50 protein-coding genes (2 of these 50 cut by a window edge) are annotated in these 57,671 nt (G+C 46.4%); 34 read left to right on the forward strand and 16 right to left on the reverse strand.

Annotation, left to right across the window (positions count from 1 at the left end; translation table 11 throughout):
* The 9 genes from KGMB01110_RS09120 to KGMB01110_RS09160 form a co-directional block, all read right to left on the reverse strand.
* A protein-coding gene (locus tag KGMB01110_RS09120) for a hypothetical protein (RefSeq protein WP_119298084.1) crosses the window boundary here: on the reverse strand, positions 1–418 show its 5' portion. It extends 167 nt beyond the left edge of the window; 418 of the gene's 585 nt are visible here — the first part of the coding sequence; the start codon lies at positions 416–418; its stop codon lies off the left edge, out of view.
* A 2-nt stretch (positions 419–420) separates the two neighbouring features.
* Positions 421–954 (reverse strand): hypothetical protein, encoded by a 534-nt coding sequence (locus KGMB01110_RS09125; RefSeq protein ID WP_119298085.1) that lies wholly within the window; start codon positions 952–954, stop codon positions 421–423.
* A complete protein-coding gene (locus tag KGMB01110_RS09130; protein WP_117604030.1) occupies positions 951–1,436 on the reverse strand; it encodes a DUF4860 domain-containing protein in 486 nt (161 codons plus the stop codon). The genes KGMB01110_RS09125 and KGMB01110_RS09130 overlap by 4 nt, the downstream gene beginning before the upstream one ends.
* A gap of 2 nt (positions 1,437–1,438) precedes the next feature.
* A complete protein-coding gene (locus KGMB01110_RS09135; protein WP_119298086.1) occupies positions 1,439–1,783 on the reverse strand; it encodes a hypothetical protein in 345 nt (114 codons plus the stop codon).
* 81 nt (positions 1,784–1,864) lie between these two features.
* Entirely contained in the window at positions 1,865–2,917 is a 1,053-nt protein-coding gene (locus tag KGMB01110_RS09140; RefSeq protein ID WP_119298087.1) for a type II secretion system F family protein, read from the reverse strand.
* 48 nt (positions 2,918–2,965) lie between these two features.
* On the reverse strand, positions 2,966–3,892 hold the full coding sequence (locus KGMB01110_RS09145; RefSeq protein WP_117888668.1) for a transglutaminase-like domain-containing protein: 927 nt from the start codon (positions 3,890–3,892) through the stop codon (positions 2,966–2,968).
* 91 nt (positions 3,893–3,983) lie between these two features.
* On the reverse strand, positions 3,984–4,733 hold the full coding sequence (locus KGMB01110_RS09150; protein WP_119298088.1) for a hypothetical protein: 750 nt from the start codon (positions 4,731–4,733) through the stop codon (positions 3,984–3,986).
* Positions 4,726–5,319, reverse strand: a complete 594-nt coding sequence (locus KGMB01110_RS09155; protein ID WP_119298089.1) for an RNA polymerase sigma factor — start codon at positions 5,317–5,319, stop codon at positions 4,726–4,728. Before KGMB01110_RS09155 ends, KGMB01110_RS09150 begins: the two co-directional genes overlap by 8 nt.
* A 4-nt stretch (positions 5,320–5,323) precedes the next feature.
* Positions 5,324–6,049, reverse strand: coding sequence for a GGDEF domain-containing protein (locus tag KGMB01110_RS09160; RefSeq protein WP_117604024.1), 726 nt, complete (start codon positions 6,047–6,049; stop codon positions 5,324–5,326).
* A 216-nt stretch (positions 6,050–6,265) separates the two neighbouring features.
* Here KGMB01110_RS09160 and KGMB01110_RS09165 point away from each other — a divergent pair, with 216 nt between their 5' ends.
* From KGMB01110_RS09165 to KGMB01110_RS09195, 7 genes are all read left to right on the forward strand, one after another.
* Positions 6,266–14,911, forward strand: a complete 8,646-nt coding sequence (locus KGMB01110_RS09165; RefSeq protein ID WP_119298090.1) for an MBG domain-containing protein — start codon at positions 6,266–6,268, stop codon at positions 14,909–14,911.
* A gap of 38 nt (positions 14,912–14,949) precedes the next feature.
* Positions 14,950–15,147 carry a hypothetical protein gene (locus KGMB01110_RS09170; protein ID WP_119298091.1) on the forward strand — a complete coding sequence of 66 codons (198 nt, stop codon included), beginning with the start codon at positions 14,950–14,952 and terminating at the stop codon, positions 15,145–15,147.
* Between the two features lie 22 nt (positions 15,148–15,169).
* Positions 15,170–15,370 (forward strand): hypothetical protein, encoded by a 201-nt coding sequence (locus KGMB01110_RS09175; protein WP_117888663.1) that lies wholly within the window; start codon positions 15,170–15,172, stop codon positions 15,368–15,370.
* Positions 15,371–15,582: 212 nt separating this feature from the next.
* On the forward strand, positions 15,583–16,140 hold the full coding sequence (gene lepB, locus KGMB01110_RS09180; RefSeq protein ID WP_117888662.1) for a signal peptidase I: 558 nt from the start codon (positions 15,583–15,585) through the stop codon (positions 16,138–16,140).
* A gap of 27 nt (positions 16,141–16,167) precedes the next feature.
* Positions 16,168–17,955 (forward strand): sensor histidine kinase, encoded by a 1,788-nt coding sequence (locus KGMB01110_RS09185; protein WP_119298092.1) that lies wholly within the window; start codon positions 16,168–16,170, stop codon positions 17,953–17,955.
* A gap of 316 nt (positions 17,956–18,271) precedes the next feature.
* Positions 18,272–18,619 carry an Hpt domain-containing protein gene (locus KGMB01110_RS09190; protein WP_119298093.1) on the forward strand — a complete coding sequence of 116 codons (348 nt, stop codon included), beginning with the start codon at positions 18,272–18,274 and terminating at the stop codon, positions 18,617–18,619.
* Between the two features lie 28 nt (positions 18,620–18,647).
* Positions 18,648–20,576: a diguanylate cyclase gene (locus KGMB01110_RS09195; protein WP_119298094.1), complete on the forward strand. Its 1,929-nt coding sequence runs from the start codon at positions 18,648–18,650 to the stop codon at positions 20,574–20,576.
* A gap of 64 nt (positions 20,577–20,640) precedes the next feature.
* Here KGMB01110_RS09195 and KGMB01110_RS09200 read toward each other — a convergent pair whose 3' ends face one another.
* A complete protein-coding gene (locus KGMB01110_RS09200) occupies positions 20,641–21,549 on the reverse strand; it encodes a LysR family transcriptional regulator (protein ID WP_119298095.1) in 909 nt (302 codons plus the stop codon).
* 202 nt (positions 21,550–21,751) lie between these two features.
* Between KGMB01110_RS09200 and KGMB01110_RS09205 the strand changes: the two genes are divergently transcribed.
* Both KGMB01110_RS09205 and KGMB01110_RS09210 read left to right on the forward strand, forming a co-directional pair.
* Positions 21,752–22,888: a YkvI family membrane protein gene (locus KGMB01110_RS09205; RefSeq protein ID WP_119298096.1), complete on the forward strand. Its 1,137-nt coding sequence runs from the start codon at positions 21,752–21,754 to the stop codon at positions 22,886–22,888.
* A 47-nt stretch (positions 22,889–22,935) separates the two neighbouring features.
* A complete protein-coding gene (locus KGMB01110_RS09210) occupies positions 22,936–23,775 on the forward strand; it encodes an aminotransferase class IV (protein WP_119298097.1) in 840 nt (279 codons plus the stop codon).
* 105 nt (positions 23,776–23,880) lie between these two features.
* Here KGMB01110_RS09210 and KGMB01110_RS09215 read toward each other — a convergent pair whose 3' ends face one another.
* The 3 genes from KGMB01110_RS09215 to KGMB01110_RS09225 all read right to left on the reverse strand — a co-directional run bounded on the left by KGMB01110_RS09215 (position 23,881) and on the right by KGMB01110_RS09225 (position 27,665).
* Complete coding sequence (locus KGMB01110_RS09215; RefSeq protein WP_117604012.1) at positions 23,881–24,180, reverse strand: nucleotidyltransferase family protein; 300 nt, start codon at positions 24,178–24,180, stop codon at positions 23,881–23,883.
* Between the two features lie 233 nt (positions 24,181–24,413).
* On the reverse strand, positions 24,414–26,393 hold the full coding sequence (locus KGMB01110_RS09220) for an oxidoreductase (protein ID WP_119298098.1): 1,980 nt from the start codon (positions 26,391–26,393) through the stop codon (positions 24,414–24,416).
* An 81-nt stretch (positions 26,394–26,474) separates the two neighbouring features.
* Positions 26,475–27,665 carry a MalY/PatB family protein gene (locus KGMB01110_RS09225; protein WP_119298099.1) on the reverse strand — a complete coding sequence of 397 codons (1,191 nt, stop codon included), beginning with the start codon at positions 27,663–27,665 and terminating at the stop codon, positions 26,475–26,477.
* Positions 27,666–27,961: 296 nt separating this feature from the next.
* Here KGMB01110_RS09225 and KGMB01110_RS09230 point away from each other — a divergent pair, with 296 nt between their 5' ends.
* The 11 genes from KGMB01110_RS09230 to KGMB01110_RS09280 all read left to right on the forward strand — a co-directional run bounded on the left by KGMB01110_RS09230 (position 27,962) and on the right by KGMB01110_RS09280 (position 38,467).
* Positions 27,962–29,071: a YkvI family membrane protein gene (locus tag KGMB01110_RS09230; protein ID WP_119298100.1), complete on the forward strand. Its 1,110-nt coding sequence runs from the start codon at positions 27,962–27,964 to the stop codon at positions 29,069–29,071.
* A gap of 53 nt (positions 29,072–29,124) precedes the next feature.
* A complete protein-coding gene (locus KGMB01110_RS09235) occupies positions 29,125–29,634 on the forward strand; it encodes a MarR family winged helix-turn-helix transcriptional regulator (protein ID WP_119298101.1) in 510 nt (169 codons plus the stop codon).
* Positions 29,635–29,833: 199 nt separating this feature from the next.
* Positions 29,834–32,320 carry an excinuclease ABC subunit UvrA gene (locus KGMB01110_RS09240; RefSeq protein ID WP_119298102.1) on the forward strand — a complete coding sequence of 829 codons (2,487 nt, stop codon included), beginning with the start codon at positions 29,834–29,836 and terminating at the stop codon, positions 32,318–32,320.
* Between the two features lie 109 nt (positions 32,321–32,429).
* Complete coding sequence (locus KGMB01110_RS09245) at positions 32,430–32,939, forward strand: hypothetical protein (RefSeq protein ID WP_119298103.1); 510 nt, start codon at positions 32,430–32,432, stop codon at positions 32,937–32,939.
* 127 nt (positions 32,940–33,066) lie between these two features.
* On the forward strand, positions 33,067–33,333 hold the full coding sequence (locus KGMB01110_RS09250; RefSeq protein WP_243112753.1) for a YbaK/EbsC family protein: 267 nt from the start codon (positions 33,067–33,069) through the stop codon (positions 33,331–33,333).
* A gap of 173 nt (positions 33,334–33,506) precedes the next feature.
* The gene (locus tag KGMB01110_RS09255) at positions 33,507–34,217 is read left to right on the forward strand and encodes a LytR/AlgR family response regulator transcription factor (protein ID WP_170141708.1); all 711 of its coding nucleotides are present in this window, start codon (positions 33,507–33,509) and stop codon (positions 34,215–34,217) included.
* Between the two features lies 1 nt (position 34,218).
* Positions 34,219–35,661, forward strand: coding sequence for a sensor histidine kinase (locus KGMB01110_RS09260; RefSeq protein WP_117604003.1), 1,443 nt, complete (start codon positions 34,219–34,221; stop codon positions 35,659–35,661).
* Between the two features lie 101 nt (positions 35,662–35,762).
* Complete coding sequence (locus tag KGMB01110_RS09265) at positions 35,763–36,437, forward strand: YoaK family protein (RefSeq protein WP_243112755.1); 675 nt, start codon at positions 35,763–35,765, stop codon at positions 36,435–36,437.
* A 128-nt stretch (positions 36,438–36,565) separates the two neighbouring features.
* Positions 36,566–37,231 (forward strand): GDSL-type esterase/lipase family protein, encoded by a 666-nt coding sequence (locus KGMB01110_RS09270; RefSeq protein WP_119298105.1) that lies wholly within the window; start codon positions 36,566–36,568, stop codon positions 37,229–37,231.
* Between the two features lie 61 nt (positions 37,232–37,292).
* Positions 37,293–38,144 carry an AzlC family ABC transporter permease gene (locus KGMB01110_RS09275; RefSeq protein WP_243112756.1) on the forward strand — a complete coding sequence of 284 codons (852 nt, stop codon included), beginning with the start codon at positions 37,293–37,295 and terminating at the stop codon, positions 38,142–38,144.
* On the forward strand, positions 38,141–38,467 hold the full coding sequence (locus KGMB01110_RS09280) for a branched-chain amino acid transporter permease (protein ID WP_117888648.1): 327 nt from the start codon (positions 38,141–38,143) through the stop codon (positions 38,465–38,467). Before KGMB01110_RS09275 ends, KGMB01110_RS09280 begins: the two co-directional genes overlap by 4 nt.
* 10 nt (positions 38,468–38,477) lie before the next feature.
* Here KGMB01110_RS09280 and KGMB01110_RS09285 read toward each other — a convergent pair whose 3' ends face one another.
* The 3 genes from KGMB01110_RS09285 to KGMB01110_RS09295 form a co-directional block, all read right to left on the reverse strand.
* Positions 38,478–39,857 (reverse strand): aldehyde dehydrogenase, encoded by a 1,380-nt coding sequence (locus KGMB01110_RS09285; RefSeq protein ID WP_119298106.1) that lies wholly within the window; start codon positions 39,855–39,857, stop codon positions 38,478–38,480.
* Between the two features lie 61 nt (positions 39,858–39,918).
* The gene (locus tag KGMB01110_RS09290; RefSeq protein WP_119298107.1) at positions 39,919–41,127 is read right to left on the reverse strand and encodes an iron-containing alcohol dehydrogenase; all 1,209 of its coding nucleotides are present in this window, start codon (positions 41,125–41,127) and stop codon (positions 39,919–39,921) included.
* A 313-nt stretch (positions 41,128–41,440) separates the two neighbouring features.
* Positions 41,441–41,887: a MarR family winged helix-turn-helix transcriptional regulator gene (locus KGMB01110_RS09295; RefSeq protein ID WP_117888645.1), complete on the reverse strand. Its 447-nt coding sequence runs from the start codon at positions 41,885–41,887 to the stop codon at positions 41,441–41,443.
* Positions 41,888–42,180: 293 nt separating this feature from the next.
* On the opposite strand from KGMB01110_RS09295, the gene cobK reads away from it, so the two are divergent.
* The 14 genes from cobK to KGMB01110_RS09365 all read left to right on the forward strand — a co-directional run.
* Positions 42,181–43,998 (forward strand): precorrin-6A reductase, encoded by a 1,818-nt coding sequence (gene cobK, locus KGMB01110_RS15615; RefSeq protein ID WP_119298108.1) that lies wholly within the window; start codon positions 42,181–42,183, stop codon positions 43,996–43,998.
* A 107-nt stretch (positions 43,999–44,105) separates the two neighbouring features.
* On the forward strand, positions 44,106–44,930 hold the full coding sequence (locus KGMB01110_RS09305; protein WP_243112757.1) for a sirohydrochlorin cobaltochelatase: 825 nt from the start codon (positions 44,106–44,108) through the stop codon (positions 44,928–44,930).
* Between the two features lie 108 nt (positions 44,931–45,038).
* Positions 45,039–46,229, forward strand: a complete 1,191-nt coding sequence (cbiD, locus tag KGMB01110_RS09310) for a cobalt-precorrin-5B (C(1))-methyltransferase CbiD (protein ID WP_119298109.1) — start codon at positions 45,039–45,041, stop codon at positions 46,227–46,229.
* Positions 46,226–46,978, forward strand: coding sequence for a precorrin-2 C(20)-methyltransferase (gene cobI, locus KGMB01110_RS09315; protein ID WP_119298110.1), 753 nt, complete (start codon positions 46,226–46,228; stop codon positions 46,976–46,978). The genes cbiD and cobI overlap by 4 nt, the downstream gene beginning before the upstream one ends.
* Complete coding sequence (cobM, locus tag KGMB01110_RS09320) at positions 46,972–47,733, forward strand: precorrin-4 C(11)-methyltransferase (RefSeq protein WP_117888641.1); 762 nt, start codon at positions 46,972–46,974, stop codon at positions 47,731–47,733. The genes cobI and cobM overlap by 7 nt, the downstream gene beginning before the upstream one ends.
* A gap of 50 nt (positions 47,734–47,783) precedes the next feature.
* Complete coding sequence (cobJ, locus tag KGMB01110_RS09325) at positions 47,784–48,524, forward strand: precorrin-3B C(17)-methyltransferase (RefSeq protein WP_243112758.1); 741 nt, start codon at positions 47,784–47,786, stop codon at positions 48,522–48,524.
* Positions 48,517–49,818 (forward strand): precorrin-6y C5,15-methyltransferase (decarboxylating) subunit CbiE, encoded by a 1,302-nt coding sequence (cbiE, locus tag KGMB01110_RS09330; RefSeq protein ID WP_243112759.1) that lies wholly within the window; start codon positions 48,517–48,519, stop codon positions 49,816–49,818. Before cobJ ends, cbiE begins: the two co-directional genes overlap by 8 nt.
* 26 nt (positions 49,819–49,844) lie before the next feature.
* A complete protein-coding gene (locus KGMB01110_RS15380; protein ID WP_119299151.1) occupies positions 49,845–51,257 on the forward strand; it encodes a cobyrinate a,c-diamide synthase in 1,413 nt (470 codons plus the stop codon).
* A 1-nt stretch (position 51,258) separates the two neighbouring features.
* Positions 51,259–52,374 carry a nicotinate-nucleotide--dimethylbenzimidazole phosphoribosyltransferase gene (gene cobT / locus KGMB01110_RS15385; protein ID WP_243112760.1) on the forward strand — a complete coding sequence of 372 codons (1,116 nt, stop codon included), beginning with the start codon at positions 51,259–51,261 and terminating at the stop codon, positions 52,372–52,374.
* Positions 52,371–53,138, forward strand: coding sequence for an adenosylcobinamide-GDP ribazoletransferase (locus KGMB01110_RS09345; protein ID WP_119298111.1), 768 nt, complete (start codon positions 52,371–52,373; stop codon positions 53,136–53,138). The genes cobT and KGMB01110_RS09345 overlap by 4 nt, the downstream gene beginning before the upstream one ends.
* A 129-nt stretch (positions 53,139–53,267) precedes the next feature.
* Positions 53,268–53,855 carry a histidine phosphatase family protein gene (locus KGMB01110_RS09350; protein ID WP_119298112.1) on the forward strand — a complete coding sequence of 196 codons (588 nt, stop codon included), beginning with the start codon at positions 53,268–53,270 and terminating at the stop codon, positions 53,853–53,855.
* Positions 53,852–55,627 (forward strand): adenosylcobinamide-phosphate synthase CbiB, encoded by a 1,776-nt coding sequence (gene cbiB / locus KGMB01110_RS15975; protein ID WP_170141709.1) that lies wholly within the window; start codon positions 53,852–53,854, stop codon positions 55,625–55,627. Before KGMB01110_RS09350 ends, cbiB begins: the two co-directional genes overlap by 4 nt.
* A gap of 95 nt (positions 55,628–55,722) precedes the next feature.
* Positions 55,723–56,784, forward strand: coding sequence for a pyridoxal phosphate-dependent aminotransferase (locus tag KGMB01110_RS09360; protein ID WP_119298113.1), 1,062 nt, complete (start codon positions 55,723–55,725; stop codon positions 56,782–56,784).
* On the forward strand, positions 56,781–57,671 hold the 5' portion of the coding sequence (locus KGMB01110_RS09365) for a cobyric acid synthase (RefSeq protein ID WP_119298114.1). Its footprint extends 744 nt past the window's final position; the window shows 891 of its 1,635 coding nt (coding positions 1–891); its start codon is at positions 56,781–56,783; the stop codon falls past the right edge of the window. Before KGMB01110_RS09360 ends, KGMB01110_RS09365 begins: the two co-directional genes overlap by 4 nt.

Below are 57,671 nucleotides of genomic sequence, written 5' to 3' on the forward strand. Positions count from 1 at the left end.
TGATGGAAACCTGATAGGAAATGGTCGGAAGTGAGGAAACGGAAGGATCGGCTACATTGGCATCATCATGGAAGGAGAGAACCGGTTCTTTCCATTTTTCACAGGAAATTTTTACCTGTTGATAATAGTAGGAAGGATCAGAAGAACGGAGCGCGTTGCCGTTGGAGGCAGATCGACAGTCTGTCAACATCTGATCAATGTCCGAAAGAATGGTTTCTGCCTGATTGGATGCCTGATAATAAGCTGTGGTATGGCCTGCTGATTTCTTTGCAGAGCGCCAGTCATAGGACGCAGAAGACAGAGAAAGTGCAGCAAAAGTAATCATGCACAACACAATAAAAATCATCATTAATGTGACAGAACCGATGTTTGTGACGGAAAATTTTTGTTGCTGATAAGAGGAATGATTTGTATTCATATCTAAAAATCCTTTGCGGAAAGCTTTAAGTCAAGCTGGTAAATGCTGTCGGATGAATCCAGGGAACTGGAAACGGATTCTGCGTTTAAGTGAAAAAGAATTACGGAATCTTCGCAGAAAGTCTGAATTTGAATCTGGTAAACAGCCTGTGCCTGCTGGCAGCTGTTCCAGTCTGAGTCAAAATAGAGGCTCCAGGATCCCCAACTTTTTTGCGCTGAATCGATCTCTGTATCTATATCGGTATCCATATCAGTAGCTGTATCAGTAGCCGAAAAATTCACAGCTGGATATTCCAATTGTAACACGTTTGAAATCTTTTGAGCATCTTTTCGATCATTTTCCGGAAGAGAACGTAAAAGTTCGGCAATATTTTCAGACTGGGAGACGGCCTGATTGAGCTCAGCTGCCTGCGTGCTTAAAATATGAGATTTGGCAAAGCAGCGAAGGCAGACCGCGCTGGCCAGCGAGAAAAACAGAATCGCCAGAGTGATCTCCAGTAAAAATAAACGGGATTGCTGTTGGCTGTGACGCGTCATGAGCGGCTCCTTTCTGACAAAATCCGGGTGTGAATCTCTCCGGATGTATCGGTAATCGTCAGACGATAAAGCTCGTTTGAAAGTTCTTCGATGGAAAAATCACTGGCTTCAATGATCTTTTTTCCGGTTTCCGGTGAGACTTTCGTGCCATCCCGGACCAAAAGCTCTCTCAGCCAGCCATCGTACGTATACAGGTATGTGGTGTAGGAAATATCGTCGGACGATCCTCTAAGCGCCAGACAGGAAATCCCGGAAAGTTCTTCGATGGAAATACTGTCGGCAACATCATTTTGCCGGACCTTTTCGGTCAGGTAGGCAAGTGGTGTGGAAGTCTGATAGTTCTCGGTTGCACGTACCGTTTGGGTGGAATATACATGAGCAGATAAGATCAGAACCATCAGGGCAGAAGCTGCGAATACAAAAAGGACAGCCACTGGAAATGCCAGATGAATGGCATGATCTTTGGAAGAATGAAAACGCAAGATCAATGGCCCCCTTTCTGCTGTTTCTGAATGATGGTGATATCCGGCATAATATTGGATCCGAGCGGTTGATAATCGACATAATATCTGGATTCATCGTAAGTCAGGCCATAATGTTCTTTCAGATAATCCAGTGTTTCCGGATAGGAACCTTCCTCTGCATAACAACGGGTGATACTCCGGGTTACTGCATCCTGCAGAGTGGAAATTCCTTCCTTATCTACTCTTTTCTGAAGAGAAGAAGTCCCCAGGAAAAAGACAGAGAGGATCAGGAAAAAGAAAAGACAGGAAAGAACAAAGTTTCTTCTATATGAAGTTCTTTTATTGGAAATAAATCGCTGAGACATATATCCAATCCTTTCGTTTTTTGTGAAATATGTTTTTAAAGAAATTTTTTCGTTTCTGACACACAAAGTGGTTTCTGGATTTTACAGCCCGGCCATAATGCTGATCAGAGGAAGCATAACCGATAACAGGATGATTCCCACGATCACGGACAGGATGATCACCAACGTCGGTTCAATGGCTCCAAGAAACTGAGAAAGCCGGGTATCGATGTCTTCTTCATACTGGACCGCAATCTTTTCCATGACTTCATCCAGGACTCCGGTGCGGGAGGCTATGGAAGCCATTTTTGCGTAAAGACCGGAGAAAATGTGGTGGTTCAGCAGAGTGTCACAGAGGTTTTCTCCTTCATCAACTGCGCTTTCACATTGCTGTAACTGTGCACTGAAATCCGGGTCTTCGATCAGTCCCTGGCTTAACCGGAGACATTCCAGTGGAGTCAGTCCGCTGCTTAAAGTCAGTGCCATACCACTGGCAAAACGTCTGGCAGCCATGCACTGATAAAGTGTGCGCATTCCCGGAAAAGAACGGGAAATGCTGCGTAAAATGTTGTGACCTCCTTTGGTTTTAAATAATGCCAGGAAACCGAAAGCAAGAAGCAGAAGAACTGCAATGCAGACGGCAGTGTGACGGTTCAGGAACATGCCCAGATTCAGGACAGCCAGAGAAAGACCGGACATTTCCGTTCCCAGTTGCCGGAAGACCTGTTGAAAGACCGGCATGACCTTGGTTAAGAGAACCAGAATCACCAGAATCATCATAAGGATCATGAGAAACGGATAAGTCACTGCGTTTTTGATTGCCTGATTTAATGAGGCTTCTTTTTCGTAGTATAGAGCAAGAGAATTCATGACATTGTCCAATTGCCCCGATTCTTCACCGAGACGGGTCATCTGTACCATGTAGGACGGAAAAGCGCCGGTGGCATCCAAAGCCTGATCCAGTCGTCCGGTTTCTAAAAGGGTCTGGTTGATCTGCTGTAATAATTCTGTTTCCCCGGAATCGGTGGAATCTTCCAGAAGAATTGAAATTCCTTCGATGGAAGAAATCCCCGAACGAAGAATCATCGCCATCTGTGAACAGAAGGCAGAAGTCTCCGCATTGGAAAGAGGGGGAAGATGTTTCTCTGACGTCATGAATGTGTCTCCTTTCAAAACATATATAACCCGGATAAGCCCAGATAGTTAATAGGTATATTTTACAATATAGTTGCTTCCGTCGCCTACATACTCTTTGACGGTTTCTTTGTCGTTGCTGGCAGCCAGCGTCGGATCTAAGAGTTGCCAGGAGTTTCCGTCAAATTCAATGATATTATCAATCCAGCCTTTATCATCTACATAAGTGCTGATCCAGGCGTGGTAGGCTTCCCCGGAATAGCCGACTTCCAGTTTGGTCGGGATATTCTGGGAGCGAAGCATGGCAGTCATAAGTGCGGCATAGTCAAAGCAGATGCCGGTACCGCTTTCCAGAGTTTCATCTACATTTGGCAAATATCCATAGGAAACATTGGATGCTTTATCTGTATCATAAGAAATGTTTTTGATTACATAGTCGTAAATATTTTGCACCACTTCCAGATCGGTCCAGGTGTCTTCTGCCAGTTTGGAACCCTTGGCCACAGCTTTGGAATCCGCGGTAAAGCTGACATACTGATTCGGGTACAGGAAGGGGAGAAATTCATTTTCCAGAGAGACGTCAATGGCCTGCTCCAGAGAAATGACGTAAGAGTCTCCGCCTACATTTTCCAGGACCTGAACAGAATAGCTGCCGTTTCCGGCGGTCAGAGGAAAGGCAACATAAGAAGCCCGGTCCGTGATCAGATAAGTATAACAATTCTGATCGGGACCGGTGATCTGCAATTTTACTTTTTCACAGGAACCACTGTAACTGACCATCACATATCCCTGATCGGTATGGGAGGCGTCGATGGATGCGGTATCGTTTTGATAGATGACACTTCCATCGGCTGATGGAGTCAGAACTTTCGGGGAAGAATCCCGGGGAGGCCCTGAGTGATCTGCCTGACTTTTCTTGTCTCCGCAACCGACAAACAGTCCGAAGCAGAGGACGAGAAGTCCGACAATCATAGCCGTTCTAGCCATATGTTTCATGTAATAATCTCCTTTTATGCCCGGGATATTTCCAGGCAAAACTTTAGCCCCCTTCGCATAGTTGGATTGCAGACGAAAGATCAATCTTGCGTTAATTTGTTACCGGGGAAAGGAGCAATAACAGTTCGTTGCCTGCCCGGTCAGGAATGGTAATCTGGGTAGGCGCCTCCGGAATGGTAAATGCGATCAGTCCCTTTTCTTCGTCGTAAGAAACCGGTGTGAGTCCGGAAATGTTGTCATAGTCGATGCCGGAATAGGTATCCCGTACTTCCAGATAGACGATTCCGTTTTCGGAATAGGAGCGGATAAATTCCGGTTTTTCTGTATCCAGGTGAGAAACCTTGTAGGTCTTGGAAGCAGTCTGTCCGTTGAAGGAGTGTACCGTAATGGTCATAGTACCGTTGTCGGTAATCTCGGCGGAATATTGCTTCGGTCCGGATTTGGTGATCAGAACCGGATGTCCATCCAACTCTGCGCTGACGCTTTCGATCGGGAGTAAAGTCTGTACCCTGATCTTATAGATCGCGTTGGCAGCGGACTTTACATTGGTTCGCTCGGCAATGACCGTCGGATGAAGGAACATCAACGGAAGAAGAACCAGAAGAACTACGCCAATATAAGCGATAAATCGTCCGAAATTGAAAACCGGTTTTTTATAATTTCCCCAGGATTCCAGTACCTCGACAGGAATGACGCTGGGCTTCATATCACAGGAAGTAAAAACGTTATTCAAAAGTTGGTTGGCCGTCTGCGCATCCAAAGGAGGAATCTCTTTGGGGGCGGTCTCAGCAGAGCCAAAGCCAAGCGGAGTTCTGTTTTCCATACTCATTTCTTTACTCAAAGTGAATCCCTCCTTTCTCTGAGCTAAGTGATGATTCCAGCATCTTACGTGCCTGTTGGATTCGACGTTTGATGGTGCTGCGGCTCAGATCCATGGCATCGGAGATATCATCGATGGACATGTTGTTGTAATACCGCATGATGAGTGGCTGTGCCAGATGTGGCGGCAGAGTCTGGATCGCATTCATGATCTGGATCTGGGTATCCTGTTTCAGGACATGCTTTTCCGGATCGTTGGCACCGTTGTCAGATGTGGATTCCATCGGAGAAAGGTTACTGCCGTTGTCCTGGGACAGCTCTGCTTCCTGAATCTGCTTGCGTTTAAATGTGTCGAAACAGATTCGGAAAGTGATCTGGTGAAGCCAGGAGACGAACAGTCTGGGATTTTTCAAAGTTCGGATATTTTTCAGTACCAGAATATACACATCCTGCAAAATATCCTGCGCAAGATATGGATCTTTTACATACTGGTATGCAAAGCGATATTGCTTCTGATAAGTGGCAGTATACAGCTCGGCAAATGCGTCGCTGTCACCTTTTTGCGTTTTGCGTACAAGTTGAGCCAGGTATTCGTAATCGAGTTCCATGGACTTAACCCCTTTCTACGGAAGTATCAGCAGAATTGGCAGGAACGGACGAGTCGGAAATGCGGGCATTGGCAGTCGAAATCAGTTTGGTGATATATTCCAGATGCTCCTCAGCGTTGCGCGCGATACCGGTTCGGTATTCGATCGCAATCGCACCGGGTGCCTGGTTGTACTGAGTGACACGATCCTGAATCCGGTCCAAGAAGATCTGGAGCTTGTCCGGGCTGCAGTCTTCGAAGATTGCCAGAAATTTATTTCCTCCGTTACGTCCCACAAAACAGACAGAAACCGCAGCGATTGACAGGATCTCTGAAAAATCTTTCAGAACCTGATTGCCTGTGGCGTGATCATAAAGCTGATTGATCTTCGGAAGATTGGAAAAATCAATCATAACACAGCCGACATTTTCGGGAAGCGGCTGTCCGTGATACTTTTCGATGATGGTATCACAACTGAAACGGTTCGGGATTCCGGATAAAGGATCCGAATAAGCCACACCGTAAAGATTGTGATAGTTTAACTTGATAGATGCAATCAATGAAAAATCTATCAAAAGAAATATAAAACTTGCTAATAATATAATCCAGACTACAAAGAAAAGAATTGTGGCTGGAGTAGAAGCAAAGACAAACTGCTTGACAGCGGGTTGCATCAGAAGTGCTACACTGAACACTGTCATCAAAATCAATAAAGCCAACTGAATGACTTTAAATACATTAAACTTTTTCATAACCTGTCACTCCTTGTAAAATACGCAATTGAAGGTGCTTTTTGCCCTATATTTATTACCAGTATAACACAAAATTACAAAAAGCCAAAAAATATTAAAAAAATGGTCCAAAAGTGAGCCGTTTTGTCAAAAACTCCCGTCTTTATTTATATAGACTAATCAAAATGTTTTCGAAAATGTCGATAGAACATGATTTAAGAAAGGGAGGAAAGGCGCATGAAGAAGGCGAAACGATGGCTGGCGTTGATTCTGGCAGTAGCATTGCTGGGCTCTAACGGAATCTACCAGTTAAGCACCCAATTAAGCGCAGGCGAAACAGAATCTCAGAATACATCCGGAGAAGATGTTTCTGCACAAAATGAGGAGGAAAGTCAGTCAGTTGCTGATGTGCCGGCTCAGGATGAGTCGGGGGCAGAGGTGACCGTACAGGAGGTCCCGGATACCCAGGATCAGACCGCGACGGTTGAGACCCCTGCGGAAACACAGAATCAGACCGCAACGGTTGAGACCCCTGCGGAAACACAGCAGGAAACAGTGGCTGCACAGACGGTGGACGTAAAGCTCCAGAAACCTGCCATAGATGGTGGAGAGATCCAAATCTGGGGAGATGACGGAAATAAATCCGATGTAGTATTTGGAGCAGATAATCTGTACACCAGAACGATCAACGAAGGAGAGAATCTTCACTTCCAGATCACTGCAAAAGATGGTTACACCGTAGAGAAGGTGACAGACCAGAACGGAACACAGATTCAGCCAGAAAGCGTATCCGGTTCTGTGTATACATATTCCGTAAATGGTATCACATCCGAACGGGTTCTTTCTATATTATATAAGGAAGCAACTCCGGACGCAGCGCCAACAGAAAATACAGAAGATGTCGCAAAGGATGATGCAGCAAAAGATCAGGCACAGGAAGATGTCGCTCAGGCAGATGATCAGAAAGAAGCTTCTGAAGAGACAACGGATACCGAAGCAAAAGCAGAGGACAAGACATCCGAGGAAGCAAACGCTTCTGAGAAACCGGCAACAGACAATCCGCTTCTTCAGTTTGCAAATCAGTCCATGAGTCCGATTACTCTTTTCGCGATGGATGGAAGAGCAGCAACGAATAATTCATACGAAGTGAATGTAGGCGAAAGTATTACACTGAGTTCGAATCAGAATAATGTATCACATGGAGATTGGACAATTGGTGATTCGAGTGTAGCAAGTCTGACCACTTATGCATATGATAACTCGAAGGTTTTAGTGAATGGCTTGAAAGTAGGAAGTACTACTGTAAGACATACATATTGGAAATATTCCTATTACGGATGGTGGGAGGATACGGAGACTTTCAATATAACCGTAACCAATCCTAACGCAGCTACAACTGGAAAGACCAGAGTTTATGTCTACGTAAAGATGGAAGCAGGATTTGATACCAGCTCCTGGGAACAGAATAAGGATGGCTGGTACACGATCGGATATGTTGATATCGACAGCAGTGTGCTTCCGCTGGCATCCGAGAAATCCCAGAATACATATTACAATCAGTACAAAGCTGCAGTTGTAGGTGCATTGGGATCCATCGTATATTATGGACCGAACAAGACACTGGCACAGGGACTGAATCTTGGAAGTCTTGATTACAGTGCTTCCGGATACGGTCTGAAGGTTGCGGATGGTGCATCTGATTACTCCGGTGAAGCACCAAGCGGAACAAACCAGTGGCACTTGGATGGATACATCAGTGTTCCGGAAATTGAAAAGCACAATGTGACGATTCATTATCAATATGAAAACGGAACAAAGGCTGCCGATGATTATGTAAGAACAGACGTGCCGACTGGAGAAGTTGTTAGTGTAACTTCACCGACGATCGAAGATTACACACCGGATCAGGCTGTAGTCAATGTACGAGTTGTCAATTCTGATGTGACGGTAACTGTTACATATAGAAGAAACTATCCATCGGAACAAATCGTTATAACTGCGGATAGTGACAGTAGGTCTTACAATGGCAAGGAATTGACAAAAAACAGTTATACTTACACGCAGGGAATTCTGTTAGATGGGGATGTACTGACAGCAACAGTCTCCGGTAGTCAGACAAATGTGGGAAGCAGCGACAATGTAATCACAAGTTACAAGATCATGCGTGGTACAACCGATGTAACCAACAAATATAACATCAGTACCGCTCCGGGAACTCTGGAAGTAACCCCGGCAAAGGTTACCGTCACAGCGAAGAACTATACCAAGAAGTATGGACAGGCCTGTCCGGACTCCTTCGAGGCAACCGTTGACGGTTTGGTCAATGCAACAGATTCGATTCAATACACGGTATCTTGTACAGACCATTCCGAAGATGTGGGAACTTACAAAGGTGTCATTGTTCCAACAGGAGCATCGATTCAGGGCAATTATGAAGTAACCTACGTACCGGCAGATCTGAAAATCACGAAAGCAGATCGTCCGGATGATATGGACTTCAATGTGACAGGATATGAGAATGTCTATGACGGGCAGGGACATACCGTAACCGTAACAGGACTTGCTGTTGACGATACGGTAAAATACAGTACAGACGGTGAGAATTGGACAGAGGATATCAATGATGTTACCTTTACAAACGTATCAGAGAATACGGTTTATGTAAAAGTATCCAATCCGAATTACAAGAGTGTTCAGAAAGATGCAGTGGTAAAGATCACTCCATTTGAGATTACTGTAACTGCAAAGAATGCATCCAAGAATTACGGGGAAAAGGATCCGACACCGGAAGCAATTGTCGGACCGGAAAACAAACCGGATGACGGTTATGAGATCAAGTATGATGTAACTTATAAAGATCATTCTGAAAAAGCCGGAACTTATGAAGGCGTGGTTGTTCCGTCTGGTGATAAGACGCAGAATAAGGGAAACTATACTGTAACTTATGTACCGGGAACTTTGGTGATCAACAAGAGCGACCGCCCGGCAACAAGAGACTTTAATGTGAAAGATTACAATGGAACTTATGATGCGAACAAGCACACAGTTTCTGTTACAGATCTCCAGGAGGATGATACTGTCGAGTACAGTACAGATGGCAAGACCTGGACAAAAGATGCACCGAAGTATAAAGATGTAAAAGAGACTCCGGCGCAGGTTTGGGTCAAAGTAAGCAATCCGAATTATAAGGATGTTGTGAAGACCGGAACGGTAACCATCACACCGGCACCGGTTGTAGTCAAAGCAGACAATGTATCGAAAGTATACGGAGAGTCTTGCGGAGATCTTAACTTGACTGCAACCGTAACGGGTACATTTGACGGAGATCAGATCGACTATACGGTAAGTTGTGACAATACACACTCTGAAAATGTTGGAGACTATCCGGGTGTAATTAAAGCTACAGGAAATGCAGATCAGGGCAACTACAGTGTGACTTACGAACCAGGGGATCTGAAGATCACCAAAGCAGTCCGTGATGAGAAGGATATTACCGTAGGGAACTACAACGATGTTTACGATGCAGCAGATCATACCATCACAGTCAGTGGAACTGTAGAGGGGGATAAAGTCGAATACAGTACAGATGGAAAGAATTGGAGTACAGAAAAACCGGTAAGAAGAAATGTATCCAATACGACCGTACAGGTTCGTGTGACCAATCCGAACTATGAAAATGCGATCAACAAGACTGGTGTGATTGAGATTACTCCATTTGAAGTAACCATCACGGCAGACAATATGTTCAAGAACTATGGAGAAGAGGATCCGATCTTTAAAGCAACCGAAACTGTAACAAAGGAAGGAACGGTCAGACCGGATGATCAGAAGATCGATTATGCGATCGTCAGAAATCCGAAGCATGAAGATGCCGGAACTTATGAAAAGACTCTGATCCCGAGTGGAGAGGAACTTCAGGGCAACTACAAAGTGACGTATAAGAACGGTGACTTTGAGATCAGAAGAACGGTTCGCCCGGACGACAAGGCAATTTCCGCAGTGGATTACTCCGGTGTATATGACAATGAGAAACATACCATTACCGTCAATGGACTGGCAGCAGGCGATCAGGTGGAGTACAGCTATGATGGCGGTAAGACCTGGACAACCGAACTGAAGAAATATAAGCATGTGACTGATGGTACAAAGACCATTGATGTTCGTGTGACGAACCCAAATTATCTGGGAGAGGCGACTGCATCTGCAACGGTTGAGATTACCCCGTTTGAGATGGTGGTAACAGCAAATCCGGCATCCAAGGATTTCGGAGCAGACGATCCGGAATGGACTGCAACCGTAGCACCGAAAAATGCAGGTGCTGTAAAACCAAATGACGGAGTTGACATTGCATATGATATCAACTGTGAACACAAAGAAGCAGCCGGAACTTATGAAAATGCAATCATCCCGACCGGTGATAAGGAACAGGGCGAGCATAAGGATTATGAAGTGACGTATGTACCGGCAACCTTCGTAATCAACCAGATTAAACATCCGGGAGAAATCACAGTCACCAGTTATGATGAAATCTATGATGCACAGAAACATGGCATCACAGTCAATGGAACCGTAGAAGGTGATAAGGTCGAATACAAGGTAGCAGGTTCAAACGAGTGGACCACTACCCCACCGAAAGAAAAAGATGTGATCGACGGAAAAGCCGTGGAAGTTCGTGTGACCAACCCGAACTACAGCGATACACTGACCGGATCAGGAACCATTACGATCCGTCCGTTCGAAATTACCATTACAGCGGACGACAAGTCCAAGACATTTGGCGAAAAAGATCCGAAACTGACGGCAACCGAGAGCATCACAAATGCAGGAACCACAAGACCGGATGATCAGGAGATCACCTATAAGGTAAGCCGTGGCAATCAGGAAGCAGCCGGAACTTATCCAGACAGCATCCTTGTAAAGGGTGATGAGATTCAGGGCAACTACAAAGTGACTTACGTACCTGGAACTTTCACGATTGATCAGGCAGTACGTGACGAGAAAGACATCACAGTGAAGAACTATAAAGGGGTCTATGATGCAGCATCACACAGCATCAAAGTCAATGGAACCGTACCGGAAGATAAGGTGGAATACAGCTATGACGGTGGAAAAACCTGGAGCGAAACACTGAATCCGTACACCGATGTGATGGCAAAGACGACCATCAAAGTCAGAGTTACCAACCCGAATTACAGCAATGTAATCGAGAAGGAAGGAACCGTAGAGATTACACCGTTTGAAATGACGGTAACAGCAAATCCGGCTTCCAAGAACTTTGGGGAGAATGATCCGACATGGACCGCAAGCGTAGAACCAACGAATGCAGGAACCGTGAAACCGAATGACGGAGTTGAGATTGTATATGGTTTCAACTGTGAACATGAGGAAGCAGCCGGAACGTACGAAAATGTAATCATTCCAACAGGTGAAGAAACACAGGGCAACTACAAAGTGACCTATGTACCCGCAACCTTTGTGATCAACCAGAGTGATCGTCCGGCAGAACTGAGCATTACCGTAGATCCGTATGAGAATGATTACGACGCAAAGGCACATACCATTACCGTCAATGGAAAGACCGATGGAGATACGGTTGAGTACAGTTATGATGGCGGAGCAACCTGGGAGAGCAAGCTAGAGAAATATACGGATGTCACAGAAGCACCGGTTCCGATTCTTGTCAAAGTCACCAACCCGAATTACACCGGAGCGGTAGTAGAACCTGGATACGTTATGATCCACCCGTTTGAGATTACGCTGACAGCAGATGACAAGTCCAAGAACTTTGGAGAGAAAGATCCGAACCTGACAGCGACAGAGACGGTGACAAAAGCAGGAACCACAAGACCGGATGATCAGAACATTGATTATAGGGTAAGCCGTGGCAACCAGGAGGCAGCCGGAACTTATCCGGATAGCATTCTTGTAAAGGGTGATGAGATCCAGGGCAACTACAAAGTGACTTACGTACCTGGAACCTTCACGATCAATCAGGCAACCCGTGACGAGAAAGATATTACCGTTAAGAACTACAAAGGTGTTTATGATGCAGCATCACATAGCATCGAAGTCAACGGAACAGCAGATGGAGACAAAGTCGAATACAGCTATGATGGCGGAACAACCTGGAGCGAAACACTGAATCAGTACACCAACGTTATGGCAGAGACGACCATCAAGGTTCGTGTGACCAACTCGAATTACAGCAATGTGATCGAGAAGGAAGGAACGGTAGAAATTACACCGTTCGAGATGACGGTAATCGCAAATGCAGCATCCAAGAACTTTGGAGAGACAGATCCGGTATGGACGGCAAGCGTGGCACCGACAAAAGACGGTACTACAAAGCCAAACGATGGATTTGACCTTACTTATAGTGTAAGTTGCAGCCATGAAGAAGCAGCCGGAACTTATGAAAATGCAATTGTTCCGACAGGGGCAGAAACACAGGGCAACTACAAAGTGACCTATGTACCGGCAGATTTTGTGATCAATCCGATTGAGCGTCCGGCAGATTTGAATGTGACAGTCGGAAGCTACAATGAAGTTTATGATGCACAGGCACATACCATTACCGTTTCCGGAACCACAACTGGAGACAAGGTGGAGTACAGTTATGATGGCGGAGCAACCTGGAGCGATACGCTGAAGCAGTATACCAACGTGGCAGAGACTCCGGCTCAGATTGTTGTAAGAGTTACCAATCCGAATTATGTAGGAGAGGCAACTGCAACAGGATCTGTAATCATTCGTCCGTTTGAACTGACGATGAAGGCAAATGACGCTTCCAAGATTTACGGATTCCTGGATCCGGAACTGACGGCAACAGAAGTACTGCCGGAAGGAACGGTAAGACCGGATGATCAAAAGATTACTTGTACAGTCAGCCGTGGAGACCAGGAAGATGCCGGAACTTATACTGACAGCATCCTTGTAAGCGGTGAGGAGATTCAGGGTAATTACAGAGTATCTTATGTACCTGGAACTTTCACCATCACAACCGCATCGCGTGATGTAAATTCCATCAGTGTTGCAGATTACAGAGGCGTTTATGATGCAAATGCACACAGTATCAGCGTAGCAGGAATCCTGGACAATGATACCGTACAGTACAGAATTGACGGTGGCGAATGGGTAGATGAACTTCCGACTCGTACGAATGTGACCGAACCGGTTACGGTTGAGGTCAAAGTTACCAACCCGAACTATACAGGAGAACTGCTTCAATCAGCAACGATTGAGATTCTTCCATTCCAGATGACCGTAACCGCACAGAACAGTGGTAAGGTATTTGGAGAAAAAGATCCGAAGCTGACTGCGGTTGAACGTGCAACCGTACCTGGTACTACAAAACCGGATGATGGATATGATCTGGTATACAAGGTAAGTCGTACCAAAGGAGAAAATGCCGGCTCCTATCCAATAAAGGCAAAAGGAGCTGTAGCACAAGGGAACTATTCTGTCACTTATGAACCGGCAACCTTTACGATCACACCGGCAGACAGACCGGAAGAGTTGGCTGTCAGTGCAACACCGTACAAGGGTGTTTATGATGCAACAGCCCATACCATTCAGGTCAATGGCCTGACGGATGGAGATAAGGCAGAATATAGCTACGACGGAGGAAAAACCTGGACAGAGACCCTGAACCAGTACACCAACGTTATGGCAGAGACAACCATTAAGGTTCGTGTGACCAATCCGAATTACAAGGGTGAAGCACTGACACAGGCAACCGTAGAGATTACTCCGTTTGAACTGGTAGTCAGCGCACTGCCGAAGTCCAAGAACTTCGGAGAAGCAGATCCGGCACTGGAGGCTGAGATCAGAGAAGCAGTAGAAGGAACAACCAAACCGGATGCTCAGGAGATCGCATACGGCATGAGCCGCGAGGCGGGAGAGGATGCAGGAACCTATCCGATCCATGTAACCGGAGAGGAGACACAGGGCAATTATCATATTTCCTATCAGGATTCCATCCTGACCATTAACCAGAGTGATCGCCCGGCAGAGCTGGCAGTAACCATGGATTCTTACAGAGGAACCTATGATGCACAGTCTCACAGCCTGACAGTCTCAGGACTGACCGATGGAGATCAGGTAGAGTATAGTTACGACAACGGTGCAAGCTGGGAGAGTGAACTGAAGTCCTATAAGAACGTGACAGACGGAGTCATTACGATTCTGGCAAGAGTTACAAATGCAAATTATACAGGCAAAGTGATCGCAACCGGAACAGTGGAGATTCTTCCATTTGAACTGGTAGTGACCGCTGAGGATAAGACCAAGGTAGCCGGAACAGAAGATCCGGAACTGACCGCAGTAGAAACCGTGGCAGTAGATGGAACAACAAGACCGGATGACCAGGAAATCACTTATACCTTAAGTCGTACAGCAGGTGAAGCGGTTGGCGGATATGCAATTACGCCGGCAGGAGATGCACTTCAGGGCAATTACTCCATCACCTATGTACCAGGAACCTTAACGATTACAGCCGCTCCGGTAACACCGGGAACGACTCCGAATACACCGGCACCACAGAATAATGGAACGGACGGTACACCTGGAGTTATCCAGAATGTAGTCAATACCATTCAGCAGGTACCACAGACCATTGCGAACGGAGCCAGAAATATTGCGGCAAGCGTACAGGAAGTACTGAATCCGGATGAGGGAGATGTGCCGTTGGCAAATCAGAACTTGGAGAACCACAAGTGCTGTATCCTTCATTTCCTGATCATGTTGATTACTACCATCCTTTATGGATACTTTACACACAACATGAAGAAACGGCAGAAGAAACTTTTTGAAGTAAGAGAAGAACTGGATACCGAACTGGCAAAGAGAGGTTTACCGACTTCTAAGGAACAGAAAGAAAGTTAAGACACCGTAACAGGAAAAGAAAAAAGGAGGGAAAGCATATGGCATATTTCGAATTTGTGCATAATCTGGGAATTCATTCCTGGGATATACCGGCATTGATCGCACTGATCGCGATGGTCGTAATGATCTTGGTTCACCGCAGCAATCAGAAAAACCGGGAAGAAGAATTTGAGAAGGACCTGGATAAAAAAATCCAGGAAATTCGAGAGGAAACAGGAACAGAACAGGATGCGTAAGATTTAAAAAGGAGGAAAGGTTATGTCATATTTACTTGAACATACAAAATTCGGCTTTTGCTGGTTAGACCTTCTTGCATTGATTGTTCTGATCGTAGTGGTTGTGTTCTTTGTGAAGAAGAATACGAAGCTGAAAGATGAACAAAAAGATCTGGAAGATCAGTTGTCTGAGCTTTATGCGCAGGATTCCATAGACGAATCCAAGAAGCAGACAGAGGCTTAAAGGGCGCTGGCTGATAAGAAAGTCAAAGAGTTGCACAGTGTGCAACGTGGTACAGAAATACCGACATACAAAGAATGCGGACGGGGGAACCCGCTCCGCATTCTTTTTTTTGCTCTAAAATGTCGAATAAAATCCGCAGATTTATTTGAGATAAGTCGAAAAAAGCGATATAATATAAAGAACACACATGAAACAGGAAGAAGGGTGTTTTTGTGGAAATAGAAAGTATTAAGAAGAAAGTTCTGGAAGACGTAGATCCGGAACTGAAACGAAAAAAAGCCAGAGAAATGCGGAAACAGCGAATCATCGTCAGTATCCAGTTTCTGGGACTGATTGCCGTGATTATTTTACTGTTTTACATGTTTATGGGGATTTCGACGGTGGATGGAGATTCCATGTATCCTACACTTCGCGATAAAAATGTGGTAGTTTACAAACGAATGAACAGTGAATTTCGTCAGGGTGACATCGTGGCACTGAAGCAGCCGGATGGAACGGAATATGTGAAACGTGTGATCGCAGTTGCCGGTGATACGGTCAATATCCAGGGCGGGGAGGTCTATGTAAACGGAGAAAAAGTAGAGATCAAAGATGCGATTGGGGCTACGGAACGAAAGGATGGAGAGGTCACCTATCCGCTGACGGTGGGAGATAAGGAAGTTTTTGTGCTGGGTGACAACAGGGAGGTGTCCAAAGATTCCAGAGAATTCGGACTTTTAAAGACCGATGATATCAAGGGGAAGATTATCTGGTTCTTGGGACGCCCGTAAAAAAGGCGCACAGAGGAGGAATGGAACATGAAAAAGATTTATTTCCTATTCTTTTTATCTCTGTGCATCTTTTTTGCACATTTTGAGCTGGAAAAGCCGGAGGAAACGGATCAGATCAATCAGGTCAGACACCTTCATTTTGCTGGAGAGTATCAGGTGGCAGATTCGGAAGAATGGATGGAATACCGGGATGGGAAAACGCAGATTCCGGCGACAAAAAGTTTGCTGCTAAAAGGGTACATCAGGGAAAAAGTTCCGCGGGAAAAAGAGATCATGATGCAGCTTTACCGGTTGAATTTGGATCTTTATGTCAACGGCACACTGGTCTACCATAGTTCCGGACAGAAATATGTGGACTGGAAACGGATCGAGGGTGTGAAGATTACACCGGACGATGAAGTGATGATCCGGCTGGAACAGGATCCGGATAATGCTTATGCAGGAGCGTATGACAATTTCTTTTCCAAATGGTGCTATGGAACCAGTTTTGGTCTGTTGAAACAACAGCTTCGTGAAAACATCGGACGGATCCTGATGTGCGGCTTCTTTCTGATTATGGGTGTGGCACTGGTGTTTGTGGTGTTGGGCCTTTATTATTTTCGGGCAGTGGAGATGAGAGGGTATCTGGCGTGTGGATTTTTATTAATATCCGGTGGGGCCTTTGCGTTTATTGATTATGATTACATTACCTTGCTTTTTGACAATGCATGGGCGGTCAATACCGTAGATTTTGCGTTGCAGATCCTGGTCTGTACTTTTCTTTTGATGTATCTGAAAAGCTATTTCCGCACAGAAAAATATGTCCGGGTTGCCAACAGGCTTTTTGGAGGCTGGGTGATTCTTGCAAGCCTGTATTTTGTGCTGAGAGCTATGCATGTGATTTCTTTTAATGATGTGCCGGGACATATGGTAGCGATTCTGGTAGCATTGATTGCAGTGGGAAGTTATCATCTGGTTCGGGAGTATTATACTTACAGGGAAAAACGGATGGAATATGTGCTGATTTCCGGTTTGATCTTGTCGGTGTTTACTACAGTGGAATTGTTGAATTACCATATGACCAATGCGTTTTGGATCACCAGCTTTCAGACGGGACTGTTTTGTTTTGCATTGGTACAGTTCTGGGTGTTGTTAAAATATCTGTCGGACCGGATTGTGAAATCAGAACAGGTGCGCTGGCTGCAACAGGAAAATATGAAAAAGGATGCAGAGAATGCACGACTGGAGCTTGCAGTGATGCAAAATCAGGTTTCCGTAATGCTGAGCCAGATTCAGCCGCATTTCCTGTACAATTCGTTGAGTACAATCCAGATTCTTTGTCAGATGGACCCAGCCCTGGCGCAGGAAGCGATGGGACATTTTATCCAGTATCTGCGGGCAAATTTGGATTCTCTGAACCAGAAAGACAGTATTCCTTTCGAGCAGGAACTGAATCATGTGAAAAATTATCTCTATATCGAAAAGCTTCGATTTGGCAGAAAACTGGAAGTTGTCTATGAACTGGAAAGGAAAGCGTTTACATGTCCGTCACTTTGTTTGCAGACTATGGTAGAAAATGCGGTGAAGCATGGTGTGTGCAACAAAAAAGGAGGAGGAACCATATGGATCCGAAGTTATGAAACGTCACAGGGAATCTGCGTGGAAGTGGAAGATAATGGCGTGGGTTTTGATCCCGGTCAGGTGCCACAGGATGGTCAGTCTCATATCGGGATCATAAATACCAGGCGGAGAGTAGAGGACGCGGGAGGAAGCCTTGAAATTCAAAGTAAGATCGGAGAAGGAACGAAAGTGCGGATTTTGTTGCCAGCAAAATAAATGAAACAGGAAAATAGATAGAAAAGCCATAAAATCACCTTGGTAGAGGGGATTTTTGTCTTGCGGCGGTTCTGTAAATCTTCTATAATAATAGATGAAAGAAATGGAATTTGGCCGTAAAAATACAAAGAAATCTGAACGGAAAAAGAGCCATGCCTAGTGCATGGCTTTCTTCGCATTTTCGAGGGATACGACAAATGGTTCCGCTAACTTTTTCGGTTGATTTACGCAAAGCATGTTTCTCATAGTTTCAAGGCGAATTAAGTAGAGTAAGTCAGGTACATTTCCGGAAGCGTCAGAAAGGATGGTAAATATTATGAATATACAGGAATGTTATCAGGAGATGGGTGGAAATTATCAGGATGTGATCGGACGTCTGGGAAGTGAAGCGTTTGTAGAAAAATTTGCCCGTCGGTTTCTGGATGATAAAAGTTTTCAGATGATTAAAGATGGAATCGAGACGCAGGATGCAGAACTTGCATTTCGCGGAGCCCATACACTGAAAGGAGTCTGTATGAATCTTGGATTTCAGACATTGTACGAAGTGAGCCGGGAACTGACAGAGATTCTGAGAGGTCGGGAACTGGTTGGATATGAAGAAGCACTGGAAAAGGTACAAGAGCAGTACGATCGTACGATCGGCGCGATTCAGAAACTGGGGTAAGTAAAGTCAGGTTGAGGGAAAAACAGGAATGAATTTGGATTATAGAATGTCGAAAGAGCAGGCAAAGCAGCAGATTCAGCTTTTTCGTACATTATACGACGATGTAAAGATAGAGAAAGCTGAACAAGGAAAGAAAGATCCGTTTTTTCAGGAGGTACTGGAGAAAAAAGATCAGGCAACAAGGCTGGAATATGCGGGAGAAAAGATTCTGGAGCTAACGCTTCGTTATGCGGAAATTGATGGGGAAGTCTGTCTGATCAAAATGATTCGTCGTCTGGATACAGAGCAGATGAAAAATAAGGAGTCCTGGCAGAAGGAAAGTGAAGAGCGCAGTGCGTTATATGATGCGCTTTATATCGATGCACTGACCGGGGCGTACAACCGCAGATATTATGAGGATAAATTAAGAAAGAAAGAGCTGGAAGCCGGAGTCGCCATGATGGATCTGGATGACTTTAAGCTGGCCAATGACACCTTTGGACATGAAATCGGGGATTTGTTTCTGATTACGGTGGTTCGTGTGATCAAGTCGGTGATCCGTAAGACGGATGCTCTGATTCGGTTTGGTGGAGACGAGTTCCTTCTGGTAATGCCGGGGATTGCAGAGGAGATTTTTGAAAAGAAATTAAAAGAGATCCGGCGGAGATTACAGGAATCAAAGATTCCGGCGATCGAAGGATTTGAGCTGTCCGCCAGCATCGGTGCTGCTATGGCAAAGAAACAGAAGATCGAAGAGGTAGTGAAACGGGCGGATCAGATGATGTATCAGGCGAAAAGCGTGAAAAATACCATCACGACCGAGTGGAAACATGTGGAACCGTTGGAAGGATTCAAGGAAAACGCAGGCAGCAAAAAGCAACGGCAGAAAGTCCTGATCGTGGATGACTCAGAGATGAACCGGATCATTCTCCATGAAATGTTGTGTGAGGAATTCGATATGATCGAAGCGACCAACGGACGGGAAGGTCTGGATATCTTGGAGAGGGAAGGAAGACACATCTCGTTGGTGCTTCTGGATATTGTAATGCCGGTGATGGATGGATTCGGTGTCTTGAAACGAATGAAAGAGAGACGGATGATCGAAGAAATTCCGGTCATCGTGATTTCGGCAGAAGTTTCCATTCCGACGATTCGGCAGACGTATGAGATGGGTGTTGCGGATTATATCAGCAGACCGTTTGATGCACAGATTGTTTACAACCGTGTGTTCAATACCATTAAGCTGTACGCAAAACAGAGACGGTTGATGAAGATCCTGACGGATCAGGCGAGGGAAAAAGAACGTGGGCAGAAGATTATGGTGGATATCTTAAGCCAGATCGTAGAATTCAGAAATGGTGAAAGTGGTCCTCATGTCAGACATATCAATATTCTGACTCAAATGTTGTTGGAACAACTGGAACAGCAGACGGAGCAGTATCAGATTTCACCGATGCAAAGAGATCTGATTGTACTGGCATCGTCCCTGCATGATATTGGAAAAATCGGAATTTCAGAGAAGATCCTGAACAAACCGGGACCGCTTACGGCTGAAGAGTATAATGAGATGAAGAAGCATACCCTGATCGGTGCACAGATTTTGAAAAATCTGGAAATTTACAAGGATGAGCCGCTGGTAAAGGTGGCATACAAGATCTGCAGGTGGCATCATGAACGGTTTGATGGGAATGGCTATCCAGATGGAATGGAAGGTAATATGATTCCAATCGCCGCACAGGTGGTTTCTGTGGCAGATGCCTATGATGCACTGGTTTCAGAGCGGACCTACGGAAAAGGGATTCCGTCGAATCAGGCAATCCGAATGATGAAGGACGGAGAGTGCGGAGCATTTAATCCGATTCTGATTCGTTGCCTGGAGATTATTCAGGATGAGATCCCGGAAAAGGTTTATAACCGGAAGACTTTAAGCGATAATGAGGGAACAGCAGAAGAGCGGATGCATCATATTGTTTCGTAACATCTGATGCTGTTTGAAAATGCAGGCTTCAGGAAAGGGACTGAAGCAGAGAGAAAGCCATATTTCACCGGAAATCCACACCAATCCAGTCCAGGTATGTGGAGATCAGAGGATTATCCATTTCCTTTTTCCAGCAGATTCCAAAGTCCAGTGTCTCTGGAGTTCCGTCAGATTTTACGAGGGGAACGAATCGGAGATTGGGCGCATCCTTGTAATACTGAACGGCATACTGAGGGACGGTGGCGACGCCAAGTCCGATGGAGACAGACATGAGAATGGTCTGGATCTCCCGTTCCCAGCGGATAATATTGGGGATAAATCCACCACGGTCATGGCAGAGCAGCACCTCTTCGGTCTCTTCCTGAGGGCGGCCTTCCGGCTGCATGATAATAAATTCCTCCCCGGACAGATCCCGATATTCACAATTCTGTCGATTTTCCAGTGGATGTCCGGGATAAATGGTCAGATACAGGGGCATTTTCTCCAGAAAGAAGGTATTCATATCTTCCGGAGTTTTCCCGTAGTAGGGAAGCAGACTGTAGGCGATATCACATTCCTGATTTTCCAGTTGCTCATAAAGGGTACTCATATTGCTGCGGAGAAAATGGATGGCAATATTAGGATTATTTTCATGGAAATTTCGAAGAACAGTAGAAATGTTACTCTGCTCGTATCCACGGATAAATCCTACAGTCAGAGTTCCGGCTATCCCGCTGGAAGCAATATTAGCGAGCCGTCTGGCTTCACTCAGTTTGCTGATAATTTCTTCTGCTTCTTTCAGGTAAATCTTTCCGGCAGGGGTTAACTCCACGTGGTGCTTATCACGCTCCAGAAGCTGAACTCCCAGATTTTTCTCCAGTGCCTTGATCTGTAAGGAGATGGCAGTCTGAGAAATAAAGCATTGTTTTGCGGCTTTTGTAAAGTTTTTCTCCCGTGCAACGGCGATAAAATAATCCAGCTGTTGTGTGTTCATAATCTTTCTCCTCTTCTTTTGTTGTCAAACATACGATAAAATATCCAGTGATCTTCTTTAGTGATTAAGCAAATGACAAAATATCTGGTGTCTTTTTTAGTAATAAGTTTTAGTTAATTATAAGATGTAAAAACGTTATTGGCAAATGTTCTTTCCACTTATTATAATATAAGACATGGAATTCTAAAGGAGAGAAAAGATTATGAAGAAATTTTTTGAAGGAGGCTACGCAAGATACGTGCTTCCAGGAGTATTAGTACAGTCTATGCTGATCGGCGGAGGCTATGCAACCGGACGTGAGATTTTCTCATACGGTGCAAAATTTGGAGCAATGGGATGGATTTCAGGTGTTACAATCTGTGTCGGGTTCGCACTGTTTGCATTTCTGGCATATGAAATCTGCCGAATTTATAAAGTGTATGATTATAAAAATTACATCAAACAGGTGATCGGACCTCTGTGGCCGATAATGGATGTGCTGAATATCCTGATCATGACCCTTCTGATTTCGGTTATGGCCGCAACTACAGGAAGTATTTTTGCACAGGCAGGACTCCCGGATATTCTGGGATCTGTTGTGGTCGTTGTGGTGTGTGGTATCCTGAATTTTAAAGGAGAAAAGATTATTGAGAAGTTTGAAACCATCGGGACGGTACTTCTGTATCTGGGATATATTTTGTTTACCATTCTGGTGCTGGCAAAACGTGGAAGTAATATTGGGCAGGTTTTTGCCAATATGGATACCAGCGCATACGATGGACATGTGACGGTAGGACTTTGTATCTGGACCGGGATTCTTTACATTGCCTACAACATTCTGATCATTCCGACCAGTATGTTTTCCCTGAAACGTCAGACGAAGAGAAAAGAGACACTGATTTCCGGAATCATTGCCGGACTTCTGACCACAATCCCGTGGTTCCTGTCTTATTTTGCAATGATGTGCTACTATGGGGATGAAAGTGTGGTAGGTGCAGATGTGACAACTCCGTGGGTAGAGATGATCAAAGGTGTCAACGGCGGAACCTGGCTGATCGTACTGTTCAGTATCGTAATGGGATGGACGCTGGTAGAGACAGCAACCGGCGGAATCCATGTTATCATTGACCGTTTTGATATTTCACGGGAAGAAAAAGGAAAAGCAAAGATGACGGATGCACAGAGAGGTCTGGTGACGGTGGTTACCTTAACAGCAGCACTGCTGCTTTCCAGAGTGGGCGTGATCACGTTGATCGAAAAAGGATACAGCCTGTTGTCATACGGATTTATCCTGTTCTTCCTGATCCCGACACTGTTTGTGGGCGGATACAAGATCATTACATATAAAGGGGACAAATAAGACTCTTTAATTTTAGCGAGAAGAGAAAAAGAAAGAAGGAAACTGCAATGAAAGAGGTAGGTTATTACAATGGAGAGATCGGAGCATTGGAGAAAATGAAGATTCCGATGTTGGATCGAGCCGTATATTTTGGGGATGGCTGTTATGATGCAACAACCTTTGCAAACAACCATATTTTCGGAAAGAAAGATCATTTTGACCGGTTCTATAACAGTTGCAGACTGCTGGATATCAACTTCACGATGAGCAGAGAAGAGCTGGAAACAGAGTTGCAGAAATGTATCGATGCCAACGAACTGGATCATGGAATGCTGTACTGGCAGGCTTCCCGGGGAACCGGACTGAGAAGCCACAACTATCCGGCAGATATCAAGCCAAATCTGATGGCATTTACAGTGCCTTGCGAACTGTATCCGATGGACAAGACCATGAAGCTGATTTCCATGGAAGACATTCGATTCCTGATGTGCAACGTGAAGACGCTGAATCTGATTCCAAGCGTGCAGGCTTATCAGAAATGTATAGAAGAAGGATGTCAGGAGACTGTATTCCACAGAGGAGACAGAGTGACAGAGTGTGCACACAGCAATATTCTGATTATAAAAGACGGAGTTTTGCAGACACCTCCGCGAGACAACCTGATCCTTCCGGGAATCACACTAAAACACTTGTTGGAACTGGCGCAGGCAAATGGAATTCCAACAAAAGAGGAACCGTTTACGATGGAAGAGCTGAAGAATGCAGACGAAGTGATCGTCAGCAGTTCCGGTGGTCTGTGTATTCAGGCAGTGGAATTGGACGGAGCGCCAATCGGAGGAAAAGATCCAAAGACATTAAAGATATTACAGGATGCGTATACCAGATTTTATGCAGAAGATACGAAGTAGATAGGATGAACAGCCAATTTGTTCGAGAACAGAGCGTTCTTAAATGAGTTGGCTGTTTTTTATAGTTTTTATGGGAGGCATAAGGAGAAAAATATAGCAAATCAATTATAGGATGTTCATCGCTTTCAAATAATCTTTAACGAGATTATGGAATTTTTCATAATCAATCAGAAGGACAGAAAGAACTTTATTGTATTCCAATTCTAAGTCAACAATGAAATCTGTCATAACATCGTGCATATTTTTAGTGTATCCACTTATGATAACCGCAATATCGATATCTGAGTCGGAGGTTTGGGTTCCTCGCGCAACAGAGCCATATAGGATAATGCTATTAATAGAATCATGAAAAATATTTAAAAGGCCTGGAATCAGTTTTTCAAACATTTCTGCATAGTTCTCCATTTACATATCTCCTTCCTATCACTATTGATGCCTTTTTTTTTATCTTATTTCCATAATAAAATCAATCTATTCAAAACCAGTAGATTTGCTATATGATAGGGGATTTAGGATATTTTTGCAAAAAGGAAGGAGCATCGCTCCGTAACTGGTAAAGCAGTTATTTTGCGACACTCCCTTTTATCTATTTCTTTAGGAGTTTTACATAGAAGCAGGCATAATGTAATGCATGAGGATTACAGGTACAAAGCTGCATCGTATCCCTGGTGGACTGCAGTGCGGATCAGTCCCGGCTGATAGCAATCGCCGATACAATGGAAATCAATGACTGTATCACGCAATGTTTCTACGGTATCTTCATTTGCTGCGATACCGGTTGCGACAATGACTTTGTCGGCTTTCAATTCGATGCGGTTACCATCTTTGTCTTCGCAGATCATGCCGTCGTCGGTAATCTCCACGCATTTGGTGTTCAGCATGACATTGACATGATTCTTGTCGATGTTTGTCTGAAGAGCATCCAGCTGCATGGCGCCGGTTCCCGGGTATGGAGTATTTGGTCCGGAAGCCAGTGCATCGGACATTTCAACGATGGTAGACTTCTTTCCGGCAAGAGCCAGACCGATGGCACATTCTGCACCGGCGAATCCTCCGCCGAGTACCAGGATGTTTTCACCGATTTCCGGTTCATCTCTGTAATAATCTACGATCTGGATGGCTTTTTCAATGCCCTTGATCGGTGGCAGGATCGGATGACCGCCGACTGCGGCAAAGACTACATCCGGCTGGATCGTTTCGATCAGTTCAGGAGTTACTTCTGTGTTCAGACGGACATCTACGGCGCTCTTACCAAGTTGGTAGATCAGATAGTTTTTATATTTTCCAATTCGTTCTTTGAAAGATTCTTTTTCTACGATATTGAGCAGACCGCCTAATTTGTCATCTTTTTCGCAGAGAATGACTTCATGGCCGCGTTGGGAAGCGATGATGGCAGCTTCCATACCGGCAGGGCCGCCTCCTGCGATCAGGACTTTCTGTTTTTCCGTAGGCAACTGCATGAATTTATAGTCACTGTCCCGTCCGATCTGCGGATTTACGGAACAATGTATAGGAAGGTTGAAGTAACCACCGGTCATGCAGGCAAGACAACGCAGGCAGGGGCGGATGTCTTTCAGTTTTCCGTGCATGGCTTTTTTCGGAAAATCCGGATCGGCGATCAGAGCACGGGCCATGACGATGTAGTCGATTTTTCCTTCTTCCAGCCACTGTTCTACGAGTGCAGGGTCAGTGACCGCACCAACAGTACCCACAGGAATCTTCACCACTTTTTTAATCTCAACGGCAGCAGCCAGGTTGTGCCCTTCGTTCACATCAAACCAGGAAGGATCAGAAAGAATGGTGGTGTCGTGGAAATGAAGAGAGCCACAGGAGACCTGGATCATATCCACTCCGTGTGCTTCTAACATTTTACAGAACTCAATACTGTCTTCCAGTTGATAGCCGTCATACATGCCTTCTTTCCAGGAAATTCGTGCTTCGATGATGAAGTTAGGGCCGCAGTATTCACGGATTTTGTCCACGACCATCATGGTAAAGCGGGCACGGTTTTCCAGACTGCCGCCAAATTCATCGGTACGGGTGTTCAGAACCGGAGACAGGAACTGTGCCGGAAGCCAGCCGTGGCCGGCATGAAGCAGGACAGATTCAAATCCACAGTGTTTGGCGCGCAGCGCGACTTTTCCGTAACTGTCAGCAACTTTTTCGATGATCTCCAGAGGCATGGCGGTGATCTTGTGGCGACGGATTCCGTAACCGTCTTTCTGGTCAAACTCATCGATCATATCACTGGGACCGTAGTTGATACGGTTGTCTTCATGAAAATGCATACCGGTATGGACCAGTTCCATGGAAGCGTGAGCTCCGTGTGCCTGGATCGCACTTGCCAAATTGTAAAAGCCGGGTTCGTTTTCCTTATCCCATGCGCGGACTTTCGGGTTCCAGGAAATATCAGCGGTTTCATCGACCAGAACATCTCCAAGGCAGACAACCGCAGCACCACCCTGGGCTCTTCGCCTTAAGTAATCTATGTTCTTGATCACTAGATGACGGTTGTCGGTAAGTTCTTTCAATCCGGTCGGACCGGCGAAAATACGGTTGCGAAAAGTAGTTTTCTTTACTTTTAAAGGGCTAAATAACATTGGGAAATATGGATTCATAATCAATCTCTCCTTTATCAAATCTTATAAAATCTCTAATAGTTTTCTAATAGTTTTCTAATAGTTTTAATACGTCATAACTTAAAACCCCCGTTTTCGGTAAGCGTCATACAGCTGGGTGAGACCTTTTTCTAACAGTTGGCGGGAACAGCCGATATTCAGACGCATAAATCCCTCTCCGTCTCCACCAAACCAGGCACCTACATCCAGAGCAATGTTGCCTTCCATCAGACAGAATTTCTGAAGTTCTTCTGCAGAAAGGTTCAGATCACGGAAATCTAACCACAGCAGATAAGTAGCATCCGGCTTCTGGCATTTGATCTTTGGCATATGTTCTTTCAGAAACTGGTCCACAAACAGGTAATTGTCCCAAAGATAATCGATCAGCTGTTCCAGATATTCCTCACATTCCGGATCTGAATAAGCTGCCTGAAATGCGGTGGCACCAAACAGATTGGTGATATAAAGAACTCGCTTCGTGGTTTCTGCTTCAAATTTCTTACGGAGTGTCTCGTTCGGAATAATGATAGCAGACAGCTGGAGTCCTGCAATGTTAAAGGTTTTGGAAGGAGAAGCGGCAACGATACAGTTGGCTTCAATCTCTTTGCTGATGGCAGCAATAGAGTGGAACGTGCGGTGTCTGTACACCAGATCGGAATGAATCTCATCTACAGCCAGTATCACATGATGCTTTACGCAGATCTCTCCGATGCGGCGAAGCTCTTCTTTAGTTAAAACACGGGATACCGGGTTGAGCGGATGGCAGAACAAAAGGAGTTTATTTTCCGGTCTGGCAGCCAGCGTTTCCAGCTCTTCAAAATTAATATTCCATTTTTCACCATCGAAGATCAGATCATTTTTCACAAGATTGCGGCCGTTGTTGATGACAGACTCCCGAAAAGGATAGTAGACTGGTGGCTGGATAATGACTCCGTCTCCTGGCTCTGTAAAAGCGGCAACCATTGCGCTGAGAGCAGGGACGATACCATTGGTAAAAGTAACCCAGGAAGGATCTGCTTTCCAGTGATTGCGCTTCAGTTCCCACGCAGCGATCAGTGCTCTGGAATCATCGGAGACTTTGGAGTATCCGTAGATCGGATGAGCGGCACGTTCCTGTACTGCTTTTACGATGGGACGGGGACAGGGAAAATCGGTGTCTGCGATCCAGTAAGGAAGCGCGTCTGGATTCTCCGGATAATCGATGCTGCGTCCGTCCCATTTGTAGCTGAGGGTTCCATTGCGGTCAATCATTTCATCAAAGTTATACTTCATTATAGTTGTTCCTCATTTCATGTAGTGTTACTAATTTAAGCGTATTAATTGTTAACGTATTTAAATAATAAATGGAATTTTTCAAAATTGCAATATCCTATTTTCACAAAAAGAGGAATGTCTTTTTGGTTATTTTTTTAACTACATTATTATAAATCTAAAAACAATTGAAAAGAGAAAAAATGCATTGACTTTTTCGGAAAGATGGCTTATTATGCAGGTAAGCATATTAATTGTTAATTACCTAAATAATATAAACGTGTTATCATTCCCAAGGAATGAGAAAGGGTAAAATCATGAGTGAAAAAAAGACAAAAGAATTTTCAGTTAAAACGCTGTTGATCCTTGCCGGATCTTATGTCTCTTTCGGAATCGGAGCAGGATTTGCCACGGGAGTTGAATTATTGCAGTTCTGGGCTCCTCACGGAGCTTCTGCCATCTTTGGACTGCTTATGTACTCTGCATTGATCTTGTTGTGTATTGCAGTGGTATCAAGAGACTGTAGAAAATATAAACTTACAAATATGGAAATGATGTACAAGCATTATTGCGGAAAATATATCGGAACAGCCCTTCAGTGGTTTAATACGCTGACCTTCTTTTTGATGGTGGGAAGTATGATCGCAGGTGGAGCGTCTTCACTTCATCAGACATTTAAAATTCCGGTCTTTGCCGGAAATACGATCATGTTGGTAGCAGTGCTTGGAACCAGCATGCTTGGTATGAAAAAACTGACAGACATTCTGGGAAATATTGCGCCGATCATTATGCTGGCTGTAGTGATCATCTGTATTTACAGCTGCATTCACGGTACAGACGGATTTGCGGCCGGGGATCAGCTGATCCGTGCAAAGAGCGGACTGTCTATGTCCAGCAACCTGTTCTTCTGTGCGTTTTTGAACTTCACATATGCAGTATTGAATATGAGTGCCTACAGTGCCAACGTATCAACCCGTGCTGATCATCAGAAAGAACTGGTATGGGGAAATGTCCTGGGACAGACTGTTACGGTATTATCTCAGATCTTTATTTTCATCGTATTTATCCTGAACGCCTCTATCGTTGCAGGAACAGACATTCCGCTTCTGATGCTGGCACAGAGACTGGGAACTGCATTCTATGCGTTCTATGGAATTATCTTGGTTCTGGCTACTTATACAACTGCAACAGGAATGGCCTGGGTAGCAGCTTCCAATATCCAGCCGGAGTCCAGCAAATGGTATAAACTGGCTGTAACAGCTGTTTGTATCGGAGCATTTATCTTTTCAAATTTCGGAACCTTTGGAGTTTTGATGAACTTCGTAATGAAGTTTGTATCTTACCTTGGCGTGGTGTTCTCTGTCTGCGTGATCGTGTCCAAGATTTACCGTGCAATGAAGGAATCCAAAGAAAATGTAGCAAATTAAAGCGTAGTCTGTTATAATAAGAGAAACAATAAGCAGAAATAAGGAGAACTGAAATGGGGAATCAGTATGAACAGTATAAGGAATTGCTCCAGAGTTTTGATAAGGGATATGAATTGTGCTATGAATATGATTCTATGCCGCATCAATATGGCGATGAAGTATTATATCAGTCAGAGATGCATTTCCTTGAAGTAGTGGGAGACACTCCGTCGATCACGATCACCGTGATTTCCCAGCAGCTCGGAAAGACTAAGAGTGCATGTTCGCAGATGGTGCGAAAACTTGTAAAAAAGGAACTCCTGACCCAGGAACGCAATGAAAAGAACAACCGGGAATATTATCTGAATCTGACGGAGCGCGGAAAAGAGATTTACGAAGTGCATAAAGAATTTGATGAGAAATGTATGCAGAGAACTTACAAAAGTCTGGCAGATTTTTCAGAGGAAGAGCTTCGAAGTTACATCTCCGTTCAGAAAACACTGAATCAGGTGTTTCAGAAGGATGTGGATGAGAACGGAGTCCTGGAAGTTGCGGGAAAAAGAAAAAAAAATAAGAGCAAATAAAAAGAATGACAAGCGAGAAGGCAGACCGGAAATATCAAAATCCGGTCTGCCGTTTTGTTGTGAGGGATACAGTGGCGTTGTTCTGTTAAAGGGCAGTTTTTTGCCTGATGAAAGAACATTGAAACCCCGCCAGGACCGTTTTATAATAGAGAGGAATCCTGCGTAAGCAGGAGCAACCCGTGAAAGGAAATTCTGAAAGATGATACCGAAGAAGATAAAAATCAAAGGTGCGAAAGTACACAATTTAAAAAATATAGATGTGGAGGTCCCGTTAAATGAAATTGTAGGGATTGCCGGAGTGTCCGGTTCCGGGAAATCTTCTCTGGCTTTGGGGGTTCTGTATGCGGAAGGCTCCAGACGATACCTGGAATCTTTATCCACTTATACCAGAAGACGAATGACCGGAGCGGCAAAAGCGCAGGTGGATGAAATCCTGTATGCCCCGGCGGCACTGGCACTGCATCAGCGACCTGGAGTCCCGGGAATCCGCAGTACCTTTGGAACAGGGACGGAGTTGTTAAACAGTCTAAGATTGATGTTTTCCAGGCTGGCAAGTCATCGATGTCCAAACGGACATATGGTCCCGCCGACGCTGGCCGTGGCGGCAGAGCAGGACATTTTTTGTCCGGTCTGCAATGCAAAAGTGGAACCGCCCAGTGCGGAAGAACTGGCATTTAACAGTCAGGGGGCCTGCCCGAGGTGCGGGGGAACCGGAATGATCCGCACGGTGGATGAGCAGACGTTGGTTCCGGATGAATCCTTAAGTATCGATGAGGGAGCCGTGCGTCCCTGGCAAACGTTGATGTGGTCCTTGATGAAGGATATTGCCAGAGATCTTGGGGTGCGGACGGATGTGCCCTTTCGGGAATTGACGCCAAAGGAGCGGAAAATCGTATTTCACGGACCGGCGGTGAAGAAGCACATGATTTATCAGAATCAGACCAGTGGTGCAGCGGGCGAGATGGATTTTACCTATTTTAATGCAACGTACACCGTGGAAAATGCATTGTCTAAGGTGAAAGATGAAAAAGGAATGAAGCGGGTCGAAAAGTTTCTGAAAGAAGAGGTCTGCCCGGAGTGCGGAGGCAGCAGACTGTCGGAGAAAGCGAGACGACCGAAGATTCGGGGAATCGGACTGGATGAAGTGTGTAAGATGACACTTTCTGCTCTACGAAACTGGGTGGAAGAGGTTCCGGTTTCTCTGCCGAAGGAAATGCGGCCGATGGCAGAAGCCATTTGTGAATCTTTCCAGGTAGCAGCGAAGCGGCTGATGGATCTTGGTCTGGGTTATCTGACCTTAGATCGTGCGGCTTCTACCCTTTCTACCGGGGAACGACAGAGAATGCAGCTTGCCAGAGCTGTGCGGAACCGAACGACGGGGGTAATGTACGTCCTGGATGAACCGTCGATCGGACTGCATCCCTCGAATATAGAAGGACTGAATGCCGTGATGCATGACCTGGTGGCAGACGGAAACTCTGTGATTCTGATAGATCATGCCCCACAGATTCTGTCGGAATCGGATTGGATTATTGAGATGGGCCCGAAAGCAGGAAGCAAGGGAGGCCAGGTGATTGCCGAGGGAACGGTGGCAGAGATTGCAAAAAATCCGGTTTCGATGATCGGTCCATTTTTGTCAGGAGAATCGGATCCACGACAGCGTGAACGCATCGACAAGGAGGAAATGTTCCAAAAAGGAGTGATCCGGATGTCTACCGGGTCCATTCATACAGTAAAACCTTTGGAAGTCGTGATTCCGAAGGGCAGGCTTACCGTTGTGACGGGAGTGTCAGGCTCTGGAAAAACCACATTGGTACTGGAGAGTCTGATCCCGGCTTTGGAAGCGAAAATTCATGAAACCACCCTCCCAGAGCATGTAAAGGCGGTGGAGGCAGAGGGAATCTCTCAGGTGAAATTAATTGATGCCACACCCATTGGAATCAACGTGCGCTCCACAGTCGCGACCTATTCAAATGTCCATGATGAACTTCGGAAAGTTTTTGCAAAGACAGAACAGGCAAAAGAAAAAGGATATAAAGCGGGAGCTTTTTCCTACAATACGGGAAGTCTTCGGTGTCCGATCTGCGACGGAACCGGTCAGATCAGTCTGGATGTACAGTTTTTGCCGGATGTGGATGTCCCGTGCCCGGAATGTAATGGTTCCAGATATGGAAAAGAGGCTGGAAAGATTTTCTATCGGGACAAAAAGGGACAAGAGTATTCCCTTCCGCAACTGATGCAGATGGAAATCAGTACGGCGCTTTCTGTTTGTGACGGATGGAAGAGTGTACAGAGAAAATTACAGGTCTTACAGGATCTGGGACTTGGCTATCTGACGCTGGGAGAAGAGACCCCAAGTCTGTCAGGTGGCGAGGCACAGCGGTTGAAGCTGGCAAGTGAAATGGGAAAAGGACAGGAAGAATCTGTCTTTATCTTTGACGAACCGACCATCGGGCTACATCCGCTGGACGTGCAGACTTTGATGAAAGTGTTTCAGACACTGGTGGATCAGGGAGCGACCGTTCTGGTGATTGAGCATGATTTGGATGTGATGAGAAATGCGGACTATATCATTGACATGGGGCCGGGAGGCGGCGAAGCCGGAGGACGGATCGTTGCGTCCGGAACACCGGAAGAAATCGCGGCAAATCCGGACAGTGTAACCGGAAAATATCTGGGAGGATAGATTCCGTCATGTTTGATAGAAAGATCATAATAGTGAGACCATAAAAGCAAGACCACTAGAGTGACGAGGATATCTTTGAACGGATAAGAAGGAATAGGAGGAGAGAACAATGGGTGGAATCAGTGTGTTGGTACTACTGGGATTTTTGTCGGGACTATATATGCTATTTATTGCCGTGTTTTTTGTGGCAGTCCTTTATCTGATTATAAACTATGTATTTGAGGCATTGGCCGTGCTGGGGATGAGAGAAAGCAGAGGAGATCGTGCACCGGCTTTGGCATGGATTCCTATCTATAATAAATATCTGTTGGGGGAGATCGCGGGAAAGAAAGTCCTGGGAGTGTTTTCAGGGATCTTCACCCTGGTAATGATCGGAACCGGCGCTTACTGTTACAGAACCCTGACGATGGATCGTCTGATCTTCGGGACATTTCTGGTGAGTGCAATCCTTGGATTTATCCTGGATCTGGTGATCGCTTATAGACTCTATAAAAATGTGGTACCGAAGTGGAAGGATGTGCTGCTTCTGCTGAGCATTTTGTCCGGTGGACTGTTACGCCCGGTGATTTTATTTGGCCTGAGAAAGAAAGGGACGGAGACAGACAAGAAAATGGGATAATCGGATCCCTGTCCCAGACAAAACGTGACAGAAAACATGCGACTTGAAAGGAGAATATGCAACATGAAGAAAGCAGAAATTTATCAGTACCTGACGGGCAAAGGCATTTCCTATGAGGTGACAGAACATGGCGCCGTTTATAATATGGAATCTCTCCTTTGCATTGCCGGATGATCTGATGGCAATCATGGGGCTGATTCCGGGAGCAGTCACGCCGCTTGGGCTGTTAAATGATGAAGAAAAAAAGGTAATCTTTTATCTGGATCAGGAACTCGAAGACAGTCTGATCGGCGTACATCCAAACGACAATACTGCAACGGTCTGGATGCAGTCGAAGGATCTGATGATGCTGTTGAAAGAACATGGAACAGAAGTACATGTGGTGGAAATATAATTCCGGGAAACTGTGGTGATTGTAGTCAGAGGAGTTCAAGTAGAGAACTTCGGGAGGGTTTCTTGTGTTCAGAAGTCCTTTTTGTTATGATAACTGTAAAGAGTTTTAAGAAGATATTCTTAAAAACAGTGGGAAGTTTTGGAAAAGACAGGTTGCAGAAGGGTGGCAAAACTATGAGGATAATACTGGTAGACGATGACAAGAAAGAACTGGAGACGCTTCGCACCTGTCTGCAGGATTTGATTGGAACCTCGTTGGAGATCACCGAATATTGCAGTGGAGAAGAATTTCTGGCGGCATGGGGAAAAAGTAACTGTGATCTGATCATTCTGGATATTTATATGAAAGAACTGACCGGGATCGATGTGGCAAGGAAAATCCGTGAAAAGGACGAAAACGTCCGTCTGGTATTCGGGACGACCAGCAATGACTTCGCAGCGGAGAGTTATGAGGTACATGCCTGTGATTATTTGCGCAAACCATTTACCAGAGAATCCGTCGGGAAAATGTTGGATCGATTGAATCTGGAAGAAATGGATCGGGCGCGTTCCATCAGTCTTCCGGATGGGCAGATGATCCTGCTGCGGGATATCATTTATATCGACGTGGATTCCCATCGTCTGACAATCCATTCCAAAAAGGCGGGAGACTATGTGACCCGTCTGCCTTTCGGAGAAATGGAAAAACTGTTGGAAGGATACCCCTATTTCTACAGTCCGTCCAGGGGTGTGGTGGTAAATTTCTATGAAGTATCCGATCAGAAGGAAGATGTGTTTGTGATGTCGGATGGAACCTGGATTCCGATTAGCCGGAGAAAAGCAAAAGAGACCCTGGAAAAATATTCGGCATTTTGCTTTCAGTTGATCCGGGAAGGAGGGGTGTGAGATGCCTCCTTTATATCGAGTCGCAGAGGTCTGCCTGTATTCTCTGCTGAATTTTGTTCCATTCATGGGACTTGCCCTTTATCCTTTCCAAAACAGACTGCGTTTTTCGAAAAAAGTGACAGCCGGTATGATTCTGGTGCTGACGCTTCTGCAGTTGTTTCTTGGCAATTTGGCGGCATTCGGAAAAGAAGGAAATGGTGCGTTTTTGAGTGCGCTCAGTTCTTTGATCTATGCCATATTTTATCTGACAGCAGTGAAGATGCCGGTAGGGAAAACACTGTTTACGCTGTTGATGATCTCTAATCTGGCAAATTTTCTGGTGGTTTCTTCGAAATGTATCGAAGGGCAGATTTTTCCGGAACTGGCAAGACAGTCGTACCGGTGGTCCTATTCGCTGATCTTTTTTCTTGTACAACTGGTATTCTGGCTTCCATTATTTATTTATATCAAACAGATCTATACGCCGGCGGTAGAAAAGGAACCATCGGGAAGAGAGTGGAGCTATCTCTGGCTGATCCCGGGAACTTTTTACCTGATCTGGTATGATACGATTTATGCCAATGAAAATCTGTCCAGTCTGGAAATCGCACTTCGTCCCAAGAATGCGATCTGCCTGTTCTTTATCAACGCAGGTGCCTGTCTGATCTATTACATTGTATCGGAACTGGTACTTGAGCAGAGAAAGACATTGGAACTGCAGCAAAAAAATTATCAATTGTCGATGCAGGCATTTCAATATGACAATCTTCAGAATAAGATTACGGAAGCACGCCGGGCAAGACATGATGTGCGACACCATGTTTTGTTGATGCAGACCTATTTACAGGAGAAAAATTACGAGGCGTTGGAAGAATATCTACAACATTATCAGCGAGAAATTCCGGGCGGGGAGCTCATTTCCTATTGTGAAAATGCGGCGGTCAATGCTGTCCTTCTCTATTTTGCACAGGAGGCACAAAGAAGGGGAATAGAGTTTGAGGTGCGGGTGAATCTTCCGCGAGAAACAGGAATGGAAGAAACAGACCTTTCTGTGTTGTTTGGAAATCTTCTGGAAAATGCACTGGATGCCTGTGAGACGGAGCAGAAGGCTCTGTGGGAACGAAAAAAAGTACAGAGTGGAACAACAAGTATGCAGGATACAGAAAATGTGCAGAAAGAAGGAACAGATGAACAGATCATGCAGTTCGAGCAGAATCGGCAGAGAGTCAAAGTCGTTATAAATGCAAGTCAAAGGGGACAGGCTCTTTGTGTGACGGTGGACAATACATTTTGGGGAAAATTGCGAAAAGACCGGGAAGGAAGATTGTTGTCGACCAAACATCGTGGAAATGGAATGGGTACGGAATCGGTGAAAGCAATTGCAGAAAAATATCATGGCGTTTGCAGGTTTGAGGCAATAGATGGGATGTTCTGTGCATCATTTATGGGATTCCCGGGTGATTGATAGGACAAAACCATCTTTCTCTATTCCGAAAAAGGTTGTGTCGTATTCGGTAAAGTGATAGAATAAATGGCGAAAAATGCAAAAATTGGGAAGTGAATGAAATGAAAGTAAAATGGAGTAACTCAGACCGGCAAATGTCAGAAGCATTTATTACCTGTGTGTTTCTGGCACTTTCGGGAGGATTTCAGGATGCATATACCTATTTCGTGCGGGATGGAGTCTTTTCCAATGCGCAGACCGGAAATGTGGTATTGATGAGTCAGAGCTTCTTTACCGGAGACTGGGGAAGAGGGCTTCGATACCTGTTCCCGCTTCTGGCGTTTATTGCAGGAGTTTTTGTGGCAGAGAAAGTACAGGGAAGATTCAAGTATGCAAAGAAAATTCACTGGAGACAGGGAATTCTGATCGGAGAGATTCTGATCCTTCTGGTAGTCAGCTTTATTCCGGAGTCATTGAATACGGTGGCAACAGCGCTGGTTTCCTTTTCCTGCGCGATGCAGGTTCAGGCCTTTCGTAAGGTAAATGGATATTCTTATGCAAGTACCATGTGTATCGGAAATATAAGAAGCGGTACAGCCGCGCTTTCCGCCTATCACAGGGAACACAAATCGGAGCAGTTGAAACAGGGATTATACTATATCGGGATTATTTTCTTCTTTGCGATCGGAGCCGGAATCGGCGGCAATCTGTCCATGAGATTTGGAATCCCGGCGATTCGGATTTCCGCAGGGCTGTTGCTGGTAAGTCTTCTGCTGATGTTTATTGAGAAAGAATAGACATCTGATAACAAAACACAGAAAACCTATTGACAAAGTAGGATAACCGCATTAATATATATTTCATACCAAGTAACTAGGAAAAGAGAACGCGAAAGGCATGAAATAAAGAAAGTATTGGTGAAGATATGAAAACAATTCTGTGTTTTGGAGATTCAAATACATATGGATACATTCCGGATGGAAGTGGACGGTTTCCGATCGAAGTGAGATGGACTGGCAGACTGCAGAGCGCACTGGGCGATTCAGCCCGGGTGATCGAGGAAGGACTTTGCGGAAGGACGACCATTTTCCCGGATAAGGTGCGTGACGGTCGGAGAGGAATCGATATGATCGGAACGCTGGTAGAATCCCATTACCCGGTGGATCTGCTGGTGGTGATGTTGGGAACAAATGACTGCAAAAGTGCTTATCACGCGACGGCAGAGCAGATTACAGAAGGCGTTTGCCGGGTCATTGAGCGTGCGAAAGAACATGCACCGGAATCAATGAAAGTGCTTCTGATCTCACCGATTCATCTGGGGAAAGGTGTAGGAAAGGACGGATTTGATCCGGAGTTCAATGAAAATTCGGAAAATGTAGCAAAGAATCTGGCAGAGCAGTATCAAAATCTGGCAGAGAAAGAAGGCTATGCATTTTTAAATGCGGCGAAATACGCAGACCCGAGTGAAACAGATCGGGAACATTTAGATCAGTCTGGTCATCAGAAACTAGGAATAGCCATTGAAAGAAAGATTCGAGAGATTTTAGCAGAGGAAGAGTCTGTCACGGAAGTAGGAAAACAGGTGGCGTGAAGAATCACTTGGGGAAATGGGAAAATAGTACAAGAATGAGTACCTGGGAAAGTGACAGAGAATGAAAAATGGAATGTCGGAGAAAAAAGGGAAAACATTGAGAGAAAAAAAGAGAATTCAAAAAGCAGAGGTGCGTTATGCAATGCTCAAAACGTCACCTGTGCTTTTTAGTTATTTATTTTTAAGTATTGCATTTGGAATTTTAATGCAGGAAACAGGAGTATCGGCGTTGTGGGCGGTTCTGGCAAGTCTTTTGGTTTACACCGGGGCGTTTCAGTTTGTTTTAGTTTCCTTTATCAGTAGTGGGGCGAGTTCTCTGACGGTAGCGTTGACAGCGTTGGCGATCAACAGTCGTCATATTTTTTATGGGGTAAGCTTTGTGGAAACATTTCGGGAAATGAAAAAGCGGTATCCATATATGATTTTTTCATTGACCGATGAGACGTATGCTCTGAGTTGTTCGCTGGAAACTCCGGAGGGAATGGATCGGAAAAATCTGTTGTTTCTGATTGCAATCTCTTGTCATGGGTATTGGGTGTTCGGTACTTTTTTAGGGGCGCTGATCGGTCGGTACATTCCATTTGATTTTACTGGGGTTGATTTCTGTATGACGGCAATGTTTGTGACGATTTTTCTGGATCAGTGGAAACAGGCCAAGTCCCATATTCCGGCAGTGGCAGGCTTGTTTTCTTCGATATTGTTCCTGATCTTGCTGGGAAAAAGACGGTTTATTTTACCAGCATTGTGTCTGGCGACAGCGATAATGCTGGCGTTTCGGACGAAGGTAGAAGCAAAAGAAAAGACAGAAAGTGCGTCCGGTGAAGCGCATGGGAGCGAGGATACAGGCGAACTTGCAGGAAATGCTGAAAAAGAACGCACAAAAGAGTGCGTAGAGGAAGGAGCGGGAGTATGACAGAGCAGAGAATGTTGGCAATGATCCTGATTTCGATGGCTGTGACGTACAGTCTTCGAGCCTTTCCGTTTTTGCTTCTGGGCAAGAAAGGGGAAATGTCTCCGGTGATTTCTTATCTGGGGAAAATGCTGCCCTATGCGGTGATGGCAGCACTGGTGGTTTATTGCCTGAAAGATTTAAGAGAAGGTCTGACACCGGAAGCAATTTGCATGATACCGGCGGTTCTGGTGGTGACAGCGGTTCATTTGTGGAAAAGAAATACCGTTCTCAGCATTTTCGTGGGAACGGTATGTTATATGGTTCTGATCCGAGTATTCGCGTAATATCTGCACATCACTTCAGGAAGAAATGGATCAGACGATCATTCAGTTTTCGATATGGCTGGTATCTCATAGGCAGATCCAGCCATGTTTTTTTATCTACAATGCTTTTGTAGTGAGTAAAGGTGTCAAATCCGTCTTTTCCGTGGTAAGCTCCCATACCGGAAGCACCAAATCCACCGAATCCCATTTCACTGGTGGCAAGATGGATGATCGTATCGTTGATGCAACCGCCGCCGAATCCGCAGGAAGCCGTTACTTTTTCTGCAAGTGCACGATCCGGGGTGAACAGATAGAGAGCAAGCGGATGTGGCATGGTCTGGAGATTGCGGATGGCTTCCTCCAGAGAGTCAAAGGTCAGAACCGGAAGAACCGGCCCGAAAATCTCTTCCTGCATGACCGGATCAGCGAAGGTTACATTATCAAGAATCGTAGGTGCAATCTGCAGAGTGTGAGAGTCACTTGATCCACCGCAGAAAATCTTGTCCGGCTGAATCAGTCCGCGAATCCGGTCAAAATGTTTTTGATTAATGATTTTTCCGTAATCCGGATTTTGCAGAGGATCTTTGCCGAATTGTTTCTGAATCTGGCGGTTGATTTCTTTTAACAGTCGGTCTTTGATCTGACGATCACAGTAAATGTAGTCTGGGGCAACACAGGTCTGTCCACAGTTCAAAAATTTGCCGAAGACGATCCGTTTGGCTGCGAGTCGGATGTTTGCGCTTTTTTCGACGATACAGGGACTCTTTCCACCCAGTTCCAAAGTAACGGGGGTCAGATGTTCGCTGGCCTGCCGCATGACTTCTTTCCCGACAGCCTGACTTCCGGTAAAGAAAATATAGTCAAAATGTTGTTTCAGAAGACTGGTGTTTTCTGCACGGCCGCCATTTACCACGGCCACATATTTTTCAGGAAAGCACTGAGATAAAAGGTCTGCAATCAGTGCGCTGGTAGCCGGAGAGTAAGCACTTGGCTTTATGATGGCGGTATTTCCCGCTGCCAGAGCATCGACCAGAGGATCCAGAGTCAGAAGAAACGGGTAGTTCCATGGACTCATGATCAGTGTAACTCCGTAAGGCGAAGGTTTTTTATAGCTGCGGGAATGAAATTGAGCCAGAGGTGTGGGAACCCGTCTCTCTCTGGAATATTTCCGGATATGTTTTAACATATAAGAAATCTCGCTTAAAACCAGACCGGTTTCACACATATAAGATTCGAATCCGCTCTTGCCCAGATCCTTTTGGATAGCCTGCTGGATCGGGATTTCATTTTTCAGGATCACGGCCTGAAGTTTCTTTAAAGCATGGATGCGAAAGTCGATATTTAATGTGGCGTTGGTCAAAAAGTACTGACGCTGTAAGGCGACAAGTTCATGGATCTGTGTTTCGTTCATAAGAACCTCCTGTTCCGGTATCATTTACATTGCTTGGTGACAGTTGCACCGTTGTTTCATTTTAGGATGCGGGTTCCATCAGTTTTTCGTAGAACATTTCCAGTTCTTCCGCATTCATCAGAACCGGAACCGGATAAAGTGGATTGGCTTCCTTATCAGCATAGTGAGCCAGTTTTGGAATATCCTCTTCACGGATTTCAGGAACGGTGTCAGGAATATCAAATTTCTGTTTCAGCTCCTGAATGGCAGAAATAAACTGTTGTGCGGCAACTTCCGGTTCGGTATCTTCTGAGGCAAGGTGAGCAGCGACTGCCAGGTCTTTTAATTTGGACCAGATGACGCTTCCGTAAGCTTCCAGGACAAACGGCAGAAGGATCGCATTTGCAAGTCCATGAGGTACATTATACTCTCCGCCAAGAGAATGTGCCACTGCATGCACATAACCAACATAAGATTTGGTAAATGCACAGCCGGCATAATAGGAAGCATGCAACATATTTCTTCGGGCATCGATATTTTGCCCGTCTTCGTAAACTGTTTCAATGTTTTCAAAAATCAGTTGAACCGCCATCAGAGCATCTTTCCGTGTAGCCGGAGTCGTGGAACGTCCGATGTAGGCTTCCACGGCGTGAGTCAGAGCATCCATTCCTGTAGTTGCGGTAATAAAAGGTGGCAGACTTAAGGTGACCTTTGGATCGAGTACTGCGATTCGCGGAATCAGTGGGAAATCATTGATCGCATATTTATGACGCGTTTGTGCGTCTGTGATCACAGCCGCCAGAGTAGTCTCGCTTCCGGTTCCGGCAGTAGTTGGGACGGCCATTAAAAGAGGAAGTCGGTGATGTACTTTCAGAATTCCCTTCATTTTGGCAAGAGACTGCTTCGGTTTGGCAACGCGCGCGCCGACGGCCTTGGCACAGTCCATACTGGATCCGCCACCGAAACCGAGGATACAGTCACAGAAATGTTCATAGTACAGATCCAGAGCATCCGATACATTTTCCGTAGTCGGATTGGCACAGGTCTGGTCATAGATCGTATAGGAAATGCCGGAATCTCTCAGTGCGTTTTCCAGACGTCTGGTCAGACCGAGGGCGGCAATCCCCGGATCCGTGATGATCAGAACGTGATGACATTTTTTCTTGCGGATGATGTCGGGAAGAGAGCGGACACTTCCGACAATCTTTGGCTTCCGGTAAGGAAGAAAAGGGAGGGCGAGTTTCATGCCCAGTTGAAAAGTGCGGCAGTAAAGTTTTTTTATGATATTCATGATGTTCCTCGTTTCTTTTGATTTTCTGTAGGTATTACGTTCCCGAAACCAGTGCCATTTTGCGGTGGTTCTTTCGGCGATTGTTTCTATCGCTCCGTCACACGGGACATTCCGGTAAGCCTAAGGTCTTGCCTCCATCGTGCGAAAAGTCGCGCTAAAACAGCCGCCGAAAAAGAATCGATTGCGCCAGAAGTCAGCACCAACGGTTCCGGAAACGTATGTTCCGTTTCATGAAGAAACAGGAGCTCGGCGAGGCTTTTATTGCGGAACGATGATTTTCGGATTGGGCGATGTATTATCCGCGAAGAGAAATTCATTCGCCGTTACAAAATTCTTCCAGATTCTCCCCGATTTGCAGCAACACCCGATAAAACACAGCCCGCTGTGAATCACTGATTCCCTGACTGGCCGCTTCCACCGCCTGAAGAATCCGCTGATTGATCTGGAGCGACTGTGCTTGCCCCTCTTCCGTGAGTACAGCGCGACTTCGGTATTTTTTGCCGCCGGAAGAAGGAAGATATTGAATGAGACTGCGATGTTCCAGATCCGTCAGGATCCGGGAAATGCCGGCCTTATTTTCTTCACATTTCCGACAGAGCTCAGCGGCACTCAGACCATCAGGATACAGGCTGAGATAGTGAAGACACATGACGTGGGTACTTTTCAGTCCGAAAGACTCCATACTCTGTTTTTTGATCTTCTGTATATTTTTATAGATCCGTGAGACTCCGAGAGTCAGTTGTTCAAAACGTTCGATCATCCTATTTGTCTCCTGAAAAATATAAATGTTGATTAATCAACTTCTTGGTTAGAATATAGCAGTTGAGAAAGATCTTGTCAAGGATATTCTAGGCAGAAACTGGTGACTATGATAAAATAAAGGATAAAGTTTTTCTGTGAAAATTGCAGCGGAAAAAGTTATCGTATTGCTGTAAGAGAAACGTTACAGTAAAAAGAAGGCCACAATATAAGGAAAGTCACAGTAAAAAGAAGGTCACCATATAAAGAAAATCACAGTAAATTAAGAGAAACGTCTAAGAAGGAACTCACAAAATGAAGAAGTGGATGATTTTTAGTTTTACAGAAAAAGGAAGCGAATGGAATAAAACACTCCTGGACTGGAGAATCAGTCTGGGGGATTCCTGCAAGGGATATACCGTATCACGCTATGCAAAAAAATACGGTCTGGCGGAACTTCCAGCAGATTGGAAAGATGAGATCGGAAAAGGCTGGGGTGAGACGATATACATGTTTATCGGGGCGACAGGGATTGCGATCCGAGCGGTTGCTCCTTTTGTGAAGGATAAATTTAAGGATTCACCGGTGCTTTCCATAGATGAAAAGGGGCAGTTTATTTTGCCGCTTTTGTCCGGTCATATTGGAGGAGCAGTGGAGCTGGCAAAGGAAATCGGGAAATACATATCAGCGCAGCCGGTGATTACGACGGCAACGGATGTGGAAAATGTATTTGCTGTGGATGTCTATGCAAAGAAGAAAGGCTTATGTCTGGATGACCGGGAGAAAGCCAGAGAAATTTCGGCAATGGCATTGGATGGAACGCTGGATTTGAAGACGCAGGTGAAGGAAGTCGATACGTTTCCTCCGATGGAACTTCGGGAAAAAGACTGTATTTACCTTGCTCCGAAAAATATTTACGTGGGGATTGGGTGTAAGAAAGGAATCCTCGGAGAACATTTGCGGAAAATGCTTCACAAAGTTTTGGATCGCTTGGATTTAAAAGAAGTTCAAATCTGTGAGATTGGAAGCATTGACCTGAAAGCGGAGGAACCGGGGATTCTGGAGTTGAAACGAGAACTTGGTGTGCCGTTTCGGACATTTTCTGCCGGAGAATTAAGCCGGGTGGAAACAGTGAGTCAGGGATCGGATTTTGTAAAAAAAGTGACCGGAGTCGATAATGTGTGTGAACGGGCGGCAAAACTTCTGTGCCCAAATGGAGACATGTTGCAGCCGAAGATGGCTATGGAAGGATGTACGTTTGCAATTGTGCAAGACAGTAAGCCGGCAGGAAGCAAGACGGCAGCAAAAGCTCAGAAATTCGAAGGGCTAAAGGAGGAAGAAAAGACGACATTCATAAAGATCCTGATTTTTTCCGGAACCACAGAAGGAAGGGAACTGGTGGAATTTCTGGCGGATTATCCGGTACAGGTTTATGCCAGCGTGGCAACTGATTATGGAAAAGAGTGCATGAAACCACAGGAAAATCTGACGGTTCTGACCGGACGTATGGACGAGCCGGATATCTGTGATTTCCTGAAAAAAGTGCATCCGGACCTAGTAATTGATGCGACCCATCCATTTGCCAGAGTGGTGACAGAAAATATTAAAGCAGCATGTGCGGAAACAAAAATGGATTACCTGCGGTGCATGAGAGATGGAGGCGAAAACAAACACACAGAGAAACCGAAGTCGGAAAGTTTTATCGTGGGATCGGTACAGGAAGCCGCAGATTTTCTGGCGCAGACAAAGGGAAAGATTTTGATTACCACCGGCAGCAAGGAACTTGCCTGCTATCAAAGCATTCCGGATTATAAAGAACGGTGTTATGCCCGGGTGCTGTCCACGGAACAGGCAGTGAAAGACAGCCACAGGCTCGGATTCGAAGGGGCACATCTGATTGCGATGCAGGGACCGTTTTCGGTGGAAATGAATGTGGCAACTCTGAAACTCACACAGGCAGAATGGTTTGTGACAAAAGAATCCGGGAAAAATGGCGGCTATGAGGAAAAAGTCAGAGCAGCACAGGATGCCGGAGTACATCTTGTGGTTGTCGGACGGCCGGAAGAAACAGGGGAGTCCTTAGAACAGGTAAAAGAGATTCTGAAAGACCGGTTTGGAGATGTTGAGAGATAGAAAAGACTGTGCTAAGATAAAAGCCGTTAAGAGAACCTGACAGATGGAGCAAACAGGGCAAGTAAAAGTGACGGGAAACAGTCGAACAGACGTGAAGAAATAAAAAAATGGACAAGAAAAAGAATCCGGAAAGGAAGAAATCGGAGATGGATAAACGGGGAATTTTAATGGTCAGCTTTGGAACCAGCCATTTGGACACGATGGCAAAAACCATTGAAGTGCTGGAAAAAGAAGTGGCAGAGCAGTATCCGGAAAATCCGGTGTATCGTGCATTTACCAGTCAGATGGTTCTGACAAAATTAAAAGAACAAGGGCTGGAATTTGATAACATGGAACAGGCACTTTTGCGGATGAAAGAAGACGGAATTCGGGAACTTGTGGTGCAGCCGACCCACATTATTGCGGGAATCGAGTATGAGAAAATGTTGGAGCAGTTAAAAATGTATCGCCTGGAATTTTCTGAAATTCGAGTCGGAAGACCGCTGATGGATCAGGCCGGGGATTATAAAGAAGCGGTGGAAGCGGTGCTGGCAGAAGAACGGGATACGATCGGGAGCAAAGATACGGCATTGCTCCTGATGGGACATGGAACCAGCCACAGAGCCACAGCAGTATATCCAACTCTGGAATACACCTTTCATTTGATGGGATATTCCAATGTTTATGTGGGAACCGTGGAGGGCTATCCGGAACTGGAAGACCTGGAAAAAAGGATTCGTGAGAAACCGTATAAAAAGGTATGTCTGCGTCCGTTTTTGCTGGTGGCAGGCGACCATGCCAAAAACGATATGGCAGGAGAAAAAGAATCCTGGAAGAACTATTTTGAAGAAAAAGGATATGAAGTGGAAACAAAAATCCGGGGCTTAGGAGAATGTGAGGGTATTCGCCGGATGTTCTATCAACATTTGAAAGAAGCAACGGAACTTGAGTGAAGCAACCGGAAAGCTGACCGAAGTCAGGATCCAAAGCCGGAAAAGGAAGTAAGAAACCAACAGAAATAAGAACTTCGAAGAAGCAGAAACAGGAGGCGTAAGGTCAGGATGGAAAAGCAGGATCTCGGAACAGTCTGGAAAGATCAGAAACAACTGCGCAGAGGGTATACCACCGGAAGCTGCAGTGCAGCGGCTGCAAAAGCGGCGGCAGGGATGTTGCTGGGCAAAGAAGAACTGAAAACAGTCAGCCTGAAAACGCCGGCGGGTCTGATTCTGTATCTGGAAGTGGAAGAGATCCAACGGACGGCAGCTTCTGTGAGCTGTGCAATCCGTAAAGACAGCGGGGATGATCCGGATGTGACCAACGGAGCGTTGGTTTTTGCGACCGTTAGTACAGATAAGGCAGAGTTTTTGAAAGAAAAAGATAAGACCTGGTTTGAAGACGAAAGAGGTCTGTATCTGACTGGCGGAGAAGGTGTGGGCCGGGTGACCAGAAAAGGTCTGGAACAAAAGCCGGGGCAGGCGGCCATCAACCGGGTTCCGAGAGACATGATTTTTTCGGCGGTGGCAGAGCAAAAAGAGCGGTATCATTTTCACGAACCGCTTTATATAGAAATTTCTGTGCCGAAGGGAGCAGAAATCGCGGAGAGAACATTTAACCCGAGATTAGGAATCGAAGGTGGCATTTCCATTCTCGGAACCTCGGGAATCGTGGAGCCGATGAGTGAAAAGGCGCTGCTCGATACCATTTTGCTGGAAATGAAAATGCTGCGGGACAGCGGGCACAGATATTGTTATGTTGTTCCGGGCAATTATGGCAGTGATTTTCTGACAGAGCAGTTAGGCTATGATCCGGCGATGGCGGTAAAATGTTCCAATTATATCGGCGATACGCTGGATCTGGCGGTACAGCTTGGTATGGAGGGAATTCTCCTGGTCGGTCATATCGGCAAACTGGTGAAGGTGGCTGCCGGAGTGATGAATACCCATTCCAGACAGGCGGACTGCCGGATGGAAGTGCTGGCGTCGCATGGAGCGATGGCGGGACTGGGGCAGGAGCAGGTGAAGAAAATCATGAACTGTATTACCACCACCGAGGCACTGGAGATTTTAAGAGAAGCCGGAGTATTGGAAGATGTGATGGTATCTGTGATGGGAAAAATGGAGCAGGCGCTGATCCATCGCGCAGGAAAGCAACTGAAACTGGGCGTGATCATGTTCTCTGAGGGGGAGATCCTGGGAAAAGCAGGAAAGGTCACGGAAATTCTGGAAGAAATAAAAAGGGAAGAAAGCAGATGAAAGGAACATTTTATGCAGTGGGAGTAGGACCGGGAGATCCGGAACTTCTGACGATGAAGGCAATCCGAACGATCCGGGAATGTCCGGTGCTGGCAGTGCCCATATCCGATCCTGAATGTGGACAACCAATCTGGAACCGATTTGCAAAGGAAGAGAGATGGCTGGAAAAATGTGCAGCCTATCAGATTTTGACGGGCGCAGATCTGGATGTGACAGAAAAAGAGATGCTCTATCTGCCGATGCCGATGATTCGGGAGAAAGAACGGCTCAGAGAGAATCATGACCGGTGTGCAAAACAGGTGATGGAGATTCTGGATGTGGGGCTGGATATCGCCTGTGTGACGCTGGGGGATCCTTCGATTTATGCAACCACTTCTTATATAAAAGTCAGGCTGGAGCAGAATGGATACAGAACGGCGTTGATTCCGGGGGTTCCGTCTTTTTGTGCGGCGGCAGCAGGCTTGAATGTGACGCTGGCAGAGAATAGGGAAGAAATTCACATCCTTCCGGCGTCCTATGACATTGAAAAGAGCCTGTCTCTTTCCGGAACCAGGATTCTGATGAAGACGGCCAGCCGGACAGCGCAGGTTCGGGAGGCTCTTGAAAAAAGAGGAATGGACGTTTTGATGGCGGAGAATTGCGGGATGGAACAGGAACAATTTTACCACAGTGTAAAAGAAATTCCGGATAAGACCAGTTATTATTCTCTGTATATTGTGAAGGAACCGAAGGAGGAAACAAAATGGTAATCTTTGTGGGTGCAGGTCCGGGAGCGGAAGATCTGATCACGGTTCGGGGACAGAAATATCTGCAGCAGGCGGATCAGATCATTTATGCCGGTTCTCTGGTGAATCCGGCACTGCTCGATATGAAAAAAGAAACGGCAATTGTAAAAAATAGTGCATATATGACGTTAGAAGAAGTGATTCAGGCAATCTGCGAGGAAGAGGAAAAAGGCGGTCTGACCGTAAGACTTCATACCGGTGATCCCTGTCTTTACGGTGCAATCCGGGAGCAGATGGATGAACTGGATGCACGGGGGATTTCCTATGAGGTATGCCCCGGTGTCAGTTCTTTTAGCGGAGCGGCGGCTGCATTGCAGGCAGAATACACCCTTCCGTCGATCTCCCAGTCTGTCGTGATCACCAGAATGGCAGGACGGACGCCTGTACCGGAGCGGGAAAGTATCCGTGCATTTGCAGCACATGGTGCGACGATGGTTATTTTCCTCAGTGCGGGGATGTTGCCGAAATTGCAGGAAGAACTTTTGCTTGGCGGTTATACGGAAGATACACCGGCGGCGCTTGTCTATAAGGCAACCTGGCCGGAAGAAAAGGTCTGCAACTGCACCGTCGGAACTCTGGCAAAGACAGGTGCGGATCATCAGATTTCCAAGACAGCGCTGATCGTTGTGGGAAATGTGCTGGGAGAGAGTTACGAACGTTCGCTTTTATACCATCCGGAATTTGAAACGGAATATCGCAGGAAAAAGGGAAACGTGTAAACTGTGAAAAAGTGAAACAACGGAATATCGCAGGAAAAGGGAGAACGAAAATGCAAGAAGAGAAAATGGTATCCGTTATCGGGATCGGGCCGGGTGGAAAACAGTGGCTGACCCAGGAAGCGGAAGAGGCGATCCGCCGGAGTGATCTGGTGGTGGGCTATACGGTGTACGTGGAACTGGTGCGGGCATATTTTCCGGAAAAAGAATATCTGACGACTCCGATGAAGCAGGAAGCAAAACGGTGTGAGATGGCACTTGCGGAGGCAAACGAAGGCAAACAAGTGGCTATGGTATGCAGCGGAGATGCCGGAGTCTATGGCATGGCAGGTCTGATGCTGGAGCTGGGAACTTCTTATCCGAACGTGGAAATCCGAATCTGCCCGGGAATTACTGCAGCACTGGCAGGCGGAGCGGTGCTGGGTGCGCCTTTGACTCACGATTTTGCGGTGATCAGTTTAAGTGATCTGCTGACGCCGAAGGAGAAAATAGAAAAACGGCTGAAAGCGGCGGCAATGGCGGATTTTGTGATCTGTCTTTACAATCCTTCCAGCAAAAAGAGAAAAGATTATCTGGCGTGGGCCTGCGGGTGTATGATGGAGTATAAAAAGAAGGAAACCGTCTGCGGCATTGTGCGAAATATCGGAAGAGAGGGGCAGGAGTCGAAGATCCTGACACTGGAAGAATTGCAGCACACGCAGGTAGATATGTTTTCCACGGTGTTTGTGGGAAATGAAGAGACCAGAGAGATTGACGGGAAAATGGTGACACCCAGGGGGTATCGAAATGTGTGAAATGCGTCAAGTGACTCGTGCCAGCCGGCAGATCGGGCTCATCGGAATCGGGATGGGAACCGAAGAAATGCTGACAGAATCAGCGAGAACATTTCTTGCAGACAGTGACTGCGTGATCGGAGCAAAGCGGATGGTCGAACCATTTCGAAAAGCCGGGCAGGACGGAGCAGAGCATGGAACTGACAGAGTCTGGATCGAAGAATATCGAAAGGAAGCCATTGTGCAGATCCTGAAAGAGCATCCGGAATATCGCAAGGTGGCGGTACTGTTCTCCGGAGACTGCGGATTTTACAGCGGAGCAAAAGGTCTGAATCACCTGTTGGAAGAAAGCGGCGAATGGGTGAAAGACGAGCATGGAGCATATGAGGTCCAGTGGTTCCCGGGGATTTCTTCCTTACAGTATTTTTGTGCGAAGATCCACAAAAGCTGGGAGGATGCAAAGATCATAAGCCTTCACGGGACCGAGGAAAATGCAATCGATGCGATCCTGTACCGAAAGAAAATATTTTTGCTTCTGGGAGACACGAAACGATCCGATGCCTTGTGTGAGAAGCTGCAATATTATCAGATAACAGAAGGAACCATCTGGATCGGAAAAAATCTGTCCTATCCGGAGGAAACCATAGAAAAGAAATCCTTAAAGGATCTGGAAAAAGAAGATTTACAGGGTCTGTGTGTGGCGCTGATTGAACGGAAACATCCGTTGGTGCGTCGGACAGGAAGCATTGCGGATGAAGAATTTATCCGGGGAAAGGTTCCCATGACGAAATCGGAGGTGCGAAGTCTGTGCCTTGCCAAATTAAATCTTCCGGAGGACGGGATTTTGTATGATATCGGGGCGGGAACGGGCTCTGTTTCCGTGGAAGCGGCGGTAAAGGGCGGAAACCGTAAAATTTATGCCATTGAGCAAAATCCGGAAGGCGTGGAACTGATCCGGCAAAATGCCAGAAAATTTTATGCGGATCAGATCAGGATTATAGAAGGAAAGGCACCGGAGGTGCTGAAAGATCTGGAAGCACCAACCCATGCATTTGTCGGCGGAAGTTCCGGAAATCTCCGGGAAATCCTGAATTGTTTAAAAGGAAAAAATCCACAGGTAAAGATTGTGATGACCTGCATTTCTCTGAAAACTCTGTCAGAGGTTCTGGAATTGATGGCGGAAAATGTGCTGGTGGATACGGAAGTGTTGCAGATCGCAGTCTCAAAAGCAAAGCAGGTGGGAGTTCACCCGATGATGATGGGACAAAATCCGATCTATCTGATTTCGGGAAATCTGGAAACGAGCCGAAGTTGAAAAGCAGAATGAAGGGAGAGTCCGGAATGGAGAAGAAAGCAATCATGATTGCCGCGGGGCACAGCGGAAGCGGGAAGACCATAGCGTCCTGTGCGCTGATGGCAGCAATGAAGGAGCGGGGGCTGACCGTGGCAGCGGCAAAATGCGGGCCGGATTATATTGATCCCATGTTCCACCGGGAAGTGGTGGGTGTGGCTTCTGAAAATCTGGATCTCTTTTTTCAGGAAGAGGCAGCCTTAAGAGGTCGGTTTGAGCAGCGGTGCAAAGAAGCAGACCTTACGGTGGTGGAAGGTGTCATGGGCTATTATGACGGGATGTCGCTTTCCAGTTGGAAGGGCAGTTCTTATGATGTGGCACGAGGGTTGGATCTTCCGGTTCTCTTTGTGATGCCGTGTCGTGGAATGGCTCTTTCCGCGGTGGCATCCCTGATAGGATATCTGGAATTTCAGAAAGGCAGCCGAATCAAAGGAATTCTGTTGAATCGGATTTCGGCAGGATTGTACCCCCGCATGAAGGAACTTTTGGAACAGGAATTAAAGGCACGGGGATATGAAATCTCCGTGGTGGGATATTTGCCGGATGATCCGGTCTTCTCTCTGGAGAGCAGACATCTGGGGCTGAAAACGCCGGAGGAACTGGAGCAGAAACAGGGAAGGCTGAAGGAACAGTTGAAAGCTGCCGGAGAATTGCTTGCAGAGACGGTGGATCTGGAGAAAGTACTGGAACTTGCAAAAGGGATGGAAAACGGCGAGAACAAAGAGCGCGAAGGAAAACGTGAAAAGAAAGAGGAACGTGCCGGGACGGCAGGAATTGCAAGGGTACGTCCGGTGATCGCGGTGGCGAAAGATCCCGCCTTTCAGTTCTATTATCCGGAAAATCTGGAAGTGATCGAACAATGTGGTGGGAAACCTGTGGAGTTCAGCCCGCTGTATGATGAAACGCTCCCGGAAGGGGCGAAAGGTCTTATCCTGGGTGGTGGTTATCCGGAACTGTATGCGGAAGAGTTAAGTGCCAACACGGTGATGCGTCTGGAGATTCAGAAGGCGATACGGGAAGGAATGCCTTGTCTGGCAGAGTGCGGAGGGTTCCTGTATCTTCAGGAAGAACTGGAAGATGTGAATGGAAAAATTTATCCGATGGCAGGCGTGATCCGGGGCGTGGGATATCCCCAGAGGAAACTGACCCGGTTTGGGTATCTGACCCTGACGGTGGAAGAAGATACCTTATATCTGAAAAAAGGGGAACAGATCCGGGGACACGAATTCCATTACTGGGAAACCACAGACAATGGGGATGCGGCGATTGCTACTAAACCGGACCAGAGCAGAAGTTGGGCCTGTGTGCATGCAGAGAACCGACTGTTTGCAGGATTTCCACATCTGGCTTACAGTTCCTGTCCGGAGATGATCCGCCGGTTTATCGAAGAAGCAGGGAAATGATATGGGGATTGGGAACAACTGGCGAGAAAAAGCAAAGTACAGAGGAAGCGAAGAAAACATGGAGTTGACGGAATTACAGAAACAGATCACAGAGCCGGACAGAGAGTGTGAAGCGCGTGCAGAAAAACACTGGATGCAGCTTGCAAAACCGTTGTCGGGGCTTGGGAAATTTGAAACGATGGTGACACAGATTGCAGGGATCCAGCGGACGGAACAGATCCGGCTTCACAAAAAAGCATTGCTGGTATTTTGTGCGGACAATGGGGTGGTGGAAGAAGGGGTGACTCAGACCGGGCAGGATGTGACGGCAGTGGTTGCCGGCAATTTCTTAAAAGGAGAGACCACCGCCTGCAAAATGGCTCAGATTGCGGGCGTGGATCTGTTTCCCATCGATATCGGAATGATCCGGGACGTGGAAGGTGTGAGCCGACCGGAGGATAAGGTGGCTTACGGTACCAAAAATATGGCAAAAGAACCGGCTATGACGAGGAAAGAGGCGTGGAATGCGATTGAGACAGGGATCCGAAAGGCAAAGGAACGCAAAGCCGAGGGCTATCAGATCCTTCTGACCGGGGAGATGGGCATCGGAAATACCACCGCTGCCAGTGCGATCACCGCAGTGATGCTGAATCGTCCGGTGGAACAGGTAACCGGCCGGGGCGCAGGCCTGACGGGCGAAGGCGTTCGGCGAAAGGTTCAGGCCATCCAGAGGGCGGTGGAGATAAATCAGCCGGACCGCAGAGAACCGCTGGATGTACTGGCAAAAGTCGGAAGTCTGGATATCGCAGGAATGTGCGGAGCCATGCTGGGGGCAGCTCTCATGCAGATGCCGGTGGTACTGGACGGGGCATTGTCTATGACAGCGGCACTTCTGGCAGTGGCGCTGGTGCCGGCGTGCAGATCTTATCTGATCGCTTCGCATGTTTCAAAAGAACCGTCCTGTCAGCTTTTGAAAGAATCCTTATATCTGGATCCGGTGCTGAATGCGGACATGAATCTGGGCGAGGGAACCGGAGCGGTGGCGTTGATGCCGCTTCTGGACATGGCAGCAAAGGTCTATTTTGAAATGCCCACCTTTGAAGGCATTGAGATTAAACCATATGAGGTGTTGAAATGAAACTGATACAGGCGTTTATCATCGCGATATCTATGTATTCCAAAATTCCCATGCCGCGGGTAGAATGGACAGAAGAATCGATGCGGTATGCTTTCTGTTTCTTTCCGGTAGTCGGAGGAATCATCGGGATCCTTCAGGTGCTGGCAGGAGGCGTGCTTCTGACCAAAGGAAACAGCATCCTCTTTTTCAGTTGTATCATGACGTTGATCCCGATCTGGATCACGGGCGGCATCCATCTGGACGGATTTGTGGATACGGTAGATGCGATTTCTTCTTATGGGGAGAAAGAAAAAAGACTGGAAATCCTGAAAGACCCACACATCGGTGCGTTTGCGGCCATCGGGCTTGGCAGTCTTCTGATTCTGCAGCTTGGATGCTGGAGTCTGGTGGAGAAGCCTATGCTTCCGGTGATCGGATTTGGCTATGTGCTGTCCCGGGCGTTGAGTGCATTGTCGGTGATGCTGTTTCCACCGGCAAAGAAAGAGGGACTGGCACGAACCTTTCGGGACAATGCGGATGCCGGGAAAAAAAGAACGATAGGAGTCCTGGTTCTCTGGACCATCGCAGGTGTGGCTGGTATGTGGAATACCGGAGGCAGTGCCGGAATCCTTGCGGCAGCGACTGCCTTTGCAATCTGGGGCTATTATAAATGGTTCAGTCAACGGACATTTGGGGGCGTCAGCGGTGATCAGGCAGGCTATTTTCTGGTACTTTGCGAGACGGGAATCCTGATTGGAACGATTCTGGGATTTTGGATAGTTTGACAAGTTCGGCTGGGGAAGCTGAATGAAATTTGTTGAAAGGAAAGCACCCGGTAAAATCCTGGTAAGGAACAGGATGGAAATGGGGTTGGATGGCAGGAATGCTTTGGCGAAATATAAGGAGATGGGTACGTGAAACTGATATTAATCCGACATTTTGTGGCAGAAGGAAATCTGCGTCACGCTTATATCGGACGGACGGATGATCCACTGGCAGACTGCCCGGAAAATGAGCGGTTAAGGCAAAAAGAATATCCGCAGGCAGAGGTGCTGGTGGCAAGTCCGTTGCTTCGCTGCCGACAGACAGCGGAATGGATCTATCATCGAAAGCCGGATATTGTGGCAGAAGAGTTGCAGGAAATGGATTTTGGGGAGTTTGAGAACAAGAACTATGAAGAACTGAAAGACGATCCAAGATACCGGGCATGGCTGGAATTAGAAGGAGAGGGAATTACGCCGGGCGGGGAGAACCGGGCGGATTTCATTTGCCGGACCAGGCGTGGCTTTCGGAAACTTTTGGAACAGTTGCTGGAAGAACGGGTGGACAGCGCAGCGGTGGTGGCACATGGCGGCACGATCATGGCGGTGCTGTCGGATTTGACCGGGAAGGAAGAGTCCTATTATGACTGGCAGGCAGAAAATGGCGGAGCCTATCTGCTGGAGATTGAACCGGAACGCTGGAAAATGGAAGGAAGACTGACGGAGTTGAGGAAATTATGACGGAATATTTTTTAGCTTGTGTGGCAGGTGCAGTACTGGATCTGATCTTTGGGGATCCGGTCTGGCTGTATCATCCGATCCGTATTATTGGAAACTGGATTGCATTTCTGGAAAAAGGAATTCGAAAACTGGCAGGAAATTCTGAGAAAAAATTAAAAATCGGAGGCGTGGTACTCTGGATTCTGACGGTGATCCCGGCATGGGGAATCCCGATGTTGTGCCTGATGCTGGCGGGAAAGGTGCACCCGGTACTGAAACTGTTGTTGGAAGTGTTCTGGTGCGGACAGATTTTTGCGGCAAAATCCCTCTATCAGGAGAGTATGCGGGTTTATCATTGCCTGAAACGAGACAGACTTGAGGCGGCACGAAAAGTCGTGGCGCGGATCGTGGGCAGAGATACCGAAGCGTTGACGGCGGAAGGAGTGGCAAAGGCTGCCGTAGAGACGGTAGCGGAAAATACATCCGATGGGATCATTGCACCGCTGTTTTACCTGTTGATCGGTGGAGTTCCGTTAGGATTTGCCTACAAAGCCGTCAATACACTGGATTCCATGGTGGGATATAAGGATGATACTTATCGTGCGATCGGTTGGGCCAGCGCAAAACTGGATGATCTCTTTAACTGGATCCCGGCGAGGTTGTCGGGGCTTCTGATGATTCTGGCGGCCTTCCTTTTACGGCTGGATGGAAAAGGGGCCTGGAAGATTTTCAAAAGGGACAGGAGAAAACATGCCAGTCCGAATTCAGCGCAGACAGAGTCGGTGTGTGCCGGAGCTTTGGGAGTCCGGCTTGCCGGAGATGCCTGGTACTTTGGAAAACTTTATCCGAAAGCCTATATCGGAGACGAGAAGAGAAAAGTGGAAGCAGAAGATATCAAACGGGCGAACTATCTGATGTTTGCTACCGAATTTCTGATGTTTTTGCTGGCAGCCATTCTGCTGGTCGGTGGATTACAGGTGAAATTCTCGATTCGGGAGCGGATGGCAATTCAGGAAGAAAAGGAAGAAAGCCAAAAGGCAGCCGATCAGACCTTGACATTTCGGGATGCCTCCGGCAAGGATTATCGAATGAAAATAGATCCGTCGGTGGAAAAACATTCCTATGACTGGTCATATCTGTCCGGGGACGGAAGAGAAAAGGAGTACAGCGGAGACAAAAATTATCGTGTGAAAAAGGGAATCGATGTATCCGCCTATCAGGGAACGATCGACTGGGAAAAAGTAAAGGCAGACGGGATCGATTTTGTCTTTCTGCGGCTGGGCTATCGGGGCTATGCCGAAGAGGGGACGCTGAATGAGGATGAGAAGTTTGAAGAGAATCTGAAAGGCGCGAAGGACGCAGGACTGAAAGTCGGTGTATATTTCTTCTCCCAGGCGACCACGAAAAAAGAAGCGGAAGAAGAGGCAGCCTTTGTAAAGAAACTGCTTGGCAAGACTAAACTGGATCTTCCGGTGATCTATGATCCGGAGCGGATTTCGGCGGAAGAAGCAAGAACCGATGAAATCACGGGAAAAGATTTTACAGGGTTTGCCCTTGCATTTTGCGGAAAAATAGAAAAGGCAGGATATGAAGCCGGAATCTACAGCAACATGTACTGGGAAGCGTTTGAGTTTGATCTGGCGCAGTTGGAAGAATATCCGATCTGGTATGCGGATTACGAAGATACACCGCAGACACCATATCGTTTTACATTCTGGCAGTATTCAGAAGAGGGAACCGTGGATGGAATCGATGGACCGGTGGATCTGGATCTCTGGTTTCAGGAGAAGTAAGGTTGATTTTATGGAAACAGACAAGAATCCTGTAAGAAGAGAAAAAGCGGAGTTGATATAAGAAAAACAGAGATAGTTGGGAAAGGAGGGAGCAAATGGAATATTTACATGGCGGAGATATAGAAGCATATTCACAGGAAAATATGTTGGATTATTCGGTAAATATCCATCCCTTTGGCCCGTGCCCGGAAGTGGTGGAGACGGTGATTCAGTCGGTTCGGACGCAAACGTCACGTTATCCGGATCCATTTTGCCGGAAATTAAGGAAACGGCTGGCAAACCGCTGGGAGATTCCGGAGAAAAGCCTGATTCTGGGGAATGGAGCGGCGGAACTGATTTTTCTGTTGGTACAGACCTTACGTCCGAAGAAGGGATTCCTGATCGCACCATCCTTTGCGGAGTACCGAAGAGCGCTGGAGAGCGTGAAATGTGAGATTCGCTGGTTTGAACTGGAGGAGGAGAAAGAGTTCCGATTGACGAAAGATTATCTGAATGGATTGACGGAAGATCTGGAGATCGCATTTTTATGTTCGCCGGACAATCCGTCGGGACAGCGGATTCCGGAGAAATTGTTGGATCAGATCATTGAAAAATGTGAGAAACAGAAGATCTTTCTGGTGCTAGATGAAAGTTTTCTGGAATTTACAGAACAGGGAAGACGTTGGAGCAAATGCGCCTGGGCCGCAGAACATCCGGGGATTCTGGTTCTGAGAAGTTTTACGAAAATACAGGGAATTCCGGGATTGCGTCTGGGCTACGGTGTTTCCGGCGACAGCAGGCTAGCAGAAGCTATGGAAGGAAAGAGACAGCCTTGGAGTGTATCGACGGTGGCACAGGCTGCAGGAATCGCCAGTCTGGAGTACGGAGAGGAGTGGGCTCAAAAAGCCAGAAATCTGATCCGGGAAGAAAAACCAAGACTGGAAGCGGCACTTGAAAAGAGTGGAATGAAAGTCTACCCGGGAGAGGCAGATTTCCTGTTTTTCAGAGGAAGGGAAGATTTACAGGAAAGACTTCTGGGAAAAGGAATCCTGATCCGGGACTGCAGCGATTATCCGGGACTTTCCAAAGGATATTTCCGGATTGCCGTAAAGAAACCGGAGGAAAATGAAAGACTGATACAGGCACTGGAAGAAATCGGGAAAGAGGACAACGGATGAAAAGAAAAGCAAAACCGATCATGATACAGGGAACCATGTCAAATGTGGGGAAAAGTGTGCTGGCAGGAGGACTCTGCCGGGTGTTGGTGCAGGATGGATACAGGACAGCACCGTTTAAATCTCAGAACATGGCGTTGAATTCCTATATTACAGAAGAAGGTCTGGAGATGGGACGGGCGCAGGTGATGCAGGCGGAAGCTGCAAAGATCCGACCGTTGGCATGTATGAATCCGATCCTTTTGAAACCGACCAATGATACCGGATCTCAGGTGATTTTAAATGGCGAAGTAAAAGGGGTGATGGCGGCACGGGAATACTATCGCCATAAAAAGGAATATATCCCACATATTATGAAGGCATATCAGCAGTTGGAAGAGGCATTTGATGTGATCGTGATCGAGGGGGCCGGTTCGCCGGCGGAAATCAATCTGAAACAGGACGATATCGTCAACATGGGCATGGCGAAGATGGCGGATGCACCGGTACTTCTGGCAGCAGATATCGACCGTGGCGGAGTGTTTGCACAATTGGTAGGAACCATGGAACTTTTGGAAGAAGAGGAACGAAGTCGGGTAAAAGGTGTGATCATCAATAAATTCCGGGGCGATAAAGAAATCCTGCGACCGGGTCTGGAAATGCTGGAAGAAAAAATCCATGTTCCGGTACTGGGGGTTGTGCCCTATTTTTATCTGGACATTGATGAAGAAGACAGCTTAAGTGAACGGTTCCGTGGGCAGAAAAAAGAAGGTGCGCTGTTGGATGTGGCGGTGATTCGTTTTCCGAGAATCTCCAATTTTACAGATCTGATGCCCTTGGAAGAGTCAGAACTGATCAATCTTCGCTATGTATCGTCGCCGGAAGCATTTGGAGAACCGGATGCGGTGATA

This window comes from Mediterraneibacter butyricigenes, from assembly GCF_003574295.1.
Lineage (GTDB): Bacteria > Bacillota > Clostridia > Lachnospirales > Lachnospiraceae > Mediterraneibacter_A > Mediterraneibacter_A butyricigenes.

Bases quoted from the DNA above. Each gene is read 5' to 3' on its own strand.
- KGMB01110_RS09125 (WP_119298085.1), bottom strand. From the start codon at position 954: ATGACGCGTCACAGCCAACAGCAATCCCGTTTATTTTTACTGGAGATC.
- KGMB01110_RS09135 (WP_119298086.1), bottom strand. From the start codon at position 1,783: ATGTCTCAGCGATTTATTTCCAATAAAAGAACTTCATATAGAAGAAAC.
- KGMB01110_RS09140 (WP_119298087.1), bottom strand. From the start codon at position 2,917: ATGACGTCAGAGAAACATCTTCCCCCTCTTTCCAATGCGGAGACTTCT.
- KGMB01110_RS09145 (WP_117888668.1), bottom strand. From the start codon at position 3,892: ATGAAACATATGGCTAGAACGGCTATGATTGTCGGACTTCTCGTCCTC.
- KGMB01110_RS09155 (WP_119298089.1), bottom strand. From the start codon at position 5,319: ATGGAACTCGATTACGAATACCTGGCTCAACTTGTACGCAAAACGCAA.
- KGMB01110_RS09160 (WP_117604024.1), bottom strand. From the start codon at position 6,049: ATGAAAAAGTTTAATGTATTTAAAGTCATTCAGTTGGCTTTATTGATT.
- KGMB01110_RS09165 (WP_119298090.1), top strand. From the start codon at position 6,266: ATGAAGAAGGCGAAACGATGGCTGGCGTTGATTCTGGCAGTAGCATTG.
- KGMB01110_RS09170 (WP_119298091.1), top strand. From the start codon at position 14,950: ATGGCATATTTCGAATTTGTGCATAATCTGGGAATTCATTCCTGGGAT.
- KGMB01110_RS09175 (WP_117888663.1), top strand. From the start codon at position 15,170: ATGTCATATTTACTTGAACATACAAAATTCGGCTTTTGCTGGTTAGAC.
- KGMB01110_RS09185 (WP_119298092.1), top strand. From the start codon at position 16,168: ATGAAAAAGATTTATTTCCTATTCTTTTTATCTCTGTGCATCTTTTTT.
- KGMB01110_RS09190 (WP_119298093.1), top strand. From the start codon at position 18,272: ATGAATATACAGGAATGTTATCAGGAGATGGGTGGAAATTATCAGGAT.
- KGMB01110_RS09195 (WP_119298094.1), top strand. From the start codon at position 18,648: ATGAATTTGGATTATAGAATGTCGAAAGAGCAGGCAAAGCAGCAGATT.
- KGMB01110_RS09200 (WP_119298095.1), bottom strand. From the start codon at position 21,549: ATGAACACACAACAGCTGGATTATTTTATCGCCGTTGCACGGGAGAAA.
- KGMB01110_RS09205 (WP_119298096.1), top strand. From the start codon at position 21,752: ATGAAGAAATTTTTTGAAGGAGGCTACGCAAGATACGTGCTTCCAGGA.
- KGMB01110_RS09210 (WP_119298097.1), top strand. From the start codon at position 22,936: ATGAAAGAGGTAGGTTATTACAATGGAGAGATCGGAGCATTGGAGAAA.
- KGMB01110_RS09215 (WP_117604012.1), bottom strand. From the start codon at position 24,180: ATGGAGAACTATGCAGAAATGTTTGAAAAACTGATTCCAGGCCTTTTA.
- KGMB01110_RS09220 (WP_119298098.1), bottom strand. From the start codon at position 26,393: ATGAATCCATATTTCCCAATGTTATTTAGCCCTTTAAAAGTAAAGAAA.
- KGMB01110_RS09225 (WP_119298099.1), bottom strand. From the start codon at position 27,665: ATGAAGTATAACTTTGATGAAATGATTGACCGCAATGGAACCCTCAGC.
- KGMB01110_RS09230 (WP_119298100.1), top strand. From the start codon at position 27,962: ATGAGTGAAAAAAAGACAAAAGAATTTTCAGTTAAAACGCTGTTGATC.
- KGMB01110_RS09235 (WP_119298101.1), top strand. From the start codon at position 29,125: ATGGGGAATCAGTATGAACAGTATAAGGAATTGCTCCAGAGTTTTGAT.
- KGMB01110_RS09240 (WP_119298102.1), top strand. From the start codon at position 29,834: ATGATACCGAAGAAGATAAAAATCAAAGGTGCGAAAGTACACAATTTA.
- KGMB01110_RS09245 (WP_119298103.1), top strand. From the start codon at position 32,430: ATGGGTGGAATCAGTGTGTTGGTACTACTGGGATTTTTGTCGGGACTA.
- KGMB01110_RS09250 (WP_243112753.1), top strand. From the start codon at position 33,067: ATGGCGCCGTTTATAATATGGAATCTCTCCTTTGCATTGCCGGATGAT.
- KGMB01110_RS09255 (WP_170141708.1), top strand. From the start codon at position 33,507: ATGAGGATAATACTGGTAGACGATGACAAGAAAGAACTGGAGACGCTT.
- KGMB01110_RS09260 (WP_117604003.1), top strand. From the start codon at position 34,219: ATGCCTCCTTTATATCGAGTCGCAGAGGTCTGCCTGTATTCTCTGCTG.
- KGMB01110_RS09265 (WP_243112755.1), top strand. From the start codon at position 35,763: ATGAAAGTAAAATGGAGTAACTCAGACCGGCAAATGTCAGAAGCATTT.
- KGMB01110_RS09270 (WP_119298105.1), top strand. From the start codon at position 36,566: ATGAAAACAATTCTGTGTTTTGGAGATTCAAATACATATGGATACATT.
- KGMB01110_RS09275 (WP_243112756.1), top strand. From the start codon at position 37,293: ATGAAAAATGGAATGTCGGAGAAAAAAGGGAAAACATTGAGAGAAAAA.
- KGMB01110_RS09280 (WP_117888648.1), top strand. From the start codon at position 38,141: ATGACAGAGCAGAGAATGTTGGCAATGATCCTGATTTCGATGGCTGTG.
- KGMB01110_RS09285 (WP_119298106.1), bottom strand. From the start codon at position 39,857: ATGAACGAAACACAGATCCATGAACTTGTCGCCTTACAGCGTCAGTAC.
- KGMB01110_RS09290 (WP_119298107.1), bottom strand. From the start codon at position 41,127: ATGAATATCATAAAAAAACTTTACTGCCGCACTTTTCAACTGGGCATG.
- KGMB01110_RS09295 (WP_117888645.1), bottom strand. From the start codon at position 41,887: ATGATCGAACGTTTTGAACAACTGACTCTCGGAGTCTCACGGATCTAT.
- cobK (WP_119298108.1), top strand. From the start codon at position 42,181: ATGAAGAAGTGGATGATTTTTAGTTTTACAGAAAAAGGAAGCGAATGG.
- KGMB01110_RS09305 (WP_243112757.1), top strand. From the start codon at position 44,106: ATGGACAAGAAAAAGAATCCGGAAAGGAAGAAATCGGAGATGGATAAA.
- cbiD (WP_119298109.1), top strand. From the start codon at position 45,039: ATGGAAAAGCAGGATCTCGGAACAGTCTGGAAAGATCAGAAACAACTG.
- cobI (WP_119298110.1), top strand. From the start codon at position 46,226: ATGAAAGGAACATTTTATGCAGTGGGAGTAGGACCGGGAGATCCGGAA.
- cobM (WP_117888641.1), top strand. From the start codon at position 46,972: ATGGTAATCTTTGTGGGTGCAGGTCCGGGAGCGGAAGATCTGATCACG.
- cobJ (WP_243112758.1), top strand. From the start codon at position 47,784: ATGCAAGAAGAGAAAATGGTATCCGTTATCGGGATCGGGCCGGGTGGA.
- cbiE (WP_243112759.1), top strand. From the start codon at position 48,517: ATGTGTGAAATGCGTCAAGTGACTCGTGCCAGCCGGCAGATCGGGCTC.
- KGMB01110_RS15380 (WP_119299151.1), top strand. From the start codon at position 49,845: ATGGAGAAGAAAGCAATCATGATTGCCGCGGGGCACAGCGGAAGCGGG.
- cobT (WP_243112760.1), top strand. From the start codon at position 51,259: ATGGGGATTGGGAACAACTGGCGAGAAAAAGCAAAGTACAGAGGAAGC.
- KGMB01110_RS09345 (WP_119298111.1), top strand. From the start codon at position 52,371: ATGAAACTGATACAGGCGTTTATCATCGCGATATCTATGTATTCCAAA.
- cbiB (WP_170141709.1), top strand. From the start codon at position 53,852: ATGACGGAATATTTTTTAGCTTGTGTGGCAGGTGCAGTACTGGATCTG.
- KGMB01110_RS09360 (WP_119298113.1), top strand. From the start codon at position 55,723: ATGGAATATTTACATGGCGGAGATATAGAAGCATATTCACAGGAAAAT.